At 53.7% G+C, this 57,671-nt stretch carries 49 protein-coding genes and 1 tRNA gene (2 of these 50 cut by a window edge); 31 read left to right on the forward strand and 19 right to left on the reverse strand.

Features of this window, described 5'->3' with window-relative positions:
- On the forward strand, nt 1–5,420 hold the 3' portion of the coding sequence (locus tag ACWWFX_RS16575; RefSeq protein ID WP_473224286.1) for a BigA/YdbA N-terminal beta-barrel domain-containing protein. Its footprint begins 817 nt before the window's first position; 5,420 of the gene's 6,237 nt are visible here — the last part of the coding sequence; the start codon falls outside the window, past its left edge; it ends in the stop codon at nt 5,418–5,420.
- 224 nt (nt 5,421–5,644) lie between these two features.
- Nucleotides 5,645–6,517 carry an aldo/keto reductase family oxidoreductase gene (locus ACWWFX_RS16580; protein WP_276221434.1) on the forward strand — a complete coding sequence of 291 codons (873 nt, stop codon included), beginning with the start codon at nt 5,645–5,647 and terminating at the stop codon, nt 6,515–6,517.
- Between the two features lie 40 nt (nt 6,518–6,557).
- Here ACWWFX_RS16580 and azoR read toward each other — a convergent pair whose 3' ends face one another.
- Nucleotides 6,558–7,163 carry an FMN-dependent NADH-azoreductase gene (azoR, locus tag ACWWFX_RS16585; protein ID WP_108474155.1) on the reverse strand — a complete coding sequence of 202 codons (606 nt, stop codon included), beginning with the start codon at nt 7,161–7,163 and terminating at the stop codon, nt 6,558–6,560.
- A gap of 238 nt (nt 7,164–7,401) precedes the next feature.
- Between azoR and hrpA the strand changes: the two genes are divergently transcribed.
- Nucleotides 7,402–11,304 carry an ATP-dependent RNA helicase HrpA gene (gene hrpA / locus ACWWFX_RS16590; protein WP_473224287.1) on the forward strand — a complete coding sequence of 1,301 codons (3,903 nt, stop codon included), beginning with the start codon at nt 7,402–7,404 and terminating at the stop codon, nt 11,302–11,304.
- A gap of 63 nt (nt 11,305–11,367) precedes the next feature.
- On the opposite strand, the gene ACWWFX_RS16595 is transcribed toward hrpA, so the two are convergent.
- A complete protein-coding gene (locus tag ACWWFX_RS16595) occupies nt 11,368–12,687 on the reverse strand; it encodes an MFS transporter (RefSeq protein ID WP_473224288.1) in 1,320 nt (439 codons plus the stop codon).
- Nucleotides 12,688–13,084: 397 nt separating this feature from the next.
- On the opposite strand from ACWWFX_RS16595, the gene ACWWFX_RS16600 reads away from it, so the two are divergent.
- Nucleotides 13,085–13,885 (forward strand): YdcF family protein, encoded by an 801-nt coding sequence (locus ACWWFX_RS16600; protein WP_473224289.1) that lies wholly within the window; start codon nt 13,085–13,087, stop codon nt 13,883–13,885.
- A 48-nt stretch (nt 13,886–13,933) separates the two neighbouring features.
- On the opposite strand, the gene gap is transcribed toward ACWWFX_RS16600, so the two are convergent.
- Nucleotides 13,934–14,935 (reverse strand): type I glyceraldehyde-3-phosphate dehydrogenase, encoded by a 1,002-nt coding sequence (gap, locus tag ACWWFX_RS16605; RefSeq protein ID WP_473224290.1) that lies wholly within the window; start codon nt 14,933–14,935, stop codon nt 13,934–13,936.
- Between the two features lie 198 nt (nt 14,936–15,133).
- Here gap and cybB point away from each other — a divergent pair, with 198 nt between their 5' ends.
- The 6 genes from cybB (at nt 15,134) to ACWWFX_RS16635 (ending at nt 20,217) form a co-directional block, all read left to right on the forward strand.
- Nucleotides 15,134–15,664, forward strand: coding sequence for a cytochrome b561 (cybB, locus tag ACWWFX_RS16610; protein WP_231827352.1), 531 nt, complete (start codon nt 15,134–15,136; stop codon nt 15,662–15,664).
- Nucleotides 15,665–15,753: 89 nt separating this feature from the next.
- Entirely contained in the window at nt 15,754–16,392 is a 639-nt protein-coding gene (leuE, locus tag ACWWFX_RS16615) for a leucine efflux protein LeuE (protein WP_231827351.1), read from the forward strand.
- A 281-nt stretch (nt 16,393–16,673) separates the two neighbouring features.
- On the forward strand, nt 16,674–16,829 hold the full coding sequence (locus tag ACWWFX_RS16620; protein ID WP_456145493.1) for a Hok/Gef family protein: 156 nt from the start codon (nt 16,674–16,676) through the stop codon (nt 16,827–16,829).
- A gap of 142 nt (nt 16,830–16,971) precedes the next feature.
- Nucleotides 16,972–17,247: a metal/formaldehyde-sensitive transcriptional repressor gene (locus tag ACWWFX_RS16625; RefSeq protein ID WP_015964534.1), complete on the forward strand. Its 276-nt coding sequence runs from the start codon at nt 16,972–16,974 to the stop codon at nt 17,245–17,247.
- Nucleotides 17,248–17,271: 24 nt separating this feature from the next.
- Nucleotides 17,272–18,390: an S-(hydroxymethyl)glutathione dehydrogenase/class III alcohol dehydrogenase gene (locus ACWWFX_RS16630; protein WP_473224291.1), complete on the forward strand. Its 1,119-nt coding sequence runs from the start codon at nt 17,272–17,274 to the stop codon at nt 18,388–18,390.
- 150 nt (nt 18,391–18,540) lie between these two features.
- Nucleotides 18,541–20,217 carry a methyl-accepting chemotaxis protein gene (locus ACWWFX_RS16635; RefSeq protein WP_473224292.1) on the forward strand — a complete coding sequence of 559 codons (1,677 nt, stop codon included), beginning with the start codon at nt 18,541–18,543 and terminating at the stop codon, nt 20,215–20,217.
- Between the two features lie 38 nt (nt 20,218–20,255).
- Here the strand turns inward: ACWWFX_RS16635 and ACWWFX_RS16640 are convergent, their stop codons facing one another.
- From ACWWFX_RS16640 to pcaH, 4 genes are all read right to left on the reverse strand, one after another.
- Nucleotides 20,256–22,634 (reverse strand): glucose/quinate/shikimate family membrane-bound PQQ-dependent dehydrogenase, encoded by a 2,379-nt coding sequence (locus ACWWFX_RS16640; RefSeq protein ID WP_473224293.1) that lies wholly within the window; start codon nt 22,632–22,634, stop codon nt 20,256–20,258.
- A gap of 285 nt (nt 22,635–22,919) precedes the next feature.
- The gene (locus ACWWFX_RS16645; RefSeq protein WP_276221405.1) at nt 22,920–23,843 is read right to left on the reverse strand and encodes a LysR substrate-binding domain-containing protein; all 924 of its coding nucleotides are present in this window, start codon (nt 23,841–23,843) and stop codon (nt 22,920–22,922) included.
- 187 nt (nt 23,844–24,030) lie between these two features.
- On the reverse strand, nt 24,031–24,651 hold the full coding sequence (pcaG, locus tag ACWWFX_RS16650; protein ID WP_015964529.1) for a protocatechuate 3,4-dioxygenase subunit alpha: 621 nt from the start codon (nt 24,649–24,651) through the stop codon (nt 24,031–24,033).
- The gene (gene pcaH / locus ACWWFX_RS16655) at nt 24,648–25,388 is read right to left on the reverse strand and encodes a protocatechuate 3,4-dioxygenase subunit beta (RefSeq protein WP_473224294.1); all 741 of its coding nucleotides are present in this window, start codon (nt 25,386–25,388) and stop codon (nt 24,648–24,650) included. The genes pcaG and pcaH overlap by 4 nt, the downstream gene beginning before the upstream one ends.
- A 218-nt stretch (nt 25,389–25,606) precedes the next feature.
- Here pcaH and hglS point away from each other — a divergent pair, with 218 nt between their 5' ends.
- The 5 genes from hglS to rimL all read left to right on the forward strand — a co-directional run bounded on the left by hglS (nt 25,607) and on the right by rimL (nt 32,056).
- The gene (gene hglS / locus ACWWFX_RS16660; RefSeq protein WP_473224295.1) at nt 25,607–26,950 is read left to right on the forward strand and encodes a 2-oxoadipate dioxygenase/decarboxylase HglS; all 1,344 of its coding nucleotides are present in this window, start codon (nt 25,607–25,609) and stop codon (nt 26,948–26,950) included.
- 40 nt (nt 26,951–26,990) lie between these two features.
- Nucleotides 26,991–28,499 (forward strand): carboxylesterase/lipase family protein, encoded by a 1,509-nt coding sequence (locus ACWWFX_RS16665; RefSeq protein WP_473224296.1) that lies wholly within the window; start codon nt 26,991–26,993, stop codon nt 28,497–28,499.
- A gap of 147 nt (nt 28,500–28,646) precedes the next feature.
- Nucleotides 28,647–29,597, forward strand: a complete 951-nt coding sequence (locus tag ACWWFX_RS16670; RefSeq protein ID WP_473224297.1) for a GlxA family transcriptional regulator — start codon at nt 28,647–28,649, stop codon at nt 29,595–29,597.
- Between the two features lie 183 nt (nt 29,598–29,780).
- On the forward strand, nt 29,781–31,436 hold the full coding sequence (locus tag ACWWFX_RS16675) for a glucan biosynthesis protein D (RefSeq protein ID WP_276221394.1): 1,656 nt from the start codon (nt 29,781–29,783) through the stop codon (nt 31,434–31,436).
- Nucleotides 31,437–31,504: 68 nt separating this feature from the next.
- The gene (rimL, locus tag ACWWFX_RS16680; protein ID WP_473224298.1) at nt 31,505–32,056 is read left to right on the forward strand and encodes a 50S ribosomal protein L7/L12-serine acetyltransferase; all 552 of its coding nucleotides are present in this window, start codon (nt 31,505–31,507) and stop codon (nt 32,054–32,056) included.
- On the opposite strand, the gene ydcK is transcribed toward rimL, so the two are convergent.
- Nucleotides 32,048–33,028, reverse strand: a complete 981-nt coding sequence (gene ydcK / locus ACWWFX_RS16685; RefSeq protein ID WP_473224299.1) for a YdcK family protein — start codon at nt 33,026–33,028, stop codon at nt 32,048–32,050. The genes rimL and ydcK overlap by 9 nt on opposite strands.
- Nucleotides 33,029–33,140: 112 nt before the next feature.
- Between ydcK and tehA the strand changes: the two genes are divergently transcribed.
- The 3 genes from tehA (at nt 33,141) to ACWWFX_RS16700 (ending at nt 35,602) form a co-directional block, all read left to right on the forward strand.
- Nucleotides 33,141–34,139, forward strand: coding sequence for a dicarboxylate transporter/tellurite-resistance protein TehA (tehA, locus tag ACWWFX_RS16690; protein ID WP_473224300.1), 999 nt, complete (start codon nt 33,141–33,143; stop codon nt 34,137–34,139).
- A gap of 2 nt (nt 34,140–34,141) precedes the next feature.
- Nucleotides 34,142–34,738 carry a tellurite resistance methyltransferase TehB gene (gene tehB, locus ACWWFX_RS16695; protein WP_276221556.1) on the forward strand — a complete coding sequence of 199 codons (597 nt, stop codon included), beginning with the start codon at nt 34,142–34,144 and terminating at the stop codon, nt 34,736–34,738.
- A 195-nt stretch (nt 34,739–34,933) separates the two neighbouring features.
- The gene (locus tag ACWWFX_RS16700) at nt 34,934–35,602 is read left to right on the forward strand and encodes a DUF3313 domain-containing protein (RefSeq protein ID WP_276221386.1); all 669 of its coding nucleotides are present in this window, start codon (nt 34,934–34,936) and stop codon (nt 35,600–35,602) included.
- A 33-nt stretch (nt 35,603–35,635) separates the two neighbouring features.
- Here ACWWFX_RS16700 and ACWWFX_RS16705 read toward each other — a convergent pair whose 3' ends face one another.
- On the reverse strand, nt 35,636–36,544 hold the full coding sequence (locus ACWWFX_RS16705; protein ID WP_473224301.1) for a DMT family transporter: 909 nt from the start codon (nt 36,542–36,544) through the stop codon (nt 35,636–35,638).
- 182 nt (nt 36,545–36,726) lie between these two features.
- Between ACWWFX_RS16705 and ACWWFX_RS16710 the strand changes: the two genes are divergently transcribed.
- Complete coding sequence (locus tag ACWWFX_RS16710) at nt 36,727–37,602, forward strand: helix-turn-helix domain-containing protein (protein ID WP_473224302.1); 876 nt, start codon at nt 36,727–36,729, stop codon at nt 37,600–37,602.
- Here the strand turns inward: ACWWFX_RS16710 and ACWWFX_RS16715 are convergent.
- The gene (locus ACWWFX_RS16715) at nt 37,579–38,745 is read right to left on the reverse strand and encodes a benzoate/H(+) symporter BenE family transporter (protein WP_473224303.1); all 1,167 of its coding nucleotides are present in this window, start codon (nt 38,743–38,745) and stop codon (nt 37,579–37,581) included. The two genes, ACWWFX_RS16710 and ACWWFX_RS16715, sit on opposite strands and share 24 nt — an antisense overlap.
- Before the next feature lie 135 nt (nt 38,746–38,880).
- On the opposite strand from ACWWFX_RS16715, the gene ACWWFX_RS16720 reads away from it, so the two are divergent.
- Nucleotides 38,881–39,462: a helix-turn-helix domain-containing protein gene (locus tag ACWWFX_RS16720; protein ID WP_473224304.1), complete on the forward strand. Its 582-nt coding sequence runs from the start codon at nt 38,881–38,883 to the stop codon at nt 39,460–39,462.
- Nucleotides 39,463–39,651: 189 nt separating this feature from the next.
- Nucleotides 39,652–41,610 carry a peptidase U32 family protein gene (locus ACWWFX_RS16725; RefSeq protein WP_473224320.1) on the forward strand — a complete coding sequence of 653 codons (1,959 nt, stop codon included), beginning with the start codon at nt 39,652–39,654 and terminating at the stop codon, nt 41,608–41,610.
- Nucleotides 41,611–41,660: 50 nt separating this feature from the next.
- Here ACWWFX_RS16725 and ACWWFX_RS16730 read toward each other — a convergent pair whose 3' ends face one another.
- Genes ACWWFX_RS16730 through ACWWFX_RS16740 form a run of 3 tightly spaced genes read right to left on the reverse strand, consistent with a single transcriptional unit; the run spans nt 41,661 to nt 44,193 of the window.
- A complete protein-coding gene (locus ACWWFX_RS16730) occupies nt 41,661–41,786 on the reverse strand; it encodes a DUF2474 domain-containing protein (RefSeq protein ID WP_473224305.1) in 126 nt (41 codons plus the stop codon).
- A complete protein-coding gene (gene cydB / locus ACWWFX_RS16735; protein ID WP_473224306.1) occupies nt 41,786–42,796 on the reverse strand; it encodes a cytochrome d ubiquinol oxidase subunit II in 1,011 nt (336 codons plus the stop codon). The genes ACWWFX_RS16730 and cydB overlap by 1 nt, the downstream gene beginning before the upstream one ends.
- Nucleotides 42,796–44,193, reverse strand: a complete 1,398-nt coding sequence (locus ACWWFX_RS16740; protein ID WP_276221373.1) for a cytochrome ubiquinol oxidase subunit I — start codon at nt 44,191–44,193, stop codon at nt 42,796–42,798. The genes cydB and ACWWFX_RS16740 overlap by 1 nt, the downstream gene beginning before the upstream one ends.
- Nucleotides 44,194–44,442: 249 nt before the next feature.
- On the opposite strand from ACWWFX_RS16740, the gene ACWWFX_RS16745 reads away from it, so the two are divergent.
- Nucleotides 44,443–44,518 (forward strand) — tRNA-Glu (locus tag ACWWFX_RS16745).
- A 10-nt stretch (nt 44,519–44,528) separates the two neighbouring features.
- Here ACWWFX_RS16745 and rcnR read toward each other — a convergent pair.
- Nucleotides 44,529–44,801, reverse strand: coding sequence for a Ni(II)/Co(II)-binding transcriptional repressor RcnR (rcnR, locus tag ACWWFX_RS16750; RefSeq protein ID WP_231827328.1), 273 nt, complete (start codon nt 44,799–44,801; stop codon nt 44,529–44,531).
- 123 nt (nt 44,802–44,924) lie between these two features.
- Here rcnR and ACWWFX_RS16755 point away from each other — a divergent pair, with 123 nt between their 5' ends.
- The gene (locus tag ACWWFX_RS16755) at nt 44,925–45,794 is read left to right on the forward strand and encodes a nickel/cobalt efflux protein RcnA (protein WP_473224307.1); all 870 of its coding nucleotides are present in this window, start codon (nt 44,925–44,927) and stop codon (nt 45,792–45,794) included.
- 458 nt (nt 45,795–46,252) lie between these two features.
- Here ACWWFX_RS16755 and ACWWFX_RS16760 read toward each other — a convergent pair whose 3' ends face one another.
- On the reverse strand, nt 46,253–46,450 hold the full coding sequence (locus ACWWFX_RS16760; protein ID WP_276221367.1) for an ECs_2282 family putative zinc-binding protein: 198 nt from the start codon (nt 46,448–46,450) through the stop codon (nt 46,253–46,255).
- Between the two features lie 328 nt (nt 46,451–46,778).
- Here ACWWFX_RS16760 and ACWWFX_RS16765 point away from each other — a divergent pair, with 328 nt between their 5' ends.
- The 6 genes from ACWWFX_RS16765 (at nt 46,779) to patD (ending at nt 53,826) form a co-directional block, all read left to right on the forward strand.
- Nucleotides 46,779–48,191, forward strand: a complete 1,413-nt coding sequence (locus ACWWFX_RS16765; RefSeq protein WP_456145511.1) for an aminotransferase-like domain-containing protein — start codon at nt 46,779–46,781, stop codon at nt 48,189–48,191.
- Nucleotides 48,192–48,464: 273 nt separating this feature from the next.
- Complete coding sequence (gene ydcS, locus ACWWFX_RS16770; RefSeq protein ID WP_473224308.1) at nt 48,465–49,610, forward strand: putative ABC transporter substrate-binding protein YdcS; 1,146 nt, start codon at nt 48,465–48,467, stop codon at nt 49,608–49,610.
- Nucleotides 49,611–49,627: 17 nt separating this feature from the next.
- Entirely contained in the window at nt 49,628–50,641 is a 1,014-nt protein-coding gene (locus ACWWFX_RS16775) for an ABC transporter ATP-binding protein (RefSeq protein WP_456145513.1), read from the forward strand.
- The gene (locus tag ACWWFX_RS16780) at nt 50,642–51,583 is read left to right on the forward strand and encodes an ABC transporter permease (protein ID WP_473224309.1); all 942 of its coding nucleotides are present in this window, start codon (nt 50,642–50,644) and stop codon (nt 51,581–51,583) included. It abuts the gene before it with no gap.
- On the forward strand, nt 51,573–52,379 hold the full coding sequence (locus ACWWFX_RS16785; protein WP_473224310.1) for an ABC transporter permease: 807 nt from the start codon (nt 51,573–51,575) through the stop codon (nt 52,377–52,379). Before ACWWFX_RS16780 ends, ACWWFX_RS16785 begins: the two co-directional genes overlap by 11 nt.
- Before the next feature lie 22 nt (nt 52,380–52,401).
- Entirely contained in the window at nt 52,402–53,826 is a 1,425-nt protein-coding gene (gene patD / locus ACWWFX_RS16790) for an aminobutyraldehyde dehydrogenase (protein WP_276221355.1), read from the forward strand.
- Nucleotides 53,827–53,933: 107 nt separating this feature from the next.
- On the opposite strand, the gene ACWWFX_RS16795 is transcribed toward patD, so the two are convergent.
- Both ACWWFX_RS16795 and ACWWFX_RS16800 read right to left on the reverse strand, forming a co-directional pair.
- Entirely contained in the window at nt 53,934–54,167 is a 234-nt protein-coding gene (locus ACWWFX_RS16795; protein WP_473224311.1) for a hypothetical protein, read from the reverse strand.
- A gap of 189 nt (nt 54,168–54,356) precedes the next feature.
- Complete coding sequence (locus ACWWFX_RS16800; protein ID WP_276221351.1) at nt 54,357–54,716, reverse strand: DUF4156 domain-containing protein; 360 nt, start codon at nt 54,714–54,716, stop codon at nt 54,357–54,359.
- Nucleotides 54,717–54,924: 208 nt separating this feature from the next.
- Here ACWWFX_RS16800 and ACWWFX_RS16805 point away from each other — a divergent pair, with 208 nt between their 5' ends.
- Nucleotides 54,925–55,137 (forward strand): hypothetical protein, encoded by a 213-nt coding sequence (locus tag ACWWFX_RS16805; RefSeq protein ID WP_473224312.1) that lies wholly within the window; start codon nt 54,925–54,927, stop codon nt 55,135–55,137.
- 75 nt (nt 55,138–55,212) lie between these two features.
- Here ACWWFX_RS16805 and ACWWFX_RS16810 read toward each other — a convergent pair whose 3' ends face one another.
- Nucleotides 55,213–55,374: a hypothetical protein gene (locus tag ACWWFX_RS16810; RefSeq protein ID WP_276221348.1), complete on the reverse strand. Its 162-nt coding sequence runs from the start codon at nt 55,372–55,374 to the stop codon at nt 55,213–55,215.
- Between the two features lie 647 nt (nt 55,375–56,021).
- Here ACWWFX_RS16810 and ACWWFX_RS16815 point away from each other — a divergent pair.
- The gene (locus ACWWFX_RS16815) at nt 56,022–57,308 is read left to right on the forward strand and encodes a citrate synthase (protein WP_276221346.1); all 1,287 of its coding nucleotides are present in this window, start codon (nt 56,022–56,024) and stop codon (nt 57,306–57,308) included.
- A gap of 44 nt (nt 57,309–57,352) precedes the next feature.
- Here the strand turns inward: ACWWFX_RS16815 and ACWWFX_RS16820 are convergent, their stop codons facing one another.
- A protein-coding gene (locus tag ACWWFX_RS16820; protein WP_473224313.1) for an alkyl/aryl-sulfatase crosses the window boundary here: on the reverse strand, nt 57,353–57,671 show its final stretch. The gene runs 1,664 nt beyond the window's last position; the window shows 319 of its 1,983 coding nt (coding positions 1,665–1,983); its start codon lies off the right edge, out of view; its stop codon occupies nt 57,353–57,355.

A 57,671-nucleotide genomic window follows, 5' to 3' on the forward strand; every position in this document is an offset into this window, starting at 1 on the left:
ATGATGTAACCCCGCCGGACGACGGTGGCGACGATGTAACCCCGCCGGACGACGGTGGTGATGATGTAATCCCGCCGGACGACGGTGGCGACGATGTAACCCCGCCGGACGATGGTGGTGACGATGTAACCCCACCGGACGACGGTGGTGATGATGTAATCCCGCCGGACGACGGTGGTGATGATGACGTTGATCCTCCCAAACCAGATCCCATTAAATTTGACAACGACGTCACTTGGGATAAAACCGAGAAGACCCTGCAAATTCGCGGTGCGACGTTCACCTATACTCAAAATGCTGACGGCAGCTATACACTAACAGCGAAGGACGGACGCACAACAATAGCCAATAGCTGGCAGGTACACACGGATAGCAACACGGTTGTGTTCGATGGCATCAATACTGCCGGAGGCATTGAGTGGAGCTATGACGACAACGGCAAAATCCGCATTACCAAATTAGCCGGTGTGGTAGTGGACGGCACCACCGGGAACGATATTCATGTTCATGACGCCGTTATTACCGATCAGGGCGGCAACACCGCACTGAACGGTGGTACGGTGATGACGGTTGAAGGCAACGACATCACCCTCAACAATGACGGTAAAACCACGGCCATCGGCGAAGGCTCGGTTGTCGGCATCCTGACGGGCGACGATATCATCATCAATAACAATGGTGAAACTAACGTTGATGGCGGTACGGCGGTTATTATCAATGGCGATCGCACTGTTCTGAGTAACGCTGGCGATTCAACCATCACTAATGGCGGTACCGGGAGTTTTATTACGGGGGGCGATGTCAGGGTCAATAACCAGGGCAGCATGGCCGTTGACGGTAAAAACTCGACGGGAAGCAAAATCGTCGGTAACGATGCGACGGTTAAGCAAACCGGCGATCTCTACGTCAGCGGCGGCGCACACGGTATAGATGTTACCGGAAGCGGCACTATCGTTAATAACAAAGGCAATATTACGGTGGTGGAGGATAACTCCATCGGCGTATTGCTCGACGGCGATGGTACGACATTTATCAATATGGGTGATATTACTGCCGGAAATGCCGGGGCGGAAAATGCGTCAGGCGTGCAGATCAGCGGCGATAACGCCACCTTCGTTAACGTAGGCGATATTTTTGCCAGTAACGCCGGAACGGGCATTCAGACAACAGGTGATGGCGCAAACATCTCGCTGGCGGGTGGGATGGATGTGGGCGATTTCTCTACCGGCCTGGATGTTGCTGGCAATAACAATACATTGACGCTGGCGACCTATGAGCTAAATGTTACCGGACAGAAAGCCACTGGCGTCAATGTTGCCGGGGATGGCAACACCATTGAGATCGCTGGCAATATATTAGTCGATAAAGACCAGACGACTGACAATGCGGCAGACTATTTTTACGATCCGTCGGTTGGGGTTAATGTCAGCGGAAATAACAACGATATTACGCTGGATGGCCAGTTAACGATGGTGGTGGATAGCGAAACCACAAGTCATATCTATGGGGAGTATGATGGTACCCAGGAAAATATCACCGGGCTTGTGGTTACCGGTGATAGTAATACCGTAACACTTAACGGCGGCGTGCAATTTAAGGGAGAGACCAATACATTAATAAATGGCGATGATATTGCGTCTACCCGACAGGGGGTGGGGCACACCCCGCTTATCCAGGTTGATGGTCACTCATCGGTCTACCTGAATGGTGACTCCGTGATAAGCGGAGACTTCCCGGTGGGTTATACCAGTGTTATCCAGTTAAGTAATGGTGCGGCGCTGGAAATCGGTGATGACGCCGTCTTCTCAACGCAGGGAGTCGGTGTTTTCGATCACTATTTTGATGGGGCGCCTGCGATAATAAACGTATCATCTGGATCTACGGCAATCAACAAAGGGACTGTCGATACCGCGAATGTTCGGTTTATTCAGGCCAACGGAGAAAATAGCACCGCGGTTAATGGTGGTAGTATTGCATTGCATCAGTATGACTATTCGACACCGACAAACTCAACGCCGGAGCCGGGCAGCATGGCATTACTTGGGCGGCAGGGAGCAAGCGTTACTAATAACGGTGTTATCACCGCAAAAGTCATGGAGCAGCATAGCGTGCTGAATCTGTCGTCTTCAATGGGCGTCACGGGTCCTGATATTCCTAATAATCAAACAGATAGTATGGTGGCTATCCAGGCCTACATTGACAGTTATGCACTCAATAGCGAGAGTGGGATCGTGGATATGTATGGCCGCGGGAGTATTGGCATGTCGGCAATAGATAACTCGACGACAGAGAATGCAGGCAAAATTTCTATTGATGCGTTATGGCTTGATGTTAATGATACAACGCAATTACGCAGCGATATCCCCGGAAATACAGCCAGAAATTACGCTATGGGAATGTCGGTAGGTACGGATTCTTATAGCGGAACCAGAATTAATGCAACTGCAATTAACAAAGAAAGCGGCGTCATTACCCTCTACAACGCAGGCGCGGGAATGGCCGCTTATGGTTCCAGTAATACGGTTATTAACCAGGGAACCATTAATCTGGAAAAAAATGAGAACTACGACGACAGCCTGGGGGCGAATAAACTTGTTGGCATGGCGGTTTATAATGGCGGCACTGCAATTAATGATCAGACTGGCGTTATCAATATTAATGCCGAAATCGGCCAGGCATTTTATAACGATGGTTCTGGCACGATTGTCAACTATGGCACCATCTGTACTTTCGGTGTGTGCCAGTCGGGGAATGAGTATAATGACACCGATAATTTTACCTCTCTGATTTATACCGGTGGTGATACGTTTACAGAAAGCGGGGAAGCAGCAACGTTGAACAGAACCGCCGTTGTGACAAATAAACAGGCTGGAAATGTTGTTAACAGCGGAACGCTTTCCGGTGAACAAATCACAATACTCAGTGGTGTTCTGGAAAATACCAGCGATGGAGTCATCAATAACTTCGTGGCGCTTGATAATGGCGCGGTTATTAATAATAACGGAGTGATGAAAAATAACGTCGATGTTAACGGAGGAACCCTTAATAATGCCGGAGAAATGACTGCACAAATTACCATGTATGCTGGTGCAGATAGCTCGTTGGTGAACAATACCGGTACCGTCAGTAAAGTGGTGCAGAAATCCGGCGTGTTCAATAATAGTGGCATTGTGACAGAGCGTATTACTCTGGCTGGCGGGGTTTTTAATAACCAGACCGATGGAACGGTTAAAAAAGGCGCGGCGCTAACAGGGACTGCGGTGGTTAATAACGACGGAACCTGGAATCTTGGCAGTAACAGTGAAGGCAACAATGCCGGGATGCTGGAAGTCAATAATGATGCCATTTTTAACAACAGTGGCGAGTTTACCCTCGATAACAGCAAAAACGCTGTTCATATTAACCAGTCCGGGACGCTTTATAACACCGGACATATGGCGATGAGTAATTCGTCCCACAACGGAGCCGTTAATATGTGGGGCGGGAATGGTCGCTTTATTAACGATGGAACGATTGATGTCTCTGCGAAGTCGCTGGTGGTTAGCGCCAGTAATGCTGGCGATCAGAATGCTTTCTTCTGGAACCAGGATAACGGGGTCATCAACTTCGACCACGACAGCGCCAGCGCTGTGAAATTCACCCACAGTAACTTCATCGCCCAGAATGACGGCACGATGAACATCAGCGGCACCGGTGCTGTGGCTATGGAAGGTGATAAGAACGCGCAACTGGTTAACAATGGCACCATCAACCTCGGTACAGAGGGCACTACCGACACGGGTATGATCGGTATGCAACTCGATGCCAACGCTACGGCGGATGCGGTGATCGAGAACAACGGCACCATTAATATCTTCGCCAATGATTCGTTTGCATTCAGCGTGCTGGGTACAGAAGGTCACGTGGTTAACAACGGCACGGTGGTGATCGCCGATGGGGTTACAGGTTCGGGCCTGATCAAACAGGGCGACAGTGTCAATGTTGAAGGTGTGAACGGTAACAACGGTAATAACACGGAAGTGCATTATGGCGACTATACGTTGCCGGATGTGCCGAATACCAATACGGTTAGCGTAACGCCGGGAAGTGATGCAGTTGATGGCGGCATGAATAATCTCAACGGTTACGTGGTGGGAACGAGTGCCGATGGCAGTGCCGGTAAGCTCAAGGTCAACAATGCCAGCATGAACGGCGTGGGGATCAACACCGGGTTTACCGCCGGTACGGCAGACACCACCGTTAGTTTTGACAACGTGGTGGAAGGCAGCAACTTGACCGACGCTGACGCCATCACCTCAACGTCCGTGGTGTGGACCGCCAAAGGCAGCACCGATGCCAGCGGTAACGTTGACGTCACCATGAGCAAAAACGCCTACACCGAGGTGGCGACCGATGCCTCGGTGAATGACGTGGCGAAAGCGCTGGATGCGGGTTACACCAACAACGAGCTGTACACCAGCCTGAACGTTGGCACCACTGCTGAACTGAACAGCGCGCTGAAGCAAATCAGCGGCAGCCAGGCAACCACCGTGTTCCGCGAAGCACGTGTGTTAAGCAACCGCTTCAGCATGCTGGCCGATGCGGCGCCGAAGATGGGCAACGGTCTGGCGTTCAACGTGGTGGCGAAAGGCGATCCGCGTGCAGAACTGGGGAATAATACCGAGTACGACATGTTGGCACTGCGTAAAACCATTGACCTGAGTGAAAGCCAGACCATGAGTCTGGAGTACGGTATCGCTCGTCTCGATGGCGACGGTGCGCAGAAAGCCGGCGATAACGGCGTCACCGGCGGCTACAGCCAGTTCTTTGGACTGAAGCACCAGATGGCGTTTGATAATGGCATGAGCTGGAATAACGCGCTGCGTTACGACATTCACCAACTGGACAGCAGCCGCTCAGTGGCTTACGGCGACGTCAGTAAAACGGCGGATACCAACGTGAAACAGCAGTACCTGGAGTTCCGCAGCGAAGGGGCGAAAACCTTTGAACCGCGCGAAGGGCTGAAAATCACCCCGTATGCCGGTGTCAAACTGCGTCACACGCTGGAGGGCGGTTATCAGGAACGCAATGCCGGAGACTTTAACCTGAGCATGAACAGCGGCAGCGAAACGGCGGTGGATAGCATCGTCGGGCTGAAACTGGACTATGCAGGCAAAGACGGCTGGAGCGCCAACGCGACGCTGGAAGGCGGGCCAAATCTGAGCTACAGCAAGAGCCAGCGTACCGCGAGCCTTGCCGGGGCAGGCAGCCAGCACTTCAACGTTGATGACGGGCAGAAGGGCGGCGGCATCAACAGCCTGGCAAGCGTCGGCGTGAAATACAGCAGCAAAGAAAGTTCGCTGAACCTGGATGCTTACCACTGGAAAGAGGATGGTATCAGCGATAAAGGCGTGATGCTGAACTTTAAGAAAACGTTCTGATGTTTGTTTTGCCGGATGGCGGCGCTCGCGCCTTATCCGGCCTACAGGTATATCACCCGTAGGCCCGGTAAGCGCAGCGCCACCGGGCAATAATGCGTGTGCCGGATGAGACGTTGTACTCATCCGGCATTTTTTTACACATTCGCATTTATTACACATTTCCTCCCCGCGCGTTCATTTCTATACTGTGGGCTCTTAATCTGCCTTAAACAGGACAGGGTGTTATGAGCAACAACAGTGGTACGTTTACTCTTGGTTCAAAATCGGTAAAACGACTGGGTTATGGCGCGATGCAGCTGGCAGGCCCCGGTGTCTTCGGACCGCCAAAAGATCGCCATGTTGCTATTACGGTATTGCGTGAAGCGCTGACGCTGGGTGTGAATCATATCGACACCAGTGACTTTTATGGCCCACACGTGACAAACCAGATTATCCGTGAAGCCCTGCATCCGTATCCGGATGACCTGACGATTGTCACCAAAATTGGCGCGCGTCGCGGGAACGATGCTTCATGGCTTCCGGCATTCTCCCCTGAGGAACTCAAGCAGGCAGTACACGATAACCTGCGTAACCTCGGCCTGGACGTGCTGGATGTGGTTAACCTGCGCGTGATGCTCGGCGACGGTCACGGCCCGGCAGAAGGGTCGATTGAAGCTAACTTTACCGTACTGGCCGAATTGCAACAGCAGGGGCTGGTGAAGCATATCGGCCTGAGCAACGTCACGCCGACGCAGGTCGCACAAGCGCGTAAAATTACGGAAATCGTCTGCGTGCAGAACGAATACAACATCGCACACCGTGCCGACGACGCGTTGATCGATGCGCTGGCGCGTGACGGTATCGCCTACGTGCCGTTCTTCCCGCTCGGTGGTTTTACGCCGCTGCAATCTTCAACGCTTTCGGATGTTGCTGCAAGCCTTGGCGCGACGCCGATGCAGGTGGCGCTGGCGTGGTTATTGCAACGTTCGCCGAATATCCTGTTGATTCCAGGTACTTCTTCAGTGGGGCATTTGCGGGAGAATATGGCGGCGGGAGAATTAGTGCTATCTGATGACGTGCTGGCAACGCTGAACAGCATTGCGAAAAATGCGGGTTAAATAACAAGGCCTCCCGATTTCGCGGGAGGCCTCTTAAATCTTACGCTGCAACCACGGCGTCAATTGCCGCTTTTGCATCTGCCTGTGCTTTGGCCGCCATTTCCGGGCCATACGCGATGCCTTCCGCAAAGACGAATTTCACGTCGGTCAGGCCGATAAAGCCCAGGAAGGTAGACAGGTACGGAGTCACCTGGTCAGTCGGGGTATCTTTATGGATGCCGCCACGGCTGGTGATCACCACGGTTTTCTTACCGGTAACCAGGCCTTCAGGACCTTTCTCGGTGTAACGGAAGGTCACGCCAGCACGAGCAACCAGGTCAAAATAGTTTTTCAGCTGAGTAGAGATGTTGAAGTTGTACATCGGGGCTGCAATCACGATAACGTCGTGGGCTTTCAGTTCAGCAATCAGCTCGTCAGACAGCGCCAGTGCTTCCTGTTGACGCGGAGTCAGCGGGGAATCGCTTGGACGCAGTGCGCCAACCAGTTCGCCATCCAGTACCGGCACCGGGTTAGCGGCCAGGTCACGAACGGTGATTTCGTCCGCGCTGTGTTTTTCACGCCACTGCTCAACAAAATAGTCGGACAGCTGATTAGACTGGGAGTAGCCTGCCAGGATGCTGGATTTCAGAACCAATACTTTGCTCATGGGTGTTTCCTTTATACTTTGAGTGACGGGCCTTGCCCGGTTGCTTGCAGACACTTTATTCACAATCCTGCCACAGGGATAGCGCAATATATCGAATCCTCTGTTCGATTTTTTTGAACAACAGACTTTACTCTCTCTACCGCACACCGGGAAAACCGTTCGGTATCAGGCCATGTGTGGTATTCTGGAGGGAACGTATGACGAGAACATTTCCGGCACACAGATGCCCGATAACGCTATGACAGAACAACAAAAACTCACCTTCGCGACGCTGAATCAGCAGCTCGATGCATTAACGCTGCGCGATAAACAGCGCTTTGCCCGTCGCCTGCACGGTGTGAAGAAGGTTAAAAATCCTGATGCACAACAGGCCATTTACCAGGAAATGGCGAAAGAGATTGAACAGGCAGCAGGTAAAGTCCTGCTGCGCGAAGCCGCACGCCCGGACATCACCTATCCGGATAACCTGCCGGTTAGCCAGAAGAAACAGGACATTCTTGAGGCGGTGCGCGATAACCAGGTGGTGATTGTCGCCGGGGAAACGGGGTCCGGGAAAACCACCCAGTTACCGAAGATTTGTATGGAGCTGGGTCGTGGCATCAAAGGGCTGATTGGCCATACCCAGCCGCGTCGTCTGGCGGCGCGTACCGTGGCGAACCGTATTGCGGAAGAGCTGAAAACGGAGCCGGGTGGTTGCATCGGTTATAAAGTTCGTTTTAGCGATCACGTCAGCGACAACACCATGGTTAAGCTGATGACCGACGGTATTCTGCTGGCGGAAATTCAGCAGGACCGCCTGTTGATGCAGTACGACACCATCATTATTGATGAAGCGCACGAACGCAGTCTGAACATCGACTTTTTGCTCGGTTACCTGAAAGAGCTGCTGCCGCGCCGCCCCGATCTCAAAATTATCATCACTTCCGCGACCATCGACCCGGAACGCTTCTCGCGCCACTTTAACAATGCGCCGATTATCGAAGTTTCAGGGCGTACCTATCCGGTGGAAGTGCGCTATCGCCCGATTGTCGAAGAGGCGGATGACACCGAGCGCGACCAGTTACAGGCCATTTTTGACGCCGTGGATGAACTGGGGCGGGAAAGTGCGGGCGACATCCTGATCTTTATGAGCGGCGAGCGTGAAATTCGCGATACCGCCGATGCGCTCAGCAAGCAGGATCTGCGCCATACGGAGATCCTGCCGTTGTATGCGCGACTCTCCAACAGTGAACAGAATCGCGTCTTCCAGTCGCATAGCGGGCGTCGCATTGTTCTGGCGACCAACGTCGCCGAAACCTCGCTGACCGTGCCGGGCATAAAATACGTTATTGACCCGGGTACCGCTCGTATCAGCCGCTACAGCTTCCGCACTAAAGTGCAACGACTGCCGATTGAGCCGGTGTCCCAGGCATCTGCAAACCAGCGTAAAGGCCGCTGTGGGCGTGTCTCGGAAGGGATCTGTATTCGACTCTATTCGGAAGATGATTTCCTGTCGCGCCCGGAATTTACCGATCCGGAAATTCTGCGTACCAACCTGGCATCGGTTATTTTACAGATGACCGCGCTGGGGCTCGGAGATATTGCCGCCTTCCCGTTTGTTGAAGCACCGGATAAACGTAATATTCAGGATGGCGTGCGTCTGCTCGAAGAGCTGGGCGCAATCACCACGGACGAACAGCAAACCGCCTATAAACTGACCCCTCTGGGGCGCCAGCTGTCGCAACTGCCGGTTGACCCGCGTCTGGCCCGCATGGTGCTGGAAGCGCAAAAACACGGTTGCGTGCGCGAGGCAATGATAATTACCTCGGCCTTGTCTATTCAGGATCCGCGCGAACGCCCGATGGACAAACAGCAAGCCTCGGACGAAAAACATCGCCGTTTCCACGACAAAGAATCTGACTTCCTCGCCTTTGTGAACCTGTGGAATTACCTCGGCGAGCAGCAAAAAGCGCTGTCATCGAATGCTTTCCGCCGCCAGTGCCGCACGGATTTCCTCAACTATCTGCGCGTACGCGAATGGCAGGATATTTACACCCAGCTGCGCCAGGTGGTGAAAGAACTGGGTATTCCGGTCAACAGCGAACCGGCGGAATATCGCGAAATCCATATCGCGCTGCTTACCGGCCTGCTTTCCCATATCGGCATGAAAGACGCCGATAAACAGGAATTTACTGGTGCACGTAATGCGCGCTTTTCTATTTTCCCGGGTTCCGGTTTATTCAAAAAACCGCCCAAATGGACCATGGTTGCCGAGCTGGTGGAAACCAGCCGCCTGTGGGGCCGTATCGCTGCGCGCATCGACCCGGAATGGGTGGAGCCGGTTGCCCAGCATCTGATCAAACGTTCATACAGTGAACCACACTGGGAGCGGGCACAGGGTGCGGTGATGGCGACCGAAAAAGTCACCGTTTACGGGCTGCCGATTGTCGCCGCGCGTAAGGTGAACTACAGCCAGATTGACCCGGCGCTGTGTCGTGAGCTCTTTATTCGCCACGCGTTGGTGGAAGGTGACTGGCAGACGCGTCATGCTTTCTTCCGCGATAACCTGAAACTGCGCAGTGAAATTGAAGAACTTGAGCACAAATCGCGTCGTCGCGACATTCTGGTTGATGACGAAACGCTGTTTGAGTTTTACGACCAGCGCATCAGCCACGACGTCATCTCCGCCCGACATTTTGATAACTGGTGGAAAAAGGCCAGCCGCGAAACGCCGGATTTGCTCAACTTTGAAAAGAGCATGCTGATTAAAGAGGGGGCGGAGAAGGTCAGTAAGCTGGACTACCCGAACTTCTGGCATCAGGGCAATCTCAAGCTACGCCTGAGCTATCAGTTTGAACCGGGGACGGATGCGGACGGTGTTACCGTTCATATTCCTCTACCGTTGCTTAACCAGGTGGAAGAGAGCGGTTTTGAGTGGCAGATCCCCGGTCTGCGTCGTGAGCTGATCATCGCATTGATTAAATCGCTGCCAAAACCGGTGCGCCGTAACTTTGTGCCTGCGCCAAATTACGCTGAAGCGTTCTTAGGTCGTGCCACGCCGCTGGAGCTGCCGCTGCTCGATAGCCTGGAGCGCGAACTGCGCCGTATGACCGGGGTCACCGTTGACCGCGACGCCTGGCAGTGGGATCAGGTACCCGATCACCTGAAAATCTCTTTCCGGGTGGTGGATGACAAAAACAAGAAACTTCAGGAAGGGCGTTCCCTTCAGGCGCTGAAAGACACGCTTAAAGGGAAAGTTCAGGAAACGCTTTCCGCCGTTGCCGATGATGGTATCGAGCAAAGCGGCTTGCATATCTGGAGCTTCGGTAACCTGCCGGATCACTACGAACAGAAACGCGGCAACTACAAAGTGAAGGCCTGGCCTGCGCTGGTAGATGAGCGTGAAAGCGTGGCGATTAAGCTTTTTGATAACCCGCAGGAACAGCAGCAGGCGATGTGGCGTGGTTTGCGCCGCCTGCTGCTGCTGAACATTCCGTCGCCAATTAAGTATCTGCACGAGAAATTGCCGAACAAAGCCAAACTGGGGCTCTACTTTAACCCGTACGGTAAAGTGCTGGATCTCATTGACGACTGCATCTCCTGTGGTGTTGATAAGCTTATCGATGAGGCAGGCGGCCCGGTATGGACCGAGGAAGGGTTCACGAAGCTGCATGATAAAGTGCGTGCCGAACTGAACGAAACCGTCGTCGAAATCGCCAAACAGGTCGAGCAGATCCTTACGGCGGTATTCAATATCAACAAACGCCTGAAAGGGCGCGTGGATATGACCATGGCGCTGGGGCTGTCGGATATCAAAGCGCAGATGGGCGGGCTGGTTTATCGCGGGTTTGTCACCGGCAACGGTTTCAAACGCCTGGGCGACACGCTGCGCTATTTGCATGCGATTGAGAAACGACTGGAAAAACTGGCCATCGACCCGCACCGTGACCGTGCGCAAATGCTGAAGGTGGAAAGCGTACAGCAGGCATGGCAGCAGTGGTTGAATAAACTGCCGCCGGCGCGTCGGGATGACGATGATGTACAGGAAATCCGCTGGATGATTGAAGAGCTGCGCGTCAGTTTCTTTGCTCAGCAGTTGGGTACACCGTATCCCATTTCCGATAAACGCGTGTTGCAGGCGATGGAGCAGATTAGTGCGTAGGTGAGATTACCGTGATAAGTACGGCCCGATAACGCGTTGCGTATCGGGCTGCATAAAGCATGATTACAACCCCGACGTCTGCACATTCACCGCATCAATTCGACGGCTACGGCTGGCAAAGAAGATGGCAATCAGCGAGATGGTAACCGTTGCGCCCAAATACCATGCAACCGGAACCCAATCACCGTCATATTTCGCCAGCAGGCCCGTTGCGATAAGCGGGGCGGTGCCGCCCGCCAGCGCGGCGCCAATCTGATAACCCAGCGTAATGCCGGTGTAGCGCACGTTAGCGCTAAAAATTTCTGAACACAGTGTGCCCAGAACGGCGGTGATCGGTGCCCAGAGAATACCGAACATCACGACGGTCGCCAGCATAATCGCCCAGGTGGTGCCGGTGTCGAGCAGCATGAACCACGGTACGATAAACAGCCCCAGCAGCGCGACGCTCACTGCGTACATGCGTTTGCGGCCAATTTTATCGGACAGCAACCCCATCAGCGGAATCATTACCGTCGCAACCAGTGCGCCGAGCGTGACGGCCTCCAGCACTTGTGATTTCTGGTAGGCGAGGGTGGTCGTGGCATAACTCACAATGAAGGTTGAGAAGATATAGAACGGCGCGGTTTCGACAACTTTCAGACCTGCCGCAATCAACACTTCACGCCAGTGATGCGTCAGCGTATCGCGCAGCGGCGCTTTCGCCACCTGACCGGACTGCTTCACCTTCTTAAACTCTGGCGTCTCATCGATATCTTTACGGATCCACAGCCCCAGCAATACCAGCACTGCACTCATCAGGAACGGAATGCGCCAGCCCCATGAGAGAAACTGCTCCTCGCTAAACAGCGTCATCAGCGACACGATAAAGGTCGCCATCAGCATACCAATGGTCACGCCCGCTTGCGGAATGCTGCCGAAAAATCCTTTACGTTTTTCTGGTGCATATTCATAGGCCAGCAGCAACGCGCCGCCCCATTCACCGCCAATTCCCATTCCCTGAATAATACGCATCAGAATCAACAGAATGGGCGCCCAGATGCCAATCTGGTCGTAGGTCGGCAGCAGACCAATCATGACGGTTGCACCGCCCATCAGCGAGAGTGTGAGCACCAGCGTTCTTTTACGGCCAATACGATCGCCAATGTGGGCAAAGAGTACGCCGCCAATCGGACGAATAAAGAAAGTCAGCGAGAAAGAAAGGTAAGAGAGGATGAGCCCAATAACCGGGTCGACCATTGGGAAGAAGATTTTATTGAACACCAGCGCCGCGGCGGTGCCGTACAGAAAATAATCAAACCATTCAATGGAGCTGCCGGTCAAACTGGCAATCAAGACCCGTTTGTTTTTTTTCAGGATCGTACTGCTGCTTTCGTGCGTCGTCATGAAGGAAAACTCCCGCCACATTAAGTTAGAATCAGGTGCCACCTGATGCCTCAAAGGTGCAACCTGCAATGTGTTAAAAAGGTTGCTTGTTTGTTAAGCAACTTAGAGGTGGGCGCTATTTTTAGCAAGGGTGAGCAGGATATTTATACACAAAAAGCAGGCATTTTGATGATTGAATCATTTGCAAAATGAATGATTGATAGTTTGATGTTCTTTACTATGGTGCGATGTTAGTGATTTATTCAGGTGCAACCGCATCGTTTTTAGATATTTCTGGTTATTTCAAGAATGTTACAAAAATGCAGGCCAGGTAAAATTAACGCTTTCGGAGTGATCTACTGTCATGAAGGTTCAGACACGTTATCCTGTGCTAACAAACTCACAGAGAGGGAGGATTATGCTAACGACATTGCCACAATTACCCGATAGCACACTTACGGCTGCCAATTTACTAGGGAGCTGGCTCGCGCAAAATGATTTTGCCTCCCGACCTCAAGCAGACGATTTTGACGTGTTGGTGCTGGCGGGGAACGCCGTTATTCCTGTCATCGATGCGGCCTGTCAGCTGGCGGCGGATGAGGAAAAAACGCTGTTGATCAGCGGCGGTATCGGCCATTCAACGACCTTTCTTTATGCCGCGATAGCCCAGCATCCGCATTATAACACCTTGCGTACCACCGGGTTATCTGAAGCGGCAATCCTTGCGGAGATTGCACATCAATTCTGGAAAATCCCGCGCGAGAATATTCTGGTTGAGGATGCATCGACGAACTGCGGTGAAAATGCGCGTTTTACCCGGCACATGTTAGATGCCCAGGGGATTACCGTTAAAAAAGGTATCGTCGTGCAGGACCCAACCATGCAGCGTCGTACGATGGCGACGTTTGAACATGTCTGGCGGGACGCGGAAAATGCGCCGCACTGGCGTAGTTATCCCGGATGTCAGCCGGAACTCTTCAACAGTGAGAACGGCGTAGCGTTTAAAGGGGATGACACCGGATTGTGGCCGGTGGAGCGATATCTCTCATTAATTATCGGTGAATTGCCACGCATACGTGATGATGAACAGGGGTACGGGCCGTGCGGTAAAAACTTTATTGCTCATGTGGATATTCCGCTGGCGGTTGAGCAGGCCTGGCAGCAGTTAACGCAAGACGCCACGCTGCGGGAAATGTCGGCCATGCGGGCATTGCGCTAAGAGGCCGCGAATGACGCCCGGAAAGGAACGTTTCCGGGCGTTGTCTTTTTACAGTTTGGCGTATTTTTCCAGTACGCGAGTCAACTGAGTCACAAACCCGTATTCGTTATCGTACCAGGCGACCGTTTTGACCAGTTGCAGATCGCCTGCTTCTGTCACCTCGGTTTGCGTGGCGTCGAAAACGGAACCAAAGTGCGTACCGATAATATCGGTCGATACGATGTCATCGTTGGTGTAGCCAAACGACTCATTATTTTCTGTCGCTTTTTTCAGCGCGGCATTCACGTCATCGACGGTGACTTTTTTACCCAAAATCGAAACCAGTTCGGTCACAGAACCGGTTTTCGTCGGCACACGCTGGGCATGGCCTTTCAGTTTACCGACAAGGGCAGGGATAACCAGCCCGATCGCTTTTGCCGCCCCCGTCGTATGCGGGATAATATTTTCCGCTGCGGCACGAGAAGCGCGCAGATCTTTGCTGCGAGGCCCGTCAACCAGTGCCTGAGTCCCGGTATAGGCATGGATAGTGGTCATGGTGCCCACTTTGATCTCGAATGCATCATGCAATGCTTTTGCCATTGGCGCCAGACAGTTGGTGGTGCAGGAAGCGACAGAAATAATCGTGTCGCTGGCGTTGAGCGTGTCATCATTCACGTTGTAAACCAGCGTTTTGATGTCACCCGCCGGAGCAGATATCAGTACTTTTTTTGCCCCCGCATCGATATGCGCCTGCGATTTTTCAGCTGAGGTATAGAAACCCGTACATTCGACGACGATTTCTGCGCCTTCCGTTTTCCACGGGATGTTCTTCGCCTCTTTTTCCGCAAAGACTTTAATCGTTTTACCGTTAACAATCAGCGAGTTGTCGCTGAAATCAACGCTCCACGGGAACGGCCCGTAGTTGGAATCGTACTTCAGCAAATATGCCAGTACTTTTGGCGACGTAAGATCGTTAATTGCGACAACTTCATTGCTGCTCGAGGTTTCCAGCAGACGACGCAGGACCAGTCGACCAATACGCCCAAATCCGTTAATGCCAATTTTACTCATAATGTTCTCCATCAGCTCGGGGTGATACGGTTTTTTTACTTATCCAGGCTTAGTTCAGCATTAGCGGATGGGCAACCCGATTTTGTCTGTAACGCATCAATGAGGTGAATAGAACCAAAGTAACTGCTGAAAAGTTAATGAATTTTTAAGTAAAAACGGCTATTTTGCTTTTTTGTTAATTACTTATCAGGGGTCGCTATGCGCGATAAATACTCAGGCCTGCAAATAGGCATTCACTGGCTGGTCTTCTTACTGGTTATTATTGCTTACTGTGCGATGGAATTCCGTGGCTTCTTTCCGCGTAGCGCGCGTCCGGTTATCAACATGGTGCACGTCTCCTGTGGCATCTCCATTCTGGTGCTGATGGTGGCGCGTTTGCTGATTCGCCTGAAACGCCCGGCGCCGCCGATTGTACCGAAACCTAAGCCAATGATGACGGGCATGGCGCATCTGGGGCATCTGGCGATTTACCTGCTGTTTATTGCATTGCCGATTATTGGTCTGGTGATGATGTATAACCGGGGAAATCCGTGGTTTGCTTTTGGGATAACCATGCCGCATGCGGCGGAATCGAATTTCGATATTGTCGATACAATGAAGGAATATCACATTCTGCTGGCAAATATTGGTTACTGGCTGATTGGACTTCATGCCCTGGCCGCGCTGGCGCATCATTATGTCTGGAAAGACAATACGCTGCTGCGCATGATGCCGCGTAAACGGGGTTAATCATAAGTAAACTGAATAGTCCTTTATTGGCCATGTGGCGTGCGTTACCATACCGCCACGATGGTTAATATTGTGTAAGGAAGAGCAGGGTGTTCGCAGATTTTGGCGTACTAAATTACTGGACGTATGTGGTCGGGGCGATTTTTATCATTCTGGTGCCGGGGCCAAATACCTTCTTTGTCCTGAAAACGGGCGTGGCTCACGGTATTCGTGGCGGCTACATGGCAGCGCTGGCGGTCTTTATCGGCGATGCGGTGCTGATGTTCCTCTCTTATGCGGGCGTGGCGACGCTCATTAAAACCACTCCGGTGCTGTTTAATCTGGTGCGCTATCTGGGGGCGATTTATCTGCTCTATCTGGGCGGGAAAATGCTCTACAGTACGCTGAAGCGTAAAGCCGGAGAACCAGAAGCGCACGCCGAGCCGGGTCATGCAATTTTCAAACGCGCGCTGACGCTGAGCTTAACCAATCCCAAAGCGATTTTGTTTTATGTCTCGTTCTTCGTGCAGTTTATTGACGTGAAATCGGCTACGCCGGGGCTGGCATTCTTTATCCTGGCGCTGACGCTTGAGCTGGTGAGCTTTACCTATTTAAGCTTCCTGATCGTGTCGGGCTCGCTGGTGACGCGGTATGTGAAAACCCGTAAGAAGCTGGCGAAGATTGGCAATAGCCTGATTGGGCTGGTGTTTGTGGGTTTCGCGGCGCGACTGGCGACGCTGCAGTCTTAAGTCACTTTTTGCCGGATGCACCTGTATCCGGCACCCCTCTAAAGCAATCATTCCTTTCTTACGAGTCCATTTCCAGACTGCTGAGTTTCACCGTGAAGGTGTAAAATCGCGGCGGGTGCTTGAGGCTATCTGTCTCAGGCAAACACCAAAAGGCAGATAGAGAAAAGCCCCGGAAACATTGAGCGTCTTGCAGGACGCTTAACACTTACCGAGGCCACAATCTATGCCCAACAGCATTAGATTAGCCTCTTACAGACCTACGGGTCAAGGAGAAGCAGGCTATGAAATGGCAACGTTCAGGCTTAATTGCCCTGGTTATCATCTGTATCACCGTGATTTTAGCGGTGTTGGCGATGCGGCGGGACCTCTGCGAGGTCCACTTCCGGACAAACCAGACGGAGGTTACTGTTTCTACAGTGTGCGACTCTAAACAGTAAGAGACAAGGCGGGGAGCGATCCCCGCCAATCTCAATGGTTGGCTGGCGTCCTCAATGCACCCCATGACACATTCATTTGGTGATTGTTTTACATTCACATCATATCGATGATAGTATACCCCCCTATACTAATGGAGGGCGTATGCCGCATTCCCCTGACGATAAAAAACGGGCGCTAACCCGCGTACGCCGCATTAAAGGGCAGGTTGATGCTCTTGAACGCGCGCTGGAATCCGGCGAGCCGTGCCTGACTATTCTGCAACAGATCGCTTCAATTCGCGGGGCCGCCAATGGCCTGATGGGCGAACTGGTTGAAATGCACCTTAAAGACGAGCTGGTAAGCGGCGAAACGACGCCCGATCAGCGCGCCGTGCGCATGGCTGAAGTCGGTCATCTGCTACGATCTTATCTAAAATAAAACATCATAAAGGAAGGGACCGCTATGAAATCACGTGCAGCTGTCGCGTTTGGCCCTGGTCAACCGCTGAAAATTGTTGAAATCGATGTCGCACCGCCGAAAAAAGGCGAAGTACTGGTAAAAATTACCCATACCGGGGTTTGCCATACCGACGCGTTTACCTTATCCGGCGATGATCCGGAAGGCGTGTTCCCGGCGGTGCTGGGTCATGAAGGCGGCGGCATCGTTGTTGAAGTGGGCGAAGGCGTCACCAGCCTGAAACCGGGCGATCATGTTATTCCGCTTTATACCGCCGAATGTGGGGAGTGTAAGTTCTGTAAGTCTGGCAAAACTAACCTTTGTCAGGCCGTTCGCGCCACCCAGGGGAAAGGGTTGATGCCGGATGGCACCACCCGTTTCTCCTATAACGGTGAACCGATTTTCCATTACATGGGCACCAGTACGTTCAGCGAATACACCGTGTGTGCCGAGATCTCACTGGCGAAAGTGAACCCGCAGGCACCGCTGGACAAAGTTTGTCTGCTGGGTTGCGGAGTCACGACCGGTATCGGCGCGGTGCATAACACCGCAAAAGTAAAAGAGGGCGATACCGTTGCGATCTTCGGTCTGGGCGGCATCGGCCTGGCGGCGATCCAGGGGGCGGTACAGGCGAAAGCGGGACGCATTCTGGCCATTGATACCAACCCGGAGAAATTCAAGCTGGCGAAAGAGATGGGCGCGACCGATTTCATTAACCCGAAGGATTACGATAAACCGGTTCAGGATGTCATTGTCGAAATGACCGACGGTGGCGTTGATTTTAGCTTCGAATGTATCGGAAACGTCGACGTCATGCGAGCCGCGCTGGAATGCTGCCATAAAGGTTGGGGCGAAAGCGTCATCATCGGCGTTGCGGGTGCAGGTCAGGAGATCAAGACCCGTCCGTTCCAGCTGGTGACCGGCCGCGTATGGCGTGGTTCTGCCTTTGGCGGCGTGAAAGGCCGTTCCCAGTTGCCGGGTATGGTAGAAGACGCCATGGCGGGCAAAATTCAGCTTGATCCGTTCATTACGCACCGTCTGCCGCTGGAGCAAATCAACGAAGCGTTTGATCTGATGCACGAGGGGAAATCCATTCGTACAGTTATTCATTTCGGCGACGCGTAATCCCAGGCGTCCTCTCCCGTCGGGGAGGACGTTTTTTACGCCAAATTGTGACCCACCTTGCGCTTTTAGCCATAATCAAATCCTCTGACTTGCCGATGACAATCTTACGGGCGTGTTTGTACGCCGCTTACCTGAAGAGAGTCGATTGGCATGGACAAGACTAAAACACAACACCAGACCCAAAAACTCAGTTTCCTGCACCATATTCGTTTAGTTCCGCTTTTCTCCGCTATTCTCGGCGGCATCATTCTGCTGTTTGCCCTAAGCTCCGGGCTGGCGGGTTATTTCCTGTTGCAGGCGGAACAGGATCAAAAAGATGTCACCGAAGAATTGCAGGTGCGGATGGGCTTATCAAACAGCTCTAACCATCTGCGCACGACGCGTATTGAGCTAATCCACGCCGGTGCGGCGAGCCGGATTGCTGAAATGGATGAGATGAAACGCAATATTGCGACGGCGGAATCCCGCATGCAGCAGTCGCAGGTGGCGTTTACTCAATATCGTGAGCGTCGGGTGAAAACGTCAGCAGATAGTGCACTGGATAAAGAGCTCACCGCTCGCTATACCGCCTATATTGATGGCCTGAAGCCGATGCTGAAATACGCTAAAAATGGCATGTTTGAAGCGATCATTAATCATGAAAACGAACAGGCAAAACCGCTGGACGATCGCTATAACGCGGTGCTGCTGAAAGTGATTCAGATTCGTACCGACAGAGCCAACCACCTTACTGAGCTATCGCTTGAGCGTACCCGCCTTGGGCTGATGTTTATGGCGGCGGCCTTTGTGCTGGCGCTGGTGCTGACAATAATGACCTTCGTGGTGTTGCGCCGTATTGTGATTAAACCCTTGCAACACGCCGGGCAGCGTATCGCGCAAATCGCCAGCGGCGATCTCACCCAGCCGGATGAATCCGTCGGGCGCAGCGAAATCGGCCAACTCAGCTTTAACCTGCAAAAAATGCAGCATGCGCTGGTGCAAACGGTGGGCACGGTACGCCAGGGGGCAGAGGAAATCTATCGTGGGACTAGCGAAATCTCGGTGGGGAATACGGATCTCTCTGCACGAACCGAACAACAGGCAGCTGCTATTGAACAGACCGCCGCCAGCATGGAAGAGCTCACCGCAACAGTAAAACAAAACGCCGATAACGCCCATCACGCCAGCAAACTGGCGGAAGATGCCTCCGGGAAAGCAACGCGTGGTGGGCAACTGGTCACGGGCGTGGTCGCGACAATGGGCAATATTTCTACCAGTTCGAAGAAGATCTCCGAAATTACTGCGGTGATCAATAGTATTGCCTTCCAGACCAATATCCTGGCTCTTAACGCGGCGGTGGAAGCGGCGCGTGCCGGTGAGCAGGGGCGTGGGTTCGCGGTGGTTGCCAGCGAAGTGCGCACGCTCGCCAGTCGTAGCGCGCAGGCGGCAAAGGAGATTGAAGGGCTGATTTCTGAATCTGTCACCCTGATTGAGCGCGGTTCGGATGAAGTGGTGAACGCAGGGGCAACGATGACGGAAATTGTTGATGCGGTGAAACGGGTGACCGACATTATGCTGGAAATCGCGGCGGCGTCTGATGAACAGAGTCGCGGGATTTTGCAGGTCAGCCAGGCGATTACCGAGATGGATAACGTCACCCAGCAGAATGCCTCGCTGGTGGAGGAAGCATCGGCAGCGGCGGCCTCGCTGGAGGCGCAGGCAGCACGATTAACCGAAGCGGTAGGGACGTTTCGTATTCCTTCGCGGCGCGGAGTGAAGAAAGAAAACGTCCCGGCTACCGCGCCGACGTTAGCCGTGGCAGGCGGCGATAGCTGGGAAGCGTTTTAGGTTAAAAGGTCGGGTGAGAAATCACCCGACATGGAGAGTTACTTTTGTGCGTCCGGCAGGGCGTATGCAATGATGTAATCACCACGGTCCGGGGACTGACGTGCGCCGCCTGCGTTGATGATGATGTACTGTTTGCCGGTTTTCGGCGACACATAAGTCATCGGGCCAGACTGGCTGCCCACCGGCAGTCGGTCTTTCCAGACTTCTTTCCCGGTTGCTGTATCAAAGGCGCGCAGATAGAAATCCTGCGTACCGGCGAAGAACAGCAGACCGGATTGCGTGGTCATCGACGCACCCAGCGTCGGCATCCCGATAGGGATCGGCATATGCATGCGGATACCCAACGGCCCGGTGTCTTCCACCGTACCAACCGGCACCTGCCAGACGATTTTGCCTGATTTCAGATCGACCGCTGACATCGTACCAAACGGCGGTTTCTGACACGGAATGCCCAGCGGCGACAGGAAGCGCTCGCGCATTGCACCATACGGTGTGCCTTCCATCGGGACAATCCCCATTTCGATACCGCTGGCATCTTTCGCCACTTTCGCGCGCGGTACCATATAGTTCGCCAGACCGAGGCGCATATCGTTAACGAACATCAGGCTGTTGTTCGGGTCAACGGAAACGCTGCCCCAGTTCATGCCGCCCAGCGAGCCGGGGTATTGCAGTGAACGATCTTCGCCCGGAGGGGTGAAAATGCCCTGATGGCGCATCTCTTTAAACTGAATACGGCACAGCAGCAAATCGATTGGCGTTGCGCCCCACATATCCGATTCTTTCAGCGTTTCGTTGCCAATCATCGGCATACCGACGGAATACGGCTGAGTAGGGGAATAACGTTCGCCTTTAACATCACCTGCCGGAACCGGGCGCTCTTCGACTTTTGCCACCGGCTTGCCGGTTTCGCGGTTAAGCATGAAGATCATACCCTGCTTGCTGGTTTGTACCAGTACCGGCGTGGTGCCGCCTTTGCCGTCAGGCAAATCGGTCAGCAATGGCTGAGAAGGCAGGTCGAAATCCCACAGATCGTGGTGCGTGGTCTGATAATGCCAGCGCACTTTCCCGGTGGTCGCATCAACGGCAACAATAGACGAGCTGTATTTATCATCCAGCGCCGTACGTTCACCCGCCCAGAAATCGGGTGTCGCATTACCGGTCGGTAAGTAGACCAGATTCAGTTTGGCGTCATATGACATCGCGGACCACACGTTTGGCGTGCCGCGCGTGTAGGTCTGGCCTTCCGGCGGCAGCCCGGTAATATTCGGGTTACCCGGATCCCACGCCCACGCCAGTTTACCGGTGTGCACGTCATAAGCACGCACCACGCCCGGCGGTTCATCGGTGGAGAAGTTATCGGCAACGCGACCGCCCAGCACCACCACATTCCCGGCTACCAACGGTGTTGAGGTCTGCTGATAATAACCGGGCTTGATTTCGCCCATCCCGACGCTCAGATCAACCACGCCGTTATCACCAAAGTCGGCGCACGGTTTACCGGTATCGGCATTGATGGCGATAAGGCGCGCGTCGGTGGTTGGCAGGAACAGACGGCGCGGACAGGCGGCTGATGCGCTGTTATTTTCCGGGGATGCTACGCTTTGCGCCTCTTCGTAATAGCCTAACCCGCGGCAACGCTGCCAGTTTGGCGCCGTGGCTTTCGAATCATAACGCCACTTCTCTTTACCGCTGTCGACATCCAGCGCCAGCACTTTACTGTACGGCGTACAGACGAACAGCGTGTCGCCTACCTGTAGTGGGGTATTCTGATCTTCAGCGCCGGAACCATTACTGACCGGAATATCTCCGGTGTGCGCGACCCACGCCACCTGCAGCTTATCGACGTTCTGCTTGTTGATTTGATCCAGTGCAGCAAAGCGGTCGCCGTGAGTGGTATTCCCCCAGTGTGTCCAGTTCTTCTGCTGCTCGCCCGCGGTCACCGGTTTCACCGGAACCTCTTCATCTGCGCTCACCAGGGTATGGGTTTTGAACATGCCGCCCATGCTGGCCAGCAATACCACGGCGATGACAGCCGCCAGGCCAAAGGCCGGGCCCTTCTTCGCGTGCGGCGATACGGACAGGAACGGCCAGATAATGGCGCAAAGGAATGCCAGCACCCCAAAGGTGAACAGGCGTGAAAAGAGTGGCCAGAAATCCCAGCCTGCATCGCTGACAGACCAAATCAGCGCAATAATAAATGCCAGTGCATACAGCACTATCCCGCTGCGGCGATTACGTGCGATCAGCGCGGCAGCGACAATCATCACCAGTCCCATCAGCGCGAAGAACCAGGTTCCCCCCACGGTAGCGAGTTTAATGCCCAGCGCGCCCACGGCCAGACCGATGATAAACATCAGTCCGGCGAGAAGCCATTTAAGGACCCGGGGGAGTCCTTTGAGTGAAATGCCCGTTGCCATACTGTTCTCCTGATGACAGCCAAACCCGGATGAGTGAACCAAATGAATCACACATAAAGGGGGTGTTGTTTTAAATGAAAGAGAGCTGCTTGTTATTCGTGTTCATCCGATACTCATATGGATTACGAATGAACCATTTGGTTAATGTATGGCTATAATAGATCTGTTAAATCGCATTGCGCAATTGTTAATAAATGATTTCGCATTAATTGATCTATGGTGACGGGATCTGAGGTGAAGCGGTAGCCACCCTCTCCATGACGGAGAGGGCCGGAATGCGGAAGGTTAACCTGGCATTGATTTGCGAATGGCTGCCAGCAGCGTCTGCGCGCCGCTGGAAATAGGACTGTCTACGCGCGTCAACACGCCAATAGGCTCGCCCTGACCCTGAGTCGCGATGGGAAGCGAGGTTAACGCACCGCGTCGCAGGTCGTCTCTGACCGCACCGGACGGCACAAACCAGACGTAGTTGTAATCCACGGTTAACTGGCGGGAGAGCGAAGCCGACAGTGTTTCAATGCAACCCGCAGGCATTTTACAGCCCTGACTTTGCAGCAGCGTTTCCGCATTTTGTCGGGGAACGGTCCCTTTCGGAGAGACAACAACAGGCCACTCCATCACGCGGCTTAGCGTGATATTTTCATGCAGAAGAGGATGGTCCGGGCGCACCACTAGTTTGAGCGATTCCAGAAACAGCAGCTCATAGGTTAAGCCGGTCATCAGTTCCGGATCGGACATCCGGCCAATACCAAAATCAATATCCCCGGATTTCAGCGCCGCCAGCAGCATGGTGTTATTCATGGTCGCGACCTGCAACGTGACATCATGCTGTTGCTGATGAAACTGACCCAGCACCATCGGTAGTATCCCCAGCGCAGCAGTAGGCAGCGCGCCGATGCGGACGACATCGTGATGGCTGCCTTCTTTGCGGGTCAACGCCTGGCCGGCAGTATTTAGCGCATCCAGAACTTTCACCGCGTGGGTAAGAAACTGCTCGCCGACAAGCGTCAGCTGTGCGCCAAGACGCCCACGTTCGAATAAGCGGGTGCCGGTCAGTTGCTCCAGTTCATTGAGCGTTTTAGATAATGCCGGCTGGCTGAGATTAAGGGTTTCAGCCGCACGCCCCAGAGTTCCTTGTTGGGCGACGGCAACGAAAGTGTGCAGGTGGCGCAGACGAATGCGCTGACTAAAGAGAGCATTTTTTTCCATACGCGATGTTAAGAACAGATCGATAAGAGTGACAAGTAATACTGTTTAAATTTGATAACCTGATAGCAAATTATTATTAACATTTGATCTAATTGAGTTACAAGAAATTTCTGACGCAGCGCAGGGATTGATGGGAAAAGAAAGCCCGGCAAACGCAGCGATCGCAGCGATGCCGGGCACAGGAGGATTAAAGATCAAAAAAGACGGTTTCCTTATCACCCTGTAGATAGATATCAAAACGGTACACGGTCTCATTACCGCGCGTCTCTTTTTGGGCGATGAGCGTCTGGCGGCGAACTTCCCACTCAATCAGATTCAGTACCGGATCGGTCTGATTTGCGGCCTGTTCATCGGCAAAGTACATCCGCGTATTGAGGCCAATATTGATGCCGCGCGCGGCTATCCACAGATTAACGTGCGGTGCCATCATGCGACCATCGCGACCCACTACCGGGCCGGGTTTGATGGTTTCGAAGCGCCAGATGCCGCTATCAAAATCAGAGCAGGCGCGACCCCAGCCACGGAAATCGGCATCCAGCGCTTTGCCTTCCTGTCTGTCTGCCGGGTGGTTATAGCGTCCGTTGGCGTTCGCCTGCCAAATCTCCAGCAGGACATCGCGCACCGGCGTGCCTGAACCATCCAGTACACGCCCTTCAATGGTAATGCGCTCGCCCTGAGTATGGCTATTGACCAGTACCGGGCCGAAATTTTTTTCGAAAATATGGAACCCGGCGGCATCAGGCGCGAGGCCGATGTGAACATATGGGCCCGCCGTCTGTGAGGCCGTTTCCTGTAAATACTCTTTCATCGCGTAGCCCCCTGAGTGCGGTTTTCAAACAGTGTTGCACGTTGCCCGCGCAGTACCAGATCAAAGCGATATGCCAGACAATCCAGCGGAATCGCGGCATGTGTATCCAGCTCGGCAATCAGCGTACGGATGGCATCATCGTTATTGATAGTTTTGACGATAGGGCACTGTTTGATCAGCGGGTCGCCTTCGAAATACATCTGGGTCACCAGACGTTGTGCAAAGGCATCGCCTGACAGCGAAAAGTGAATATGCGAAGGACGCCAGTCGCTCGCCTGATTACGCCACGGATACGGGCCTGGCTTGATGGTACGGAAGAAGTAGTAGCCGTTTTCATCCGTCAGCACGCGGCCGCAGCCGCCAAAATTGGGGTCGATGGGCGCCAGATACTGATCTTTTTTATGGCGATAGCGGCCGCCGGCGTTGGCCTGCCAGACTTCAACCAGCGTGTTTTTCATCGGGCGGCCAAACCCATCGCGCACATAGCCGTGAACGATGATGCGTTCGCCAATCGGCAGGCCGTCTTTGGCATAGTTCAGGATCAAATCGTTGTCCTGAGGACCCAGATCGTCGCTGGAAAAAACCGGGCCGGTGATTTCTGACAGTGAGTTTTGCAGGGAGATAAGCGCATTACGCGGCGAGCGCAGCACGCTGGTTTTGTAGCCCGGCGCAAACGCGGGCGGGTGACTGCTATAGTCGCGATGGATAACTTCTTGCGGTGACCATTTCGTGCTCATAGGGTGGCTCCGTGTAGGGTGTTGTTTTTGTCGCCACAATGAGTGTGTGTAAATTCAATGTTAATTTAAAGTGAATTTAAGGTGTTTATTTAATAACCTCAGGTTATACCTCTCCGTTTCGCTTACAGCGTCATGCCGATCACACTTTCCAAATTCTTGCCACGCAGTGTCACGAGCTTTTCTACACTCCAGAATATATTCACTGGAGGCATGACATCATGGCGCAAAGCATCACGGCAGATGAGATTCGGGAAGATTTTTCGCAGGCGATGTCGGCAATGTATCAGCAGGAAGTGCCGCAGTACGGCACATTGCTGGAGCTGGTTGCAGACGTGAATCTGGCGGTACTGGAAAATAACACGCGCCTGCATGAACAAATGGTGAATGCGGATGAACTGGCTCGGCTTAACGTTGAGCGTCATGGGGCGATTCGCGTCGGCACGGCTGAGGAGCTGTCGATGCTGCGGCGCATGTTCGCCATTATGGGGATGTACCCGGTTAGCTATTATGATCTCTCTCAGGCGGGCGTACCGGTACACTCCACAGCCTTTCGTCCGGTAGATGATGCGGCGTTGTCGCGCAATCCATTTCGTGTGTTTACCTCGCTCTTACGCCTTGAATTAATTGACGATCCCGCGCTCAGGCAGCGGGCTGCTGAGATTTTACAGCAGCGTGATATTTTTACCCCGCGTTGCCGCGAACTGATTGCGCTCCATGAAGCGCGGGGCGAGTTTACGGCGGCACAGGCGCAGGATTTTGTCCAGCAAGCGCTGGAAACCTTTCGCTGGCATCAGTCGGCGACGGTCGATCGCGAAACCTATCAGGCGCTGCATCAGCAGCATCGGTTAATTGCCGATGTTGTCTGTTTCCCCGGTTGTCACATCAACCATCTCACGCCGCGCACGCTGGATATCGACCGTGTACAGGCGCTGATGGCGGAATACGGAATTGAACCAAAAGCGGTGATTGAAGGCCCGCCGCGCCGTGATGTTCCGTTGTTATTGCGTCAGACCAGTTTTAAGGCGCTGGAAGAGCCAGTGAAATTTGCCGGTGACGGGCAGGGAACGCATACCGCGCGGTTCGGTGAAATTGAGCAGCGGGGCATCGCGTTAACGCAAAAAGGGCGGGCGCTGTATGACAAATTGCTCAATGAGGCGGGTGTCGGTAGCGATAATCTGACCCATCAACTGCATTTACAGGATGTGTTCAAGGCGTTCCCGGATAGCGAATTTTTGCTCCGTCAGCAGGGGCTCGCCTGGTTTCGTTATCGTCTGACGCCCGCAGGGGAAGCACATCGTCAGGCATTTCATCCCGGCGACGATCCGCAGCCGTTAATTGAGCGCGGTTGGGTGATTGCGCAGCCAATTATTTATGAAGATTTCCTGCCGGTCAGCGCGGCGGGGATTTTTCAGTCCAACCTTGGAAACGGCAATTCGACGCGGCATCACGGAAACGCCAGCCGTGATGCCTTTGAACAGGCGCTGGGCTGCCCGGTGCTGGATGAATTTACGCTCTACGAGCAGGCGGAAGCGCGCAGCAAACGGCGTTGCGGTCTGCTCTGAAACAGGTAATCTTGAGGGAGATTGATAAAGGACGGAATCGATGCAAAACCCCTCAACGCCGCTGGCGGAAACCCGCCAGGGCACACTTCTTGGCCTCGTTGATGAGAATATCCACCTCTGGCGAGGCATTCCCTTTGCGCAACCGCCTGTCGGTGCTTTACGCTGGCGTGCGCCGCAGCCCGTTCAACCGTGGAGTGGCGTGCGTCAGGCCGATACTTTCTCTGCTTCCTGCTGGCAGAATATCGACTACTGCCGCGAACTGGGCGGTGGCGATCCGGGGCGCTTCTCGGAAGATTGTCTCTATCTGAATGTCTGGTCGCCAGCCGCGCGTTCAGCTCCTTTACCCGTGATGGTGTGGCTGCACGGTGGCGGGTACACCATTGGTGCGGGCGGTCTGCCGCCGTACGACGGCAAAGCGCTGGCGCAGCGAGATGTGGTGGTGGTGACGGTTAACTATCGGCTCGGGCATTTGGGCTTTTTTGCTCATCCTGCCCTTGAAGGAGAAGACGACGAGCCGTTGAATAACTTTGCCCTGATGGATCAAATCGCCGCGCTACGCTGGGTTCAGCAGAACATCGCGGCATTTGGTGGTGACAGCGATAATGTCACGTTATTTGGCGAGTCTGCGGGCGCGCGCAGCGTGCTGTCACTCATGACATCGCCGAAAGCGGCGGGGCTGTTTCACAAAGCGGTGATCCAGAGTGGCTATACGCTTCCCGATACCCCACGCGAAAAGGCGCTGGAGAAGGGCGTGCAGCTGGCGGCGCACTTTGGCCTGGAGAATGCCAGCTCGGACCAGCTACGTGCGATCCCGCCGGAAAAGTTCTGGCCGCTCGAAGCACCGCTCAATATTGGCCCAACGCCCATCGCCGGAGACGCGGTGCTACCACAGCCCATGCTGGACGTCTTTTTTGCCGGGAAACAGCATGCGATGCCGGTGTTGATTGGTTCGAACAGCGACGAAGCCAGCGTGATGGCGGTGTTTGGTGTTGATCTTGCCGGTGAGATAGAAAAACTCAGGCGAACCCGGCGTCTGGGGCTGGGGCTCATTAAACTGCTCTATCCGGGTGTGAAGGGCGATGAAGAACTCGGGCGTCAGGTGTGCCGGGATATGGCCTTTACCACACTGGGCTATGTGGTGATGCAGGCTCAACAGCGGGTGAATCAACCCTGCTGGCGCTACTGGTTTGATTATGTGGCCGAAGCGGAACACGCGACTTACGCCAACGGCGCGTGGCATGGCAACGAAGTGCCTTACGTTTTTGATACTCTGACGCTGGCAGAACCTGCCCGATTTTACGTCAATGAGCGAGACAGAGCCTTTGCGGCACAGGTGGCCGCTTATTGGGTGAATTTTGCACATCATGCCAGTGCCACCTGCACTGTACTCAATGGCCCCACTCGCTGGCCCGCATCGGTCCAGGGCCGCGATCGGCTACTGCGAATTGGCCTGAATAAGCACGCAGGTTTTAAAGTGGAGAACCGTTTTATGCGTGCGCGGCTGGCGTTGTTTAAGCGGGTGATGAAGCATCATGTGACGCTGGATTGAGCGTTGTATTGACCTTGCGGTCTGTAAGAGGCACTCTACATGTGACTAGCATATAGGGGGCCTCGGGTTGATTGAAAAATCACTCGGGGCTTTTCTCTATCTGCCCTCCTGCAAATGCCAGGACAGATAGCCTTAAAGGAGTTGTTTATGTCAGCGCCGTTGGTGGCCGTAATCGCCACTGAAGGGTTCAGCCCGTTTCACCTCTCCGTACCGGAGATGATTTTTAGCCAAATCCTGCCAGGCGATGCGTTATTTCGTTATGTGGTTTGCGCCGAAAATCCGGGGATAATCCCCTCGAAATCGGGCATGTCAGTATCCGTTGAACACGGGCTCGACACGCTGAATGATGCCGACATTATTATTATCCCATTCTGGGCACATCCCGAAGAAAAACCCTCCGTTGCGCTGCTCAACGCCTTGCTGGCAGCCCGCCTGCGAGGCGCGAATATTGTCGGGCTTTGTCTTGGGACGTATGTGCTTGCCTACGCCGGGCTTCTGGATAACCACCGGGCCGCGACTCACTGGGAGTTTGAAGCGGATTTTACGGCACGTTTCCCCTGCGTACAGCTCGATACCAACTCGCTCTACGTGGATGACGACCATCTGATCACCTCCGCCGGCACGGCTGCCGGGATCGATTGCTGCCTCTATGTACTGCGTAAATATTATGGCAGCGCCGTTGCCAATAAAGTCGCCCGCCGCATGGTGATCCCCCCGTATCGTGAGGGGGGTCAGGCCCAGTTTATTGAATGTGCCGTGCCGAAAAACACCAAAGATAGCCGAATTAATGCTTTGCTGGATTACCTGCGTGGCCATCTTGATAAACCACATGATGTTGATTCACTGGCGAATTTTGTTTCGATGGCGCGGCGTACCTTTACCCGCAACTTCACCCGAGCAACGGGTGTATCGCCGGTGGAATGGTTGCAGGTTGAACGTCTGCGCTACAGCCAGACGTTGCTGGAATCAACGGACCATAGCGTGGAAATGATCGCCAGTTTGTCAGGGTTTAACTCGCCGGTTTCTTATCGTCAGGGATTTAAACAACGGTTTGGCGTGAGTCCGAGTGAGTGGCGCAAGATGTTTCGTGGTAAATAACGTTTTTTATACACAAATTTACACCTTATTCAGTCTCTTCCCCTCGACAGAATCTTTTTGCGCCAGTCAGAACAATTTATCGCGCCAACAATTGGATTATTAATCGATTTTGTCTAGAGTGGTCGGACTTAACGACGTAACCGTTTACCGCATTCTTCTCTTAAAAAGGACGCTTTCTCAGGCATGAACCGCAGACACTTTCTTAAATCATCAATGGCTGTTGCCGCCGTGTGCGGGACATCCGGTGTAGCCTCCCTTTTTTCTCAGGCTGCGTTAGCGCAGGAGTCGGATATTGCGGACGGCCAGACCCGTCGTTTCGACTTTTCCGTGCTGCAGTCTATGGCACACGATCTCTCCCGTCAGCCATGGGGCGGCGCGCCGCGTCCGTTGCCGGAGACGCTGGCGAACATGACGCCGCAGGCCTACAACAGCATTCAATATGATGCCGCACATTCTCTGTGGAACAACGTTGACGATCGCCAGTTAGACATCCAGTTCTTCCACGTGGGGATGGGGTTCCGCCGTCGCGTGCGGATGTTCTCCGTGGATGCCGCGACGCAGCAGGCGCGCGAAGTGCATTTCCGTCCGGAACTGTTTAAATACACCGACACGGGCGTTGATACCAAACAGCTGGAAGGGCAGACCGACCTCGGATTTGCCGGGTTCCGCGCGTTCAAAGCGCCGGAGCTGGCGCGTCGCGATATCGTTTCTTTCCTTGGCGCGAGCTACTTCCGCGCAGTCGACAGTACTTATCAGTACGGTTTGTCCGCCCGAGGGCTGGCGGTGGATACCTACACCGACAGTCTGGAAGAGTTCCCGGACTTCACCTCGTTCTGGTTTGAAACGGTGAAACCCGGGGCAACCGTCTTTACGGTTTACGCGCTGCTCGACAGCCCAAGCGTGACCGGCGCGTATAAGTTCATCATCAACTGTGCGGAAAGCCAGGTGATCATGGACGTCGAAAATCATATCTACGCGCGTAAAGACATCAAACAGCTGGGTATCGCCCCGATGACCAGTATGTTCAGCTGCGGCAATAATGAACGCCGCGTCTGTGACACCATCCACCCGCAAATTCATGACTCCGATCGTCTGGCAATGTGGCTGGGTAACGGTGAGTGGATTTGCCGTCCGCTGAATAACCCACAGAAACTGCAATTCAACGCTTATCAGGACAAAAACCCGAAAGGCTTTGGCTTGTTGCAACTGGATCGCGATTTCACGCACTATCAGGACATCATGGGTTGGTACAACAAGCGCCCGAGTCTGTGGGTTGAGCCGCGTAATCAGTGGGGCAAAGGGGCCGTCAGCTTGATGGAAATCCCGACCACCGGTGAAACGCTGGATAACATTGTTTGCTTCTGGCAGCCGGAAAAACCGGTGAAAGCGGGCGATACGCTTAACTTCAGCTACCGTCTCTACTGGAGCGCGATGCCGCCGGTGCGTTCACCGCTGGCCCGCGTGATGGCGACCCGTACCGGTATGGGCAGTTTCCCGGAAGGCTGGGCACCGGGCGAGCATTACCCGGAAAAATGGTCACGTCGTTTTGCTATCGATTTCGTTGGCGGCGATTTGAAAGCGGCCGCACCGAAAGGTATCGAGCCGGTCATTACGCTCTCCAGCGGGGAAGCCAAACAAATTGAGATCCTCTATGTGGAACCGTTCGACGGCTACCGCATTCTCTTTGACTGGTATCCGACCTCCGATTCAACCGACCCGGTTGATATGCGTATGTTCCTGCGCTGTCAGGGTGATGCCATCAGTGAAACCTGGTTGTATCAGTATTTCCCGCCCGCGCCGGATAAACGTCAGTACGTTGATGACCGCGTGATGAAGTAATCGAGCAAACTGTAACCTGTAGGCCGGATAAGCGAAGCGCCATCCGGCTTTTTTATTGAGGAAACACCATGCCTTCGCAGGAGATTATCCCGGTTAGCCCTACGTTGAGCCTCCACGCGGTTGATGAAAGCCACGTACCGGCGCTGCATCAGTTGGTTATCAAAAACAGAGACTGGCTTTCTGCGTCTATGAACTGGCCGCTTTTGGTCACAAGCGAGCAGGATACGCGCCAGCATGTGCTGGGCAATATGATGCTGCATCAGCGCGGCATCGTGAAAATGTTTATGATTTTCGAACATGATACGCTGGTGGGTGTACTGTCGTTTAATCAGATTGAACCGACCAACAAGACCGGTTATATCGGTTACTGGCTGGATGAGTCTGAGCAAGGCAAAGGCATTCTTTCCGCCTCGTTGCAGGCGTTTATTGACTACTTTGTACAACGCGGCGAAGTCCGACGCTTCGTCATTAAATGCCGCGTGGATAACGCGCGCAGCAATCAGGTTGCCTTACGTAACGGGTTTAGCCTCGAAGGCTGTCTGAAGCAGGCGGAATTTCTCAACGGCGTTTATTACGATCAAAATATCTACGCACGGATTATCGACAACGCGTCAAAGTGATCCTAACAGCGGCGTGCGCGTAATACGCTGCTCGCCGCGGATCACCGCGCGTCCGCGCAAATGAATGACGTCATCACCAAAGGCTTCGACAACGGCATCACCTTCAATCTCAACATGATGCTCGATCACCACATCGCCGCGAATACGGGCATGCCCGTAAATCAATACGTTATCGTCGAGCAGAATTGGGCCGCCCTGAAGCCAGGCGTGACCGCCGACGCGCACGTGATGTTTCAACAGGCAATTGCCTTCAATGACCGCATTTTCAGCCACCTGCGAGCTGTATCGCAGGGTGGGGATGGCGTCTTCACCGGCCCCGGCTACCACCCGTGCGTTGCCATACACTTTCGCGCAGTCGCAGACCCAGACGTCATTTTCTTCGTTGCCTTCCAGCAGGGCGCGTTCGAAAATTTCTGCCCGATGTTCAACAAAAGCATGATTCACAATCGCTTCACCATAAATTTGTGCCTGGTGAACAATTCGCGAGCGGCTCACCGTCGCGTGGTCGTAAATCTGAAGCACTTGATCGTTATCAGGCGTCAACCCCTGGGCGGCAATCACCTGGCTATGGTGTAAAACGCGCGCGTTGCCAAACAGGTGACAATATCCGCGAACGGTGGATGCCTGCACGGTGACGTTGTCACTTATCAGGGCGTAATGACTGATTTTACTGTAATCGATCCAGGCCTCTCCGCGGATATGCGCATGATGGCTGACTTCGCAAGGCTGCGTCAGGCGAGCGTTTCCTTCGATATGCGCGCCTGCAAATACCACGCTGTTTTCATCGTAGATCCAACAATCGCCTTGCTGACTGAGCGCATTTTCGTCGTCTATCCAACCGCCCGCGCTGCCTGCGGTAACGTCGGCAAAGTCACGCAGGGCGACGATTTGCCGCACCACAACGTTGCGTTTATCGCCATTTTCCGTAAACGAGTGTGTGCGGGTCTGTTCGCTAAGGCGGTATTTTTTCATCGGTTATTCTCATTGCTTCGCACTAAGATAAACGTAGCAAATATTGCAGGTAGCGGGCATTTAAAGATTACTTTAAAATGCATCTTCAAAATTAGTTGATAATATAAACAAAATGAAGAATTCGAAGTGTGAGAGCAAGGTGTTGAATTTACCCGCTGGCTATTTTGGCATGGTGTTGGGGACCATCGGGATGGGGTTTGCCTGGCGCTACGCCAGCACGATTTGGCCGGTGAGCCGGGCGATTGGCGACGGTCTGGTGATTCTGGCCATCGTTATGTGGAGCCTGCTGGCGCTGGCGTTTATCAGCCGGGCGATACGCTTTCCGCATAGCGTCATTGACGAAATGCGGCATCCGATTGCCAGCAGCTTTGTCAGCCTGTTTCCGGCAACAACGATGCTGGTGTCAATTGGCGTTACGCCGTGGGACAGACCGATTGCGCTGGTGTTGTTTGCCGTGGGGGTCACGCTGCAACTGGGTTATGCCGCCTGGCAAACGGCGGGGCTGTGGCGCGGAGAACATCCCGAAGGCGCCACCACGCAGGGGCTCTATTTACCGACCGTGGCGAATAACTTTATCAGCACCATGGCCTGCGGCGCGCTGGGTTTTAACGACGCCGGGCTGGCGTTTCTGGGGGCGGGCGTAATTTCATGGATTACGCTCGAACCGGCTATCGTTCAGCGCTTGCGTAGCGGTGGCGAATTGCCGATGCCGCTGCGTACTTCACTGGGGATTCAACTTGCCCCGGCGCTGGTGGCCTGTAGCGCATGGCTGAGCGTCAACGGCGGGCATGCTGATGTCTTCGCCAAAATGCTGTTTGGTTATGGCCTGCTGCAACTGCTGTTTATGCTGCGCCTGATGCCCTGGTATCTGCGTCAGGCTTTTAATGCGTCGTTCTGGAGCTTCTCGTTTGGTATCTCCGCGCTTGCCACGACGGCGCTGCATTTGGGCCATGCCAGTGGCGTCGGTTTCTACCATCACCTGGCGTTGCCGATGTTTATCTTTACCAATTTTATTATTGGCCTGTTATTGATACGCACGCTGGTGTTACTGCTTCAGGGGAAACTGCTGGTCCGTGTTGACCGTTCTGTCTTAGAGAAAAGTAAGGATTGATGATGACGATTCGTGATGAAAACTACTTTAGCGAAAAATATGGCCTGACCCGCACGCATTCCGAGGTGCTGGAGGCGGCGAAAGTGATTACGCCGGGTAAAACGTTGGATCTCGGCTGCGGTAACGGGCGTAACGCGCTCTACCTTGCCGCAAACGGTTTTGACGTTACGGCATGGGATAAGAATCCGGCAAGCATCAATAACCTGGAATCCATCCGCCGTGAAGAAGGGCTGGAGAATTTACAATCGGCAATTAAGGATCTCAATGCACTGAGCTTTGAAGGGGAGTACGACTTTATTCTTTCGACCGTTGTGATGATGTTCCTGCAACCGGAAACGATTCCTGGTTTGATTGCGAATATGCAGCGTTGTACGCAGCCCGGCGGATATAACCTGATTGTCGCAGCGATGGATACTGAAGACTATCCTTGTACCGTAGGTTTCCCTTTTGCGTTTAAAACGGATGAGCTACGTCACTACTATGCAGGCTGGAACTTACTTAAATATAACGAGAATCCAGGTGAACTGCACCGTACTGATGCCAATGGCAATCGCATTAAACTGCGTTTTGCCACAATGCTGGCGCAAAAAACGGCATAACGGCTAAAAGTCCCACTATTCCCTTTTTCTTATCATAAATTACCGGCTAAAAATTACGCCGGTAATTTTTTATTCGCCTGCTAACTAATTATTTTTTTTCTATAAATTGCGAGCGACAACCATTTTTGCAACAACAGGCAGTTCATTCCTTTGCTATAACTCTTTTGAAATCGTACCTCTATCAGGATTAAACCCATGCGTACTCATACGTTCTTCAAAGTTGCGGCCCTTGCTGGCGTTATTGCTCTGTCTGGTTGTGCGTCGAAAGTCGCGGAACCTACGCAGTATTCCGGCTTTTTAAAAGATTATTCGAATCTGCAGGAAACCACCTCCGCAACGGGCAAACCGACCCTGCGTTGGGTGGATCCTAATTACAATCCTAAAAATTATGACAGCATTGTTTATAACCCTGTGGTCTATTATCCGACGCCGAAACCGAGCACCCAGATTGGCCAAAAAGCGCTGGATGATATTCGTACTTACACCGATCAACAGATTAAACAGGCTGTCTCACAGCATAAAAAAATCGTTGCCACCCCAGGGCCACGTAGCCTGATCTTCCGTGGTGCAATTACCGCCGTCGATTCGAGTAATGAAGGGCTCCAGTTCTACGAAGTGGTGCCAATTGCGTTAGTGGTTGCCGGTACCCAAATGGCGACCGGTCACCGTACGATGGATACCCATCTTTTCTTCGAGGGTGAGTTGATCGATGCGGCAACCAATAAACCGGTGGTGAAAGTAGTGCGTAAAGGCGAAGGGAAAGATCTCAACAATGAGAATACCCCGATGACGCTGCAAACCCTGAAAAAGACCATCGACGATATGGCGGTGGATGCCGTTAAATTCGACCCGGCAATGAAATAATCGAAAATCGGGTGGCCCAGGCCACCCGATTTTTTACGCCTGTTTCATTTTCAGCCGCGTCTTTAGAAGCCCCGCAGGCACCCGCGCAAACATCACCAGATTCCCGACTAAAATCAGCACCAGCCCGATAATGGCGTTGGCATGCCACTGATAGCCTTCGTACAACGTCGAGAGCGTCAGCGCGACCAGCGGAAACAGTAGCGTGCTGTACGCCGCGTTGCTGGCACCGATTCTGCCTACCAGAGTGAAGTAGGCGCCAAAGGCAATCACCGAGCCAAAAATAGCCAGGTAGAACAGGGCACCCAGATAGCTCGTGGTCCACTGCGGCGTAAAGTTATCGCCGCGTAGCAGAGCGATTGCCCCAATGATCAGCGTGCCGTAGAGCATCGCCCAGCTATTGGTGGTCAGCGTTTCCAGCCCGCGTCGCTGGTGGCGGATACTGAGCATATTGCCCAGCGAGAAGCCGTAGGTGCCAAGGGCACTCAACAGGATCCCCGGTAGCATCGTGCTACTCAGCCCGGATGCCTGAAGATCGTCCCAGAACAGGGTGATAATCCCGACCAGTCCCAGCAGTGCGGCAAGGTAAAAGCGTCCTGGCGGCGTCTGGCGAAAAAAAAGAAAACTGTTGATGGCGTTAAAGAGTACCGCCATCGAGAAAATCACCGATTCCAGCCCGGTGTTAATCCAGCTTGCGGCGGTGTAAAAACACCAGAAGTTAAAGCCGAACACACAACAACCCTGCAAGATGCAAAAAAGATGGTCGCGTAAGGCGAGGCGACGCAGACGGCGAGCCAGGAGCAGAATCGTCAGCATGGTGACGCTGGCAATTGCGAAGCGCCAGAAGATAGACACGGTAGCCGGTACCGGGCCTTGTTGTAAAAAAATGGCGATCCACGTCGTGCCCCAGATGGCGACAACCAGTATGTAGAGCAGTGCGTTCATGCGCGTTCCTCAATAACCCTGAAAAGCGCAGTTTGACGCGTCTTGCTGGGTGGCGCTTGCAGCGCCTTGCCACTGACTTGCAAATTCTTGCGGATTTTTTGTGAGCAAAGTCGAACAACTCTGGCAATCATGGGCGTCGCTACATAGACTAGCTCTATGAATCATCGTGATACAGACCGCCAATGACACATTCCTACGCTACTCTGGAACGCCTGCAAAGTCAGAACGCCGTGCTGCGTGATACGGTTGTGCTTAATTCAGGTATCCAGCTTGCGGCCTGGTATAATAATTGTGACACTGTCACCGTTGAAAGCGATCATCATACGCTGAGTCTTTATGTAGCGGATGGCTATGAAAGCTATCAGAAAACGCCGCACGGATGGAAAAATGGCGGCGGCCCGGACCGCTTCTGCCTGATGCCGCAGGCGTGTGAATCAACGTGGGATATTCGCGGCGACCTCTCTTTCGTGCATCTCTATTGCACTGACCATCATCTGAAACAGATTGGCGAGCAGATCTGGGACCGAAGCCCGACGGCTATTCAGCTTGAGGAAAAATCCTTTGCCGACGACGCTAAAATCACCGCGCTTTATCGTCAGTTTCTGCTGAGCTGCGACTGGCAGCAACCTGCAAACCAACTGACGTTAAGCAGCGCCAGTACACTGCTGTTGACACATCTTATCCAGAATTATGCCTCCGTTCAGTGGCGGCTGCCTGTTGTGACGGGCGGCCTCGCGCCAACGGTGCTGCGCAATGTGCTGGCGTGGATTGACGACAACCTGTCGCAACCGCTGACGCTTGCGGACCTGGCCGCTCAGGCCGCACTCAGCGAATATCATTTTGCGCGTATGTTTCGTCAGTCAACCGGTCTTGCGCCGCACCAGTATGTGATGCAACGACGGATGGATCATGCCGAACAACTGGTGCGCACGACCGCGTTACCGCTGACCGACATCGCGCTGGCCTGCGGGTTTAGCTCGGCCAGCCACTTCAGTAATCGCTTTAAACGCGTGCAGGGCGTTACGCCATCGCAGCTACGCGCGGCGCACCTGCGATAGCAGCGCATAACTTGCGCCACCCAGTATTAACCCCCAGAAAGCCGAGCCGACTCCGGCGAGCGAAAGCCCGCTGGCGGTGACCAAAAAAGTGACCATTGCCGCGTCACGTTCATTCACCTGGTGCAGTGCCTGATACAGACTACCGCTTAGCGTTCCCAGCAACGCCAGCCCTGCCAGCATTTCAATCCAGGCGGCGGGAAGTGATGCCATCAACGCCGTGATTGACCCGCCAAATAGGCCGGCCAACAGATAAAATACGCCGGCAGCGGCAGCGGCACGCCAGCGTTGCATGGCTTGCGGATGGGCATCGGGGCTCTGGCAAATAGCAGCAGTAATCGCGGCGATACAAACGGAGTAAACGCCGAACGGCGCGAACAGTAACGCCAGCGCGCCGGTAAAGACGATCAACGGGGAGGCGGGAATGTGATAGCCCGAAGCCTGTAATGTGGCGAATCCCGGTGCATTCTGCGAGGCCATGGTGACCAGGAAAAAAGGGATACCAACGCTTAACAGCAGCGCGGGAGAAAAATGTGGCGGGATAAATTCAGGCGCAACGAGGGTGAAAGTGAGCGTATTGCGCTGCACCTCGCCACCCAGCCAGGCCACCAGACTACCGACTATCAGGGCTGCCACTACTGCATAACGTGGCGCGAAGACTTTACAGAGAAGCCAGGCAAGCAGCATGCTACCGCAGAGGACAAGGTGATTTTGCAGGCTGGAAAACGCCTGTAACCCGAAGCGCAGTAAGATCCCCGCCAGCATTGCCGCCGCCAGCGAATGTGGAACCCATTTCATTAACTGGGCAAATAACCCGGTCACGCCGCACAATACAATCAGCGCGTTTGCGAAGATAAAAATCCCCACCGCCTCGTTGAGCGTTGCACCCTGTAAGCCACCCACCAGTAGCGCTGCGCCTGGCGTTGACCAGGCCGTTAAGATTGGCGCTTTTTTCCAGAGCGTTAGCGCCAGCGTGCTGATCCCCATTGCCAGCCCTAACGCCGTCATCCATCCGGCAATTTGCGTGGCGTTTGCCCCCGCAGCGGCAGCGGCCTGCCAGATGATTGCGGCTGAGCTGGCGTAGCCCACCAGCACCGCGACGAACCCCGCCATCAGCGTTGGGAAGGGGCAAAAACGAGTGAACATACTGACCTCTTGTGCGTTATAGCGTCCAAAAGAACTGTAGCATTGGGCGTTATAACGCACAAGCAGTGATGATTAGCACAGGTTGTTCAGTAAACCTTTGATATAATAAAGCCGTTTCTGCACTGGAGAGGTGATATGAATATTGCACAACATCTGTCAGCCACGCTGAGATCGCTGCGCCAGCAACGCGAGTGGAGTCTGTCGCGGCTGGCGGAAGAGACCGGCGTGTCCAAAGCGATGCTGGGGCAAATCGAGCGTAATGAATCCAGCCCGACGGTGGCGACGTTGTGGAAAATTGCCACTGGCTTGAATGTACCGTTTTCAGTTTTTATCACGCCACCGCAGGTTGAGGTGCCCGGCGCGTTTGATCCACAGCAGCAGGCGATGGTCGTTACGCCGGTTTTTCCGTGGGACCCGGAACTGTACTTCGATCATTTTTCCATCGTGCTGGCCCCCGGCGCGTTAAGCGAATCGACGCCGCATGAAAAGGGCGTCATTGAGCACGTCGTGGCCATCAGCGGTACGCTCGATATGCGCGTGGCGGGTGTGTGGTGCAGCCTGACGCCAGGGGAAGGTTTACGTTTTGCCGGTGACGAAGCGCATGCTTATCGCAACAGCAGCGACCAGCCCGCGCATTTTCATTCGTTGATTCACTACCCAAAAGAAAAAACCGCAAGCGAGCTTGCGGTGCGTCATAGAGACAGTAATCATCAATAACGTGACGAGGAAATCCGGAATACGCACTCACTGTAATCGGCCCGGTGTGCGCGCGGAAATAGTTAATTCTTCAATACTTTGCCGGAAATGAGAAATTGACCGCGCAGAAGTGGTGGAAAAGTGTTTGGTCTGCGCCAGGATCTGACTACAATAGCCGCCATTTTGACCCCAACGGATAACAACGACAGTATGCGCCTGCAAAACCATCATCTTGAATTACTGAGCCCGGCCCGAGATACGGCGATTGCCCGCGAAGCCATTCTTCACGGTGCGGACGCGGTTTATATCGGTGGCCCTGGCTTTGGTGCTCGCCATAATGCCAGCAACAGCCTGAGTGATATTGCCGAACTGGTGCCTTTCGCCCACCGCTACGGTGCGAAGATTTTTATCACGCTTAATACCATTCTTCATGATGATGAGCTGGAGCCCGCGCAGAAGCTGATTACCGATCTCTACGAGACCGGCGTTGATGCATTGATTGTGCAGGATATGGGCATACTGCAGTTGGATATTCCGCCTATAGAGCTGCACGCCAGTACGCAGTGCGATATCCGCAGCGTTGAGAAAGCGAAATTCCTTTCTGACGTAGGCTTCAGTCAGATCGTGCTGGCGCGCGAGCTGAACCTGCAACAGATTCAGGCAATTCATGAAAGCACTGACGCGACCATCGAATTCTTTATTCATGGCGCGCTGTGTGTGGCCTACTCCGGCCAGTGCAATATTTCTCACGCCCAGACCGGGCGCAGCGCTAACCGTGGTGATTGCTCACAGGCCTGCCGTCTGCCTTATACCCTGAAGGACGATCAGGGGCGTGTGGTGGCGTTTGAAAAACATTTGCTGTCGATGAAAGATAACGATCAAACAGCCAACCTTGGCGCGTTGATTGATGCGGGTGTCCGCTCCTTCAAAATTGAAGGGCGATACAAAGACATGAGCTATGTGAAAAATATCACCGCCCATTATCGCCAGATACTCGATGCGATTATTGAAGAACGCGGCGACCTGGCGCGCGCTTCTGCGGGGCGTACGGAACATTTCTTTATTCCGTCCACCGATAAGACGTTCCATCGCGGCAGTACCGACTATTTCGTTAACGCGCGTAAAGGTGACATCGGTGCCTTTGATTCGCCGAAGTTCGTCGGTCTTCCGGTCGGTGAAGTGCTGAAAGTCAGCAAAGATCACCTGGATGTAGAAGTGACCGAACCGTTAGCCAATGGCGATGGCCTGAACGTGCTGATTAAACGCGAAGTGGTGGGCTTCCGTGCGAATACGGTCGAGAAAACCGGTGAAAACCGTTATCGCGTTTGGCCAAATGAAATGCCTGCCGATCTGTATAAGGTGCGCCCAAATCACGTCCTTAACCGTAACCTTGACCATAACTGGCAGCAGGCGTTACTGAAAACTTCCAGCGAACGCCGCATCGGCGTGGACGTTGAACTGTCGGGCTGGCAGGAGCAACTGGTGTTAACCATGACCAGCGAAGATGGCGTCAGCGTCACCCATACGCTGGATGGCGAATTTGCCCCGGCCAACAATGCGGAAAAAGCGCTGAGCCAGTTGCAGGACGGTATCGCTAAGCTGGGCCAGACCTGTTATTACCCGCGCCGCACCGACGTGCAGTTAGCGGAAGCGTTGTTTGTCCCAAACAGCGTGCTGAATCAGCTGCGTCGTGAAACCGTAGAAATGCTCGAAACGGCGCGCCTGGCAGCGTATCAACGCGGCAGCCGTAAACCGGTCAGTACGCCAGCGCCGGTCTATCCGGAAACGCACCTTAGTTTCCTGGCAAACGTCTACAACCACAAAGCGCGCGAATTCTATCAGACCTTTGGCGTTAAGCTTATTGATGCGGCGTATGAAGCGCATGAAGAGAAGGGTGATGTGCCGGTGATGATCACTAAACACTGCCTGCGTTTTGCCTTTAATTTGTGCCCGAAACAGGCAAAAGGGTCAATCAAGAGCTGGCGCGCTACGCCGATGCAACTGGTTCACGGTGATGAAGTGTTGACGCTGAAGTTTGATTGTCGCCCGTGTGAGATGCATGTCGTCGGGAAAATCAAGAATCACATCCTGAAGATGCCGCTGCCGGGAAGCGTGGTCGGATCGGTCAGCCCGGATGAACTGCTGAAGACGTTGCCTAAGCGTAAGTAAAAGCTAACCCCTCTCCGATATGGAGAGGGGACCGATTGTGTCTCGTATCGTCAGGATTTAAATCCGGCGGCGGTCATCATTAAACGAAATAAATATCCTACCACCGCCAGTGTTAACACGCTTACGCCCCAGATTGCGACCAGCCAGAATAGCCGCTGAAGCCATGATTTTTGCATCAGTGATACCCCTCGCCATGTTGGACTTTCCCGCGGAAGACGTAGTAGCTCCAGAAGGTATAAACCAGAATAATGGGAATAATCAACAGGGCACCAATCAGCATAAAGCCCTGACTTTGCGTCGGCGCAGCCGCCTGCCACAGGGTGATATCGGGCGGAATAATATGCGGCCAGATGCTGATCCCCAGTCCACTAAAACCGAGGAAAATCAGTACCAGCGTCAAGACAAACGGCTGAGCGTGGCATTCCGGGCGGGCCAGCGCGCGCCAGATGACCAGGCTGACGGCCATCACCAGCACGGGAACCGGTAACAGGAACCACAGATTTGGTAGCGTAAACCAGCGCTGCGCAATGGCTGGGTGCGCCAGCGGCGTCCACGCGCTAATCACCGCAATCACCGCCAACAGTGCCAGCAAAAGCCCACCCGCGTGGCGGCGCATAATACGTTGCAATGGATCTTCACTTTTCATGACCAGCCAGGTTGCGCCCAGCAAGGCGTAGGCCACGACCAGTCCCAATCCACAGAACAGCGTAAACGGCGTCAGCCAGTCGAACGGGCCACCGGCGAATGTCCGGTTAACCACCGGAAAACCGTTCAGCACCGCGCCGACCACCACGCCCTGGCTGAACGTCGCCACAATAGAGCCGCCCAGAAAGGCTTTATCCCAGAAAGGGCGATGTGATGGTGTAGCGTTAAAGCGAAATTCAAACGCCACGCCGCGAAAGATCAGGCCGATCAGCATCAACGATAACGGGATAGTCAGCGCGTCAATGATCACCGCATAGGCTAGCGGAAATGCACCAAACAACGCCGCGCCGCCCAACACCAGCCAGGTTTCGTTGCCGTCCCACACCGGGGCGACGCTGTTTACCATCACGTCACGGTCGGCGGCGTTACGGGTGAACGGGAACAAAATACCGATCCCCAAATCAAAGCCATCCATCACGATATACATCAGGGTGGCGAAGACGATAATCACAAACCAGATAATAGAGAGGTCGACGCCCATCAGTGCTGCTCCTGTGAATGCGTAGGGGTAATTGCGGCGGAAAGAGGACGCGCAGGCGTACCCTCAGCGGGTGGGGTGAAATCCTGCGGCCCTTTGCGGATCAGGCGCACCATGTAGCTGTATCCGACGCCGAAGACCGAGCTGTAAACCACAAAAAAAGCCAGCAGACTGATACTCATATGCAAATCACCGTGCGCGGAAACCGCATCCGCCGTGCGCTGTAGACCATAAACGACCCACGGCTGACGCCCCACTTCAGTGGTGACCCATCCGGCCAGAATGGCGATTAAGCCAGATGGCCCCATCAGCAACGCAAACCATAAGAAGGGGCGCGAAACATAGAGACGTTGTTTTTTCCGCAGCCACAGCGCGGCCACGCCTAACAGCAGCATCAGCATGCCAAGACCGGCCATAATGCGAAATGACCAGAAGACGATGGTGGAATTAGGGCGATCCTCTTTGGCAAACTCCTTCAGCGCCGGGACCTGTTTGTCGAGGCTATGGGTGAGGATCAGGCTTCCCAGCGCGGGGATCTCGAGGCCGTAGCGGGTGCGCTCCTGCTCCATATCGGGCCAGCCAAACAGCAACAGCGGCGTAGGCTCACCCGGCGGATTTTCCCAGTGACCTTCAATGGCGGCGATTTTTGCCGGCTGGTGTTTCAGCGTATTCAGACCGTGCATATCACCAATCATGGCCTGAATGGGCGCGACGATAAGCGTCATCCACAGGGCCATCGAAAACATGGTGCGGATAGCGGGGGTGTTATTACCGCGCAGCAGATGCCAGGCCGCAGATGCGCCGACAAACAGGGCGCTGCTCAGGAAAGCCGCCACCGTCATATGTAACAGGCGATAGGGGAATGAAGGGTTGAAGACCACCGCGAACCAGTCAACCGGTACGACCTGACCGTTGACGATCTCGAATCCCTGCGGTGTTTGCATCCAGCTGTTTGACGCGAGGATCCAGAATGTCGAGATAAGCGTACCCAGCGCCACCATACAGGTGGCGAAGAAGTGTAACCCCGGCCCGACTTTATTCCAGCCAAAGAGCATTACGCCGAGGAAGCCTGCTTCGAGGAAAAAGGCGGTCAATACTTCATAGGTCAGCAGCGGGCCGGTAATGCTGCCTGCAAATTGTGAGAATCCGCTCCAGTTGGTACCAAACTGATAGGCCATTACCAGCCCGGAAACGACGCCCATCCCAAAGTTAACGGCAAAAATCTTCGACCAGAAATGGTAGAGCGAACGCCAGACCGGCTGACGGGTTTTGAGCCATAACCCTTCGAGCACCGCCAGATAGCTGGCAAGCCCGATGGTGATGGCGGGAAAGATAATGTGAAAGGAGACGGTGAAGGCGAACTGTATTCGCGCCAGGTGAAACGCATCAAGACCAAACATGCAAAACTCCGCATCAATTTTTGTTCGGTCAAATTGTAAGGTGCGTAACAATCCGGTGACATGTACAGCAAAGCAATGTTTTTAGATAACAGTTGCGTTAACTGTTATACATCCGGGGGAGGATCGTCGTGCGAATGACTGAGCGAAATGTAAGGAAAGTTAAGCTTTTTCGGTTCCGAATTTTTGTTTAACTTTCATTGAAGTAGAGGGGATTACTCTGCCGCTCGTTGTCCAGCATGACAGTACAATCCGCCATTAGCTCAACTGGAAGAGCAGACGATTTTCGATTGGAAGGGACGGGGTTCGAGGCCTCGATGGCGGTCCACATTTCCGGGTTACTTGATATAGGAATCCAGTACCTTCAGCACCACTTCAAGATCTTCTTCACGCTTCAATTCTTCGCCCTGATGAACAATATGTTCCGTCAGATGGCCCTTAATGACTTCGCGCATTAAACCATTCACCGCACCACGGATCGCTGCGATTTGCTGTAACACGGCGGCACATTCATGAGGCTCATCGAGCATTTTTTTGAGCGCCACCACCTGCCCCTGAATCTTGCTGGCACGGGCTTTAAGCTTCTGTTTATCACGAATAGTATGCGACATGCTGATATCTCTCTGACTTAAAATCGATGTCGATTATAGCATTAGCATTCTACTGGGGGGTAGTATTCGGTACTGGGGGGGAGTAGAATTCGGCACGTCCATCTCTAACCAATAATTATTATCATGAACGAATTCACAACACTTCTTCAGCAAGGAAATGCCTGGTTTTTCATTCCGAGTGCCATTTTGCTTGGCGCGCTTCACGGGCTGGAGCCGGGGCATTCGAAAACGATGATGGCGGCTTTTATCATCGCCATTAAAGGCACGGTAAAACAGGCTGCAATGTTGGGGCTGGCGGCGACGCTTTCCCATACCATGGTGGTCTGGTTGATTGCTTTTGGCGGGATGTATATCAGCAATAAGTTTACCGCAGAATCGGCGGAACCGTGGCTGCAACTGGTTTCTGCTGTCATTATTCTGTCGACTGCTTTCTGGATGTTCTGGCGGACCTGGCGCGGTGAGAAAAACTGGTTAGTGCAGATGCAAGAAGAGGGGAACCATCCTCACGACCACGACCACGACCACGACCACGACCACGACCACGACCATCATCACGACGACCACCACCACTCACATGCCGAGTTTGCCGGGCTGGATGTGAACTCCCGGGAGTATCAGGATGCTCATGCCCTGGCGCATGCCTCGGATATTAAGCGTCGGTTCAGCGGTAAAGAGGTGACTAACTGGCAAATTCTGCTGTTCGGTCTGACGGGTGGGTTGATTCCATGCCCGGCCGCAATCACCGTACTGCTTATTTGTATTCAGCTTAAGGCGGTGACGCTGGGGGCAACCCTGGTGGTTTGTTTCAGTATCGGGCTGGCGTTGACACTGGTCACCGTGGGGGTTGGGGCGGCAGTCAGCGTTCGACAGGTCGCCAAACGCTGGCGCGGTTTTGATACCCTGGCCCGCCGCGCGCCTTATTTCTCCAGCGCACTGATTGGCGCTGTTGGGTTATATATGGCGATACACGGCTACCTTGGTGTGATGAATTAACAAAATTGCTGCATTGCGGCGTCACGGGAAATGTACGATTGGGTTTTTACTTAACATTTTGCAATCTTTTTCCTGTGACGCATAGCGCGATTGCCAGAATTAGCAGTTCCGTTTTTACTGCATCCTGTCATATAATTTGCGCCGGTTAACCGACGTGCCATTTTCTTCGTCGGCTAATAAAACCCTTTTCTGATAATTACACATTTTCTTTTGCTGATTTTTTAACCACCCGCAGTGGGCAGTAAGAGTATAAAGAAGTCTGGCTGATATGATCGTTGAATATACATCTTTAATGCACCTAATGATCGCCGCAGGTCAGGGCGTTTTTTTAGGTTTTATTAGCTTTATGTGTGTGCTGCTTATGTTATTGACTCGCAGTAAGAAAACCGCTCCCTCGTTATTCCGTGGGCCAATCAAGAAAAGACATACATACTGGCGCTAAGCGTCAGCACTGACGTTCATCCGTGGCAGTGCAGGGCGTTGCGCAGCAGGTCTGCGGCGGCTTTACGCGCCTGGTTGATCACATCTTCAGGCGTGTACGCGCGGCCGCATTGTTGGCAGCAACAGTTGCTTATCTCTTCTGGCGTGTAAATGACCGTGCCCGGTTTAAATATGGGTTCTTCGCAACCTGGGCATAAATAGGTGTGATCCTGCATAACGCTCCTTAACGCCATATTACCGTCCTCTATAATTCATATCTCATCCGCGCAACTTTTCCAGTCAAGATTTCATTCTTTGCTGATTCTTAATACTTTTTACAAATCCGTACGCTTTAACACAGTGTTATTGTTACTGCGGTAATTGACCATTCCCCATGATGGGTAGTTGTCGAATACCCTCATGATTATTGTTCATTGCGTTTATGTCTAATGCGTACTTCAGAAAAAACGCACTTTCGGACTATTCATAACAGTTACGCGAAAATGAAGTTTTTGTAAAACTGTTATAAGATGCAGGTTACTCAATCGTAAATCGGACAAAGCGATGAAAAAATACCAGCGGCTTGCGCAACAGATGACGGATCAGATAGAGAACGGCGTCTGGCAACCCGGCGACAAGCTACCGTCGCTGCGTGAGCAGGTGGTGAACAGTGGCATGAGTTTTATGACCGTGAGCCACGCTTATCAGTTGCTGGAAAGCCAGGGGCGAATCATCGCCCGCCCGCAGTCGGGCTATTACGTTGCGCCGCGTGCGGTGGTGCAACGTCCCAGCCGCCCGCCCGCGCAGGTGATGCGTGATGAAGCCGTTGATATCAACACCTACATTTTTGAAGTACTACAGGCCAGTCGCGATGCGTCAGTGTTGCCGTTTGCCTCGGCGTTTCCTGACCCACGGCTGTTTCCACTGCCGCAGTTAAACCGCTCGCTGGCGCAGGTAAGCAAAACCGCGACGGCGATGAGCGTGATTGAAAACCTGCCGCCGGGCAATGATGAACTGCGTCACGCTATCGCCCGGCGTTACGCGTTGCAGGGCATAACGGTTTCTCCCGATGAGATAGTGATCACCGCCGGAGCGCTCGAAGCGCTGAATCTGAGCCTGCAGGCGGTGACCGAGCCGGGTGATTGGGTGATCGTTGAAAACCCCTGTTTCTACGGTGCGTTGCAGGCGCTGGAGCGATTGAAACTGAAAGCGCTCTCAGTGGCGACGGATGTGAAAGAAGGTATCGATCTCGACGCGCTGGCGCAGGCGCTGCAAAATTATCCGGTGAAAGCCTGCTGGCTGATGACCAATAGCCAGAATCCGCTGGGTTTCACGCTGTCTCCGGAGAAGAAAGCGCAGCTTGTGGCGTTGCTGACGGCGCACAATGTGACGCTGATAGAAGATGATGTGTACAGTGAGCTCTACTTTGGCCGCGATAAACCCCTTCCTGCGAAGGCGTGGGATCGCGACGATATGACGCTGCACTGTAGCTCTTTTTCCAAGTGTCTGGTGCCGGGCTTCCGGATTGGCTGGGTGGCCGCAGGCAAGCACGCCCGGCGGATTCAGCATTTGCAGTTGATGAGCACGCTCTCAACCAGTTCGCCGATGCAGATGGCGCTGGTGGATTATCTTGCCACCAAACGTTACGACGCGCATTTGCGGCGTCTGCGCCGCCAACTGGCTGAGCGTAAGCAGCTGGCGTGGCAGGCATTGCTGCGTCATCTGCCGCCGGAAGTCAAAATTCATCATAACGACAGTGGCTATTTCCTATGGCTGGAGTTGCCCGCCGGAGTTGATGCCGGCGTGCTCAGCGCGATGGCGCTTGAACATCACATCAGCATTGCACCGGGCAAAATGTTTTCCACCACCGATAACTGGGCGTCTTTTTTCCGTTTTAATACCGCGTGGGGCTGGGGAGAGCGGGAAGATCGCGCAGTGGAAATACTCGGTAAACTCATTCGCCAGCTTCTGAATTAATTTTCGTTATGTTTGAACAATGGCCGTGGGTTATTTTATTCCGCTGCGGTCATAGGAAATTCGCATAGCCGCACCACGCCCTAACTCCTTGTCTATAATCCATATTCTAAGCAGGTCATCCTTTCAGATACGCGGAATGCGTACTTTGTCACAACCTGCACAAATTTCTTCGCGCGCCCGCGAGGCCTTGAGTTGCGCCATCTATTTTTAGTGAGGGAGATATTTTTACGGCACGGCTGCCGCTCAATTTCATTGTGACAGGAGTAAATCTTTATGAACAAGAAATTTGCCTGCAGCAGCCTGTGCGCGCTCGGGATGACTATCGCTGTGGCGCACGCCGCCGAACCGCCTAAATCACTCGATAAAGGAGAAGGGCGTTTGGATATTATCGCCTGGCCGGGTTACATCGAACGGGGCGAAACGGATAAACAGTACGATTGGGTGAGCCAGTTTGAAAAAGAGAGCGGCTGCAAAATTAACGTTAAAACCGCCGCGACGTCAGATGAAATGGTGAGCCTGATGGCGAAGGGTGGCTATGACCTTGTCACCGCGTCTGGCGACGCCTCGCTGCGCCTGATTATGGGCAAACGCGTGCAGCCGATTAATCCTGAACTGATCGCTAACTGGAAAACCCTCGACCCGCGTCTGGAAAAAGGCGCCTGGTTTAACGTCGGTGGCAAAGTATACGGTACGCCGTATCAGTGGGGGCCAAACCTGCTGATGTATAACACCAAAATATTCCCGACGCCGCCGGATTCCTGGAACGTTGTCTTTGTGAAACAGAATCTGTCGGATGGCAAATCCAACCAGGGCCGCGTTCAGGCCTACGATGGCCCGATTTATATCGCCGATGCCGCGTTGTTCGTGAAAGCCACGCAACCGGCGCTGGGTATTGACGATCCTTATCAACTGACCGAAGAACAGTATCAAGCGGTGCTGAAAGTACTGCGCGATCAGCATGGGTTAATCCACCGCTACTGGCACGATACAACCGTCCAGATGAGCGACTTTAAAAACGAAGGCGTGGTGGCGTCCAGCGCGTGGCCGTATCAGGCTAACGGCCTGAAGGGCGAAGGCCAGCCGATTGCCACTGTCTTCCCGAAAGAAGGCGTCACCGGCTGGGCGGATACCACCATGCTGCATGCCGAGGCGAAACATCCGGTTTGTGCGTACAAGTGGATGAACTGGTCGTTGACGCCAAAAGTTCAGGGTGACGTGGCGGCCTGGTTTGGCTCGCTGCCGGTGGTAGCAGAAGGCTGTAAAGCCAGCCCGCTGCTGGGGGACAAAGGCTGTGAAACCAACGGCTATAACTTCTTCGACAAAATTGCATTCTGGAAAACGCCGGTGGCGGAAGGCGGGAAATATGTGCCTTACAGCCGCTGGACGCAGGATTATATCGCCATTATGGGTGGCCGCTGATCGCCCGGGAGTGAAACATGACGTACGCAGTAGAGTTTCATGATGTCTCCCGTCTGTATGGTGAGGTTCGTGCGGTGGATGGCGTCAGTATTGCCATCCGCGACGGGGAGTTCTTTTCGATGCTGGGGCCTTCGGGCTCCGGTAAAACCACCTGCCTGCGGCTGATTGCCGGTTTTGAACAGCTTTCAGGTGGCGCGATTTCCATTTTTGGCCGTCAGGCCAGCGAGCTCCCGCCGTGGGAGCGCGATGTGAACACGGTGTTCCAGGATTACGCGCTGTTTCCGCATATGTCGATTCTCGACAATGTGGCTTATGGGCTGATGGTGAAAGGCGTCGGGAAAAAAGAGCGTCATGCGCGTGCACGGCAGGCGCTGGATCAGGTCGCGCTCGGGTTTGCGCACACGCGTAAACCGTCACAGCTTTCCGGCGGGCAGCGTCAACGTGTGGCAATCGCGCGTGCGCTGGTCAATCAGCCGCGCGTTCTGCTGCTGGACGAACCGCTGGGCGCGCTGGATCTTAAACTGCGTGAACAGATGCAGGTTGAGTTGAAAAAGCTGCAACAGGAACTTGGGATCACCTTTATTTTTGTCACCCACGATCAGGGCGAAGCGCTGTCGATGTCCGATCGGGTCGCGGTGTTCAATAACGGTCGTATTGAACAGGTGGACACGCCGCGTGAACTCTATTTGCGCCCACGCACGCCGTTTGTCGCCGGGTTTGTCGGCACTTCGAACGTTTTTGATTCGGCCCTGGCGACAACACTTTGCGCAATGAGCGGCGACTGGTCGCTGCGCCCGGAACATATTCGCCTGAATACGCCAGGAGAAATTCAGGCCCGCGGTGTGGTGCAGTCGGTACAGTATCAGGGGGCCGCCACGCGTTTTGAACTGCTGCTTGAAGGTGGCGGAAAACTGCTGGTTAGTGAAGCCAACGTCTCCACGGGCCTTACCCCCGGCGGGCCGCAAACCGGACAGACGGTGCTGGCATCGTGGGCACGCGACGCGATGGTGCCGCTGGATGGAGGGAGGTAAATGGAGATGAGTATCGGCAAATCCAGCCCTTCAGCCGGTTCCGCGCGGCTTTCCGGTTTGTTCTGGCGTAAGCCCGCGCTGGGGCTCTTTTTATTGTTGCTGGGGCCGTTGATGTGGTTCGGCGTCGTTTACTTTGGTTCGTTGCTGACGCTGTTGTGGCAGGGATTCTATACCTTCGACGATTTCACCATGTCAGTAACACCGGATCTCACGCTGGCGAATCTCCGGGCGCTGTTTAACCCGGCCAACTATGACATCATTTTGCGTACGCTCACCATGGCCATCGCGGTGACGATTGCCAGCGCCATTCTGGCATTTCCGATGGCGTGGTACATGGCGCGCTACACCTCGGGGAAGATGAAGGCGTTTTTCTACATCGCGGTGATGTTACCGATGTGGGCCAGCTATATCGTTAAGGCGTACGCCTGGACGCTACTGTTGGCGAAAGATGGCGTGGCGCAGTGGTTTCTCAACCATATGGGGCTCGGCAGTGTGTTAAGCGCAATTTTGACCGTGCCTGGCGTCGGCGGAAATACGCTATCCACCTCCGGGCTGGGGCGTTTTCTGGTGTTCGTCTATATCTGGCTGCCCTTTATGATCCTGCCGATTCAGGCGGCGCTGGAGCGTCTTCCGCCGTCGTTGATGCAGGCTTCCGCCGATTTGGGCGCACACCCGCGCCAGACGTTTCGCTATGTGGTATTGCCGCTGGCGATCCCCGGCGTGGCGGCAGGCTCCATCTTTACCTTTTCACTGACGCTCGGCGACTTTATCGTGCCGCAACTGGTGGGGCCGCCGGGCTATTTTATCGGCAACATGGTCTATTCCCAGCAGGGGGCGATTGGCAATATGCCAATGGCCGCTGCGTTTACGCTGGTCCCCATCGTGCTGATTGCGCTTTATCTGGCGTTTGTGAAACGCCTGGGAGCCTTCGATGCACTCTAATCGCGCACCGTTGTTCGTTCGTATCGCGGCCTGGGGCGGCGTGATATTTCTTCACTTCCCGCTGCTGATTATCGCTATCTACGCCTTCAACACCGAGGACGCCGCGTTTAGCTTCCCGCCGCAAGGGCTGACGCTACGCTGGTTTAGTGAGGCCGCCGGGCGCAGCGATATTCTTGAGGCGGTGACACTGTCACTTAAAATTGCCTCGTTATCGACGGCTATCGCGCTGGTTCTGGGTACGCTGGCCGCCGCCGCGCTCTGGCGTAGTGAGTTTTTTGGCAAAAACGCGATTTCGTTGCTGCTGCTGTTACCGATTGCTTTGCCGGGTATCGTGACGGGCCTGGCGCTGCTCAGCGCCTTCAAAACGGTGGGGCTTGAACCCGGTCTGCTGACGATAGTGATAGGGCACGCCACGTTTTGCGTGGTGGTGGTATTCAATAATGTGATTGCGCGTTTTCGCCGGACCTCATGGAGCCTGGTCGAGGCATCGATGGATCTCGGGGCCAGCGGTTGGCAAACCTTCCGCTATGTCGTTCTGCCGAATCTGGGATCCGCACTGCTGGCGGGTGGAATGCTGGCTTTCGCGCTGTCGTTTGATGAAATCATCGTGACGACCTTTACTGCAGGCCATGAGCGCACGTTGCCGCTGTGGTTGTTAAATCAGCTTGGCAGGCCGCGTGATGTTCCGGTCACCAATGTAGTGGCGCTTCTGGTGATGATGATTACAGCAATACCGATTTTAGGGGCATGGTGGCTGACTCGTGATGATGATACAGCGGCCAGCGGTGGTAAATAACTCAATCAGACAGGATACAGCGATGCAACATAACTTATTAATTAATGGCGAGCTGGTAGCGGGTGAAGGCGAAACGCAGCCCGTGTACAACCCGGCAACGGGCGCGGTATTGCTGGAGATAGCCGAGGCGTCTCCTCAGCAGGTGAACGCTGCCGTAGAGGCGGCCGACCGTGCCTTCGTCGAGTGGGGGCAAACCACGCCGAAGCACCGCGCGGAATGCCTGCTAAAGCTGGCGGATACCATCGAAGCGCATGCCCAAACGCTGGCAAAACTGGAGTCATTAAACTGCGGTAAACCATTACACTGCGTGCTGAATGATGAGCTTCCGGCTATTGTTGATGTCTTCCGCTTCTTTGCCGGTGCGGCGCGTTGTCTCAATGGCCTGGCGGCGGGAGAGTATCTGGAAGGGCACACGTCCATGATCCGGCGCGATCCGGTAGGCGTTGTCGCCTCTATCGCCCCGTGGAACTATCCGCTGATGATGGCGGCCTGGAAGCTGGCCCCGGCGCTGGCGGCGGGCAACTGCGTGGTGATCAAACCGTCTGAAATCACGCCGCTGACCGCGTTGGCGCTGGCCGAACTGGCGAAAGATATCTTCCCGGCGGGCGTGTTGAACGTGCTGTTTGGGCGAGGCAAAACCGTCGGCGACCCGCTGACCGGACACCCTAAAGTTCGTATGGTGTCGCTGACCGGTTCAATCGCCACCGGGGAGCACATCATTGCGCATACCGCATCCTCGGTAAAACGTACGCATATGGAGCTGGGCGGGAAAGCGCCGGTGATCGTCTTTGATGATGCGGATATTGATGCCGTGGTTGAGGGCGTGCGCACCTTCGGTTTCTACAATGCCGGGCAGGATTGTACCGCCGCCTGTCGCATTTATGCGCAGAAAGGGGTCTATGAGCGGTTAGTTGAAAAACTCGGCGCGGCAGTGGCCAGCCTGAAAATCGGCGATCCGAATGATGAGCGTACTGAACTGGGGCCACTGAGTTCGATTGCCCATCTTGAACGTGTTAGCGCGGCGGTAGACAAAGCGAAAGCGCTGCCGCACGTCAAGGTGATCACCGGTGGTCATAAGGCTGAGAGTAAAGGATATTACTTCCTGCCGACGCTGCTGGCGGGCGCGCAGCAGCAGGACGACATTGTACAGCGTGAAGTCTTCGGTCCGGTGGTGAGTGTGACCGCATTTGATGACGAAGCGCAGGTGCTGGCGTGGGCGAACGACTCACAGTATGGGCTGGCGTCTTCCGTGTGGACTCAGGATGTCGGCCGCGCGCATCGCGTCAGCGCGCGGTTGCAATATGGCTGCACATGGGTCAATACCCACTTTATGCTGGTAAGTGAAATGCCGCACGGAGGGCAGAAACTGTCGGGATACGGCAAGGATATGTCGCTGTACGGGCTGGAAGATTATACGGTCGTGCGGCATGTGATGGTGAAGCATTAAAATTCGCTAAGTGGCTGTATTGTATGCAGCCACTTCTTCGCTGTTTTCCGGTGGAAACTCGACACCGTCCAGGAATATCACTTCTGTTCGAGATAAAGACAGTTCACTTAGCTGTTAAGGTAGGGCAGACATGCCACAACGTCCTGAGGATGCTCGAAACTCTTAAGCCAGTCTCTGGCGTTGGCAATTGATTGTATCCTGTCATTAGTCACGCAGCCCATTTCCATCCGCGATAGCTGTGTAATGAGCGAATTAACGTTTATCTCTTTTTCGCTAAGAGCAAGAGCGAGCGCAGCTTCTCCAATAACAACCTGGCCTTTTTCGTCGTGTTGAATAGACAATTATCAATCCTCCATTTCACGTTGATGAAAACCTCAGTATTAACTCTAGATTAACTTTTTTATGTCGAATTTATTATGGGAATTTTCTTTGTGGTCAGAATGATAAAATTGCTGATGCCGGAAGGGGTATTATTGTTATTTAATTTTTAAATCTGGAATGAGTGAAAGGCCCGGTTATGGGCCTGATATTTACTCGGGGCAGCGATAAACATTGCCTGATAACGTGACATTGGTCTGTTCGGAAGAACCCGTACCGCCATAAGCGCCGCCGGTTTGGCCCGCTCTTTGCGTGATGAGCGCGACCACATTCCCGCCCATATTGGCCGCTTTATTTTTCAGATCATTACGCGCGCCAGTCTCAAGATTGCTGTTTGATGTCCAGCCGCCGGTAAAGAAATTGCCCTGGCTTCCGGTGATATCGCCAAGGAACTTACATTCGCGACCCGGTTCGTTATTCGTGACTCTTACGTGCGCGGCATTGCTTTGGACACTATTTGCGCTGCACCCGGCCAGGCTGATGACAAATAGCGCTATCATTTTCTTCTTCATTACTCATTATCCAGTTGCGATTTTTCCGATACAGGCTAATCGAGTTTTTGTGAATAATCAATGTGAGCAATTAATATAGTTAATGAATGTGGGATGAACAGACCTGAATTAATGTGACATATTTTGTTTCTCTTGGTGATTATTCTCATGCTGGATATTTGCATCCTGAGGGCTACGCTTATAAAGGTATCCTGAATCGGGAGGGGGTATGTTAACTCACTCTGAAGCGAAACGCTGGGCAGCGGTGATGCTCAAATCAGCCTTGTGTGATGGTATGCAGACAGAAGAGATATCGCGGCAGGTGCATCTAATATGCGACCATCATGGCAAAGAGTGCCTTGAGGAACTTATTGAGGAAATCTTGAAAGAGGCGGGACGACTCGGGCCAAAACACAGCTCTGGTGAATTAGTGCATCACTAACAAAGCTGGCATACACCGCCTTCGGGCGGTGTATTTTGCAATCTCCAGAACGATTGGGCTGGGCAATCACATTGATTAACGACCGCCCGGGCCACCATGACCATTGCCTGGTCCGCCTGAATGTTGGCCACCATGCCCGCCAGGACCACCGTGTCCAGCCGGTCCCCACCATGGTGCGCAACCGCTGACGGTTGCCGTCGCCAGAATAATGGCAAAGATCATCGCAAATTTTTTCATAACGCTTCCTGATACATTCTTCAATTGAACGCGGCATGTATAACACAGGTCTATATATCAGGATCGCAACGAGCGGTAATCTTCACAGAATCTCCCTGATTGTTGGTTCTTCAACCGTTTCTTCAGTGGTGAAAGCCAGGATTAACGCCAATGAACAGTACGGCAGGTCCGCTTTCAGACTGCGGGAGTAGAGAGAAGAAGAGGTAATATTGCGTCGGGTGCTTGAGGCTATCTGTCTCAGGCAAATATCAAAAGGCAGATAGAGAAAAGCCCCAGACTACATTCAACGTCCGGCAAGACGTTAAACATTAATCTGAGGCGATATCTACATGCGACACATAAAGATTAGCCTCTTACAGACCCTCGGGTCAAGGAGAAGCAGGCTATGAAACGGCAGCGTTCGGGCTTAATTGCCCTGGTTATCCCCGTCAATCTCATGTGCTGGCTGGTATCTTCAATGCACCCTTTTTCTTTGAATTTTTGAATGCGCAGCCATAAACAACCTCCGTTTTTTATCCATCGCACGTTTTATCGTTGTTTTAGCCGTTTACATCAAAGAATCGCCCCATCGCTCTGGTTATGTTGGTTTTTCTGCCTGAAATATTACCTCAGGTTATGGCTTTGTATTGCACAGGGGACACTTACCGATGGGTGCTAAACCACTAACGCTTTCTTTGGACGGGCAGGAGCCTGTGATACTGGACCGCGTGTCAGCAACGCTTGGGCACGATGGTATGGATATCCGGGCGCTGAATCAGTCTGGCTTATGCGGCTTTGATCCCGGTTTTTCTAACACAGCGGGCTGTCAGTCAGCGATTTCCTATATCGATACGGAAAAAAGCATTCTGCTACACCGTGGTTATCCGATTGAGCAACTGGCCAGTCAGTGCGACTTTCTGGAAGTGGCTTACATTTTGCTGGAAGGCCACGCACCGGACGAATCCCGTTATCAGGCATTCCGACAAAACATTACGCGGCACACGCTGGTGCATGAGCAGATGTCAAAGATGTGCAGCGGTTTTCGTCGCGACTCGCATCCGATGGCGCTGATGTGCGCCATGGTGGGGGCGCTGGCGGCGTTCTATCACGATGTGCTGGATGTGGAAAATCCCGAACACCGGGCGCTGGCGGCTACGCGATTACTGTCTAAAATGCCGACGCTTGCGGCAATGAGCTATAAATTTACCATCGAACAACCCGCGCAATATCCGCGTAACGATCTCTCCTATGCGGGCAATTTCCTGCACATGCTGTTTGCGATTCCAGCGGAAAAATATCAGCTTAATCCGGTGATTGAACAGGCGATGAACCAGATTCTGGTACTGCACGCCGATCATGGCCAGTGCGCATCGACCACGACGGTTCGCGCGGCGGGGTCATCGGGTGCGAATCTGTTCGCCTGCGTGGCGGCAGGGCTGGCCTCGTTGTGGGGCCCGATGCACGGTGGTGCGAATGAAGCCAGCATGCGCATGCTGGAAGAGATTGAAACGGTCGATCAGGTACCGGCGTTCCTTCGCAATGCGAAGCGGGACCCGCAGGCGTTTCGCCGTTTGGGATTTGGTAACTCGCGTTACCGCAATCTTGATCCTCGTGCGGCGATCCTGCGCGATACCTGTCATCGTGTGCTGAAGGAGCAGGGGATGTCCGACAGTCTGCTACAGGTTGCGATGGCGCTCGAAGAAGTGGCGTTGACCGATCCCTGGTTTGTTGAAAATGGACTGTCGCCGAGCGTGGATTTCTACACTGCGGTGATCCTGAAAGCGATGGGCCTGCCATCTTCCATGTTTGTGGTGGTGGCCGCGGTGGGCCGTACGCTGGGTTGGGTGGCACACTGGAACGAGATGCATCAGTCCCCGCTGACTATCTACCGTCCGCGCCAGATTTATACCGGCGAAACGCAACGGGATTATGTCTCCCGCCGCAGCAGTAAATAGCCGTAAAACGCCTTCTGCCAGGCAATGGCAGAAGGCGTTCGATTTTATGGCGTCACAATATTGAACCAGAACTCGAATTTATCCATATAACTTAGCATCTGATCGAGTTTTGCACTGTCTCCTGAAATTTTCACTTCACCCCTGGTCTGGGCTTGCTTCAGCGTCTCTTCTTGCAGAATAATTTTATTCAGTGTCGTGCGATTCAGTGCAATCGTCGCATCCGCATTATCTGCCTGTACGTTTGCTGTATGATTTAACACCCCGTTTTCAAGCTCCAGTTTATATTTACCGCCATCGTTTCCTAAATCGACATTGAAAATGGCTTTCGCATTGGCGGCTTTTTCACCATTAATGTGTACCGCG

The organism is Pseudocitrobacter sp. 2023LY-00077 (genome assembly GCF_055796175.1).

Excerpts from the sequence above, each read along its gene's own strand:
- tehB (WP_276221556.1), top strand. The coding sequence starts at position 34,142 with ATGACGATTCGTGATGAAAACTACTTTAGCGAAAAATATGGCCTGACC.
- ACWWFX_RS16580 (WP_276221434.1), top strand. The coding sequence starts at position 5,645 with ATGAGCAACAACAGTGGTACGTTTACTCTTGGTTCAAAATCGGTAAAA.
- ACWWFX_RS16700 (WP_276221386.1), top strand. The coding sequence starts at position 34,934 with ATGCGTACTCATACGTTCTTCAAAGTTGCGGCCCTTGCTGGCGTTATT.
- pcaG (WP_015964529.1), bottom strand. The coding sequence starts at position 24,651 with ATGAAAGAGTATTTACAGGAAACGGCCTCACAGACGGCGGGCCCATAT.
- cydB (WP_473224306.1), bottom strand. The coding sequence starts at position 42,796 with ATGGGCGTCGACCTCTCTATTATCTGGTTTGTGATTATCGTCTTCGCC.
- azoR (WP_108474155.1), bottom strand. The coding sequence starts at position 7,163 with ATGAGCAAAGTATTGGTTCTGAAATCCAGCATCCTGGCAGGCTACTCC.
- gap (WP_473224290.1), bottom strand. The coding sequence starts at position 14,935 with ATGAGTAAAATTGGCATTAACGGATTTGGGCGTATTGGTCGACTGGTC.
- ACWWFX_RS16600 (WP_473224289.1), top strand. The coding sequence starts at position 13,085 with ATGCTAACGACATTGCCACAATTACCCGATAGCACACTTACGGCTGCC.
- ACWWFX_RS16635 (WP_473224292.1), top strand. The coding sequence starts at position 18,541 with ATGGACAAGACTAAAACACAACACCAGACCCAAAAACTCAGTTTCCTG.
- ACWWFX_RS16740 (WP_276221373.1), bottom strand. The coding sequence starts at position 44,193 with ATGTTTGGTCTTGATGCGTTTCACCTGGCGCGAATACAGTTCGCCTTC.
- ydcS (WP_473224308.1), top strand. The coding sequence starts at position 48,465 with ATGAACAAGAAATTTGCCTGCAGCAGCCTGTGCGCGCTCGGGATGACT.
- hrpA (WP_473224287.1), top strand. The coding sequence starts at position 7,402 with ATGACAGAACAACAAAAACTCACCTTCGCGACGCTGAATCAGCAGCTC.
- ACWWFX_RS16595 (WP_473224288.1), bottom strand. The coding sequence starts at position 12,687 with ATGACGACGCACGAAAGCAGCAGTACGATCCTGAAAAAAAACAAACGG.
- ACWWFX_RS16670 (WP_473224297.1), top strand. The coding sequence starts at position 28,647 with ATGTCAGCGCCGTTGGTGGCCGTAATCGCCACTGAAGGGTTCAGCCCG.
- patD (WP_276221355.1), top strand. The coding sequence starts at position 52,402 with ATGCAACATAACTTATTAATTAATGGCGAGCTGGTAGCGGGTGAAGGC.
- ACWWFX_RS16710 (WP_473224302.1), top strand. The coding sequence starts at position 36,727 with ATGACACATTCCTACGCTACTCTGGAACGCCTGCAAAGTCAGAACGCC.
- ACWWFX_RS16630 (WP_473224291.1), top strand. The coding sequence starts at position 17,272 with ATGAAATCACGTGCAGCTGTCGCGTTTGGCCCTGGTCAACCGCTGAAA.
- ACWWFX_RS16645 (WP_276221405.1), bottom strand. The coding sequence starts at position 23,843 with ATGGAAAAAAATGCTCTCTTTAGTCAGCGCATTCGTCTGCGCCACCTG.
- ACWWFX_RS16620 (WP_456145493.1), top strand. The coding sequence starts at position 16,674 with ATGAAATGGCAACGTTCAGGCTTAATTGCCCTGGTTATCATCTGTATC.
- ACWWFX_RS16755 (WP_473224307.1), top strand. The coding sequence starts at position 44,925 with ATGAACGAATTCACAACACTTCTTCAGCAAGGAAATGCCTGGTTTTTC.
- ACWWFX_RS16665 (WP_473224296.1), top strand. The coding sequence starts at position 26,991 with ATGCAAAACCCCTCAACGCCGCTGGCGGAAACCCGCCAGGGCACACTT.
- rimL (WP_473224298.1), top strand. The coding sequence starts at position 31,505 with ATGCCTTCGCAGGAGATTATCCCGGTTAGCCCTACGTTGAGCCTCCAC.
- ACWWFX_RS16800 (WP_276221351.1), bottom strand. The coding sequence starts at position 54,716 with ATGAAGAAGAAAATGATAGCGCTATTTGTCATCAGCCTGGCCGGGTGC.
- ACWWFX_RS16720 (WP_473224304.1), top strand. The coding sequence starts at position 38,881 with ATGAATATTGCACAACATCTGTCAGCCACGCTGAGATCGCTGCGCCAG.
- ACWWFX_RS16765 (WP_456145511.1), top strand. The coding sequence starts at position 46,779 with ATGAAAAAATACCAGCGGCTTGCGCAACAGATGACGGATCAGATAGAG.
- rcnR (WP_231827328.1), bottom strand. The coding sequence starts at position 44,801 with ATGTCGCATACTATTCGTGATAAACAGAAGCTTAAAGCCCGTGCCAGC.
- ACWWFX_RS16715 (WP_473224303.1), bottom strand. The coding sequence starts at position 38,745 with ATGTTCACTCGTTTTTGCCCCTTCCCAACGCTGATGGCGGGGTTCGTC.
- ACWWFX_RS16805 (WP_473224312.1), top strand. The coding sequence starts at position 54,925 with ATGTTAACTCACTCTGAAGCGAAACGCTGGGCAGCGGTGATGCTCAAA.
- ACWWFX_RS16625 (WP_015964534.1), top strand. The coding sequence starts at position 16,972 with ATGCCGCATTCCCCTGACGATAAAAAACGGGCGCTAACCCGCGTACGC.
- ydcK (WP_473224299.1), bottom strand. The coding sequence starts at position 33,028 with ATGAAAAAATACCGCCTTAGCGAACAGACCCGCACACACTCGTTTACG.
- ACWWFX_RS16730 (WP_473224305.1), bottom strand. The coding sequence starts at position 41,786 with ATGCAAAAATCATGGCTTCAGCGGCTATTCTGGCTGGTCGCAATCTGG.
- cybB (WP_231827352.1), top strand. The coding sequence starts at position 15,134 with ATGCGCGATAAATACTCAGGCCTGCAAATAGGCATTCACTGGCTGGTC.
- pcaH (WP_473224294.1), bottom strand. The coding sequence starts at position 25,388 with ATGAGCACGAAATGGTCACCGCAAGAAGTTATCCATCGCGACTATAGC.
- ACWWFX_RS16780 (WP_473224309.1), top strand. The coding sequence starts at position 50,642 with ATGGAGATGAGTATCGGCAAATCCAGCCCTTCAGCCGGTTCCGCGCGG.
- ACWWFX_RS16725 (WP_473224320.1), top strand. The coding sequence starts at position 39,652 with ATGCGCCTGCAAAACCATCATCTTGAATTACTGAGCCCGGCCCGAGAT.
- ACWWFX_RS16640 (WP_473224293.1), bottom strand. The coding sequence starts at position 22,634 with ATGGCAACGGGCATTTCACTCAAAGGACTCCCCCGGGTCCTTAAATGG.
- ACWWFX_RS16760 (WP_276221367.1), bottom strand. The coding sequence starts at position 46,450 with ATGCAGGATCACACCTATTTATGCCCAGGTTGCGAAGAACCCATATTT.
- ACWWFX_RS16705 (WP_473224301.1), bottom strand. The coding sequence starts at position 36,544 with ATGAACGCACTGCTCTACATACTGGTTGTCGCCATCTGGGGCACGACG.
- ACWWFX_RS16775 (WP_456145513.1), top strand. The coding sequence starts at position 49,628 with ATGACGTACGCAGTAGAGTTTCATGATGTCTCCCGTCTGTATGGTGAG.
- ACWWFX_RS16815 (WP_276221346.1), top strand. The coding sequence starts at position 56,022 with ATGGGTGCTAAACCACTAACGCTTTCTTTGGACGGGCAGGAGCCTGTG.
- hglS (WP_473224295.1), top strand. The coding sequence starts at position 25,607 with ATGGCGCAAAGCATCACGGCAGATGAGATTCGGGAAGATTTTTCGCAG.
- ACWWFX_RS16810 (WP_276221348.1), bottom strand. The coding sequence starts at position 55,374 with ATGAAAAAATTTGCGATGATCTTTGCCATTATTCTGGCGACGGCAACC.
- tehA (WP_473224300.1), top strand. The coding sequence starts at position 33,141 with ATGAAGAATTCGAAGTGTGAGAGCAAGGTGTTGAATTTACCCGCTGGC.
- ACWWFX_RS16675 (WP_276221394.1), top strand. The coding sequence starts at position 29,781 with ATGAACCGCAGACACTTTCTTAAATCATCAATGGCTGTTGCCGCCGTG.
- ACWWFX_RS16785 (WP_473224310.1), top strand. The coding sequence starts at position 51,573 with ATGCACTCTAATCGCGCACCGTTGTTCGTTCGTATCGCGGCCTGGGGC.